The organism is Rhodoferax sp. P1_F3 (assembly GCF_056405715.1).
In genome coordinates, this window is sequence record NZ_JBFUBO010000006.1 from 110,710 (window position 1) to 167,581 (window position 56,872).

Annotated in this window: 51 protein-coding genes (2 of these 51 running past the window's edge); 34 read left to right on the forward strand and 17 right to left on the reverse strand. The window is 60.4% G+C overall.

Translation table 11 applies throughout. The features are described from left to right. Positions 1-2,035, forward strand: the 3' portion of a protein-coding gene (gene rnr, locus AC1DZ5_RS11345; RefSeq protein ID WP_477889055.1) for a ribonuclease R. It extends 227 nt beyond the left edge of the window; the window shows 2,035 of its 2,262 coding nt (coding positions 228-2,262); the start codon falls outside the window, past its left edge; it ends in the stop codon at positions 2,033-2,035. Positions 2,036-2,094: 59 nt separating this feature from the next. Here rnr and AC1DZ5_RS11350 read toward each other — a convergent pair whose 3' ends face one another. The 4 genes from AC1DZ5_RS11350 to AC1DZ5_RS11365 are packed head-to-tail and all read right to left on the reverse strand — an operon-like array spanning position 2,095 to position 6,599. Beyond that, positions 2,095-3,555, reverse strand: coding sequence for an NAD(P)H-hydrate dehydratase (locus AC1DZ5_RS11350; protein ID WP_477889057.1), 1,461 nt, complete (start codon positions 3,553-3,555; stop codon positions 2,095-2,097). After that, on the reverse strand, positions 3,539-4,426 hold the full coding sequence (locus AC1DZ5_RS11355; protein WP_477889059.1) for an MBL fold metallo-hydrolase: 888 nt from the start codon (positions 4,424-4,426) through the stop codon (positions 3,539-3,541). The genes AC1DZ5_RS11350 and AC1DZ5_RS11355 overlap by 17 nt, the downstream gene beginning before the upstream one ends. Positions 4,427-4,436: 10 nt before the next feature. After that, complete coding sequence (locus AC1DZ5_RS11360; RefSeq protein ID WP_477889061.1) at positions 4,437-5,279, reverse strand: HDOD domain-containing protein; 843 nt, start codon at positions 5,277-5,279, stop codon at positions 4,437-4,439. 60 nt (positions 5,280-5,339) lie between these two features. Beyond that, positions 5,340-6,599 (reverse strand): FAD-dependent oxidoreductase, encoded by a 1,260-nt coding sequence (locus tag AC1DZ5_RS11365; protein WP_477889063.1) that lies wholly within the window; start codon positions 6,597-6,599, stop codon positions 5,340-5,342. Positions 6,600-6,886: 287 nt separating this feature from the next. Between AC1DZ5_RS11365 and rpsB the strand changes: the two genes are divergently transcribed. From rpsB to AC1DZ5_RS11470, 21 genes are all read left to right on the forward strand, one after another. Beyond that, positions 6,887-7,639, forward strand: coding sequence for a 30S ribosomal protein S2 (rpsB, locus tag AC1DZ5_RS11370; RefSeq protein WP_477889065.1), 753 nt, complete (start codon positions 6,887-6,889; stop codon positions 7,637-7,639). Positions 7,640-7,722: 83 nt separating this feature from the next. Beyond that, entirely contained in the window at positions 7,723-8,646 is a 924-nt protein-coding gene (gene tsf / locus AC1DZ5_RS11375) for a translation elongation factor Ts (RefSeq protein WP_477889067.1), read from the forward strand. Between the two features lie 42 nt (positions 8,647-8,688). After that, positions 8,689-9,411 (forward strand): UMP kinase, encoded by a 723-nt coding sequence (gene pyrH, locus AC1DZ5_RS11380; protein WP_477889069.1) that lies wholly within the window; start codon positions 8,689-8,691, stop codon positions 9,409-9,411. Between the two features lie 46 nt (positions 9,412-9,457). Beyond that, a complete protein-coding gene (gene frr, locus AC1DZ5_RS11385) occupies positions 9,458-10,018 on the forward strand; it encodes a ribosome recycling factor (RefSeq protein WP_310341911.1) in 561 nt (186 codons plus the stop codon). A gap of 12 nt (positions 10,019-10,030) precedes the next feature. After that, positions 10,031-10,756, forward strand: a complete 726-nt coding sequence (gene uppS, locus AC1DZ5_RS11390; protein WP_477889072.1) for a polyprenyl diphosphate synthase — start codon at positions 10,031-10,033, stop codon at positions 10,754-10,756. Between the two features lie 13 nt (positions 10,757-10,769). Continuing rightward, positions 10,770-11,615, forward strand: coding sequence for a phosphatidate cytidylyltransferase (locus AC1DZ5_RS11395; RefSeq protein ID WP_477889074.1), 846 nt, complete (start codon positions 10,770-10,772; stop codon positions 11,613-11,615). Continuing rightward, a complete protein-coding gene (locus AC1DZ5_RS11400; RefSeq protein WP_477889078.1) occupies positions 11,612-12,823 on the forward strand; it encodes a 1-deoxy-D-xylulose-5-phosphate reductoisomerase in 1,212 nt (403 codons plus the stop codon). The genes AC1DZ5_RS11395 and AC1DZ5_RS11400 overlap by 4 nt, the downstream gene beginning before the upstream one ends. A gap of 16 nt (positions 12,824-12,839) precedes the next feature. Beyond that, positions 12,840-14,204 (forward strand): RIP metalloprotease RseP, encoded by a 1,365-nt coding sequence (gene rseP / locus AC1DZ5_RS11405; protein ID WP_477889080.1) that lies wholly within the window; start codon positions 12,840-12,842, stop codon positions 14,202-14,204. Between the two features lie 55 nt (positions 14,205-14,259). Next, positions 14,260-16,557: an outer membrane protein assembly factor BamA gene (gene bamA, locus AC1DZ5_RS11410; protein WP_477889082.1), complete on the forward strand. Its 2,298-nt coding sequence runs from the start codon at positions 14,260-14,262 to the stop codon at positions 16,555-16,557. Beyond that, positions 16,557-17,066, forward strand: coding sequence for an OmpH/Skp family outer membrane protein (locus AC1DZ5_RS11415; RefSeq protein WP_477889084.1), 510 nt, complete (start codon positions 16,557-16,559; stop codon positions 17,064-17,066). The genes bamA and AC1DZ5_RS11415 overlap by 1 nt, the downstream gene beginning before the upstream one ends. Before the next feature lie 30 nt (positions 17,067-17,096). After that, complete coding sequence (gene lpxD / locus AC1DZ5_RS11420; protein ID WP_477889086.1) at positions 17,097-18,089, forward strand: UDP-3-O-(3-hydroxymyristoyl)glucosamine N-acyltransferase; 993 nt, start codon at positions 17,097-17,099, stop codon at positions 18,087-18,089. After that, positions 18,086-18,526: a 3-hydroxyacyl-ACP dehydratase FabZ gene (gene fabZ, locus AC1DZ5_RS11425; RefSeq protein WP_105259702.1), complete on the forward strand. Its 441-nt coding sequence runs from the start codon at positions 18,086-18,088 to the stop codon at positions 18,524-18,526. The genes lpxD and fabZ overlap by 4 nt, the downstream gene beginning before the upstream one ends. A gap of 9 nt (positions 18,527-18,535) precedes the next feature. After that, a complete protein-coding gene (lpxA, locus tag AC1DZ5_RS11430; protein WP_477889089.1) occupies positions 18,536-19,330 on the forward strand; it encodes an acyl-ACP--UDP-N-acetylglucosamine O-acyltransferase in 795 nt (264 codons plus the stop codon). A gap of 20 nt (positions 19,331-19,350) precedes the next feature. Next, positions 19,351-20,526 (forward strand): lipid-A-disaccharide synthase, encoded by a 1,176-nt coding sequence (gene lpxB / locus AC1DZ5_RS11435; protein WP_477889091.1) that lies wholly within the window; start codon positions 19,351-19,353, stop codon positions 20,524-20,526. Beyond that, the gene (gene rnhB, locus AC1DZ5_RS11440) at positions 20,498-21,133 is read left to right on the forward strand and encodes a ribonuclease HII (RefSeq protein WP_477889093.1); all 636 of its coding nucleotides are present in this window, start codon (positions 20,498-20,500) and stop codon (positions 21,131-21,133) included. The genes lpxB and rnhB overlap by 29 nt, the downstream gene beginning before the upstream one ends. Then, positions 21,130-21,918, forward strand: coding sequence for a TrmH family RNA methyltransferase (locus AC1DZ5_RS11445; RefSeq protein WP_477889095.1), 789 nt, complete (start codon positions 21,130-21,132; stop codon positions 21,916-21,918). The genes rnhB and AC1DZ5_RS11445 overlap by 4 nt, the downstream gene beginning before the upstream one ends. Before the next feature lie 152 nt (positions 21,919-22,070). Continuing rightward, the gene (carA, locus tag AC1DZ5_RS11450) at positions 22,071-23,237 is read left to right on the forward strand and encodes a glutamine-hydrolyzing carbamoyl-phosphate synthase small subunit (protein WP_477889097.1); all 1,167 of its coding nucleotides are present in this window, start codon (positions 22,071-22,073) and stop codon (positions 23,235-23,237) included. Then, positions 23,234-23,902: a leucine efflux protein LeuE gene (gene leuE / locus AC1DZ5_RS11455; protein ID WP_477889099.1), complete on the forward strand. Its 669-nt coding sequence runs from the start codon at positions 23,234-23,236 to the stop codon at positions 23,900-23,902. The genes carA and leuE overlap by 4 nt, the downstream gene beginning before the upstream one ends. Before the next feature lie 37 nt (positions 23,903-23,939). Beyond that, positions 23,940-27,194: a carbamoyl-phosphate synthase large subunit gene (carB, locus tag AC1DZ5_RS11460; RefSeq protein ID WP_477889101.1), complete on the forward strand. Its 3,255-nt coding sequence runs from the start codon at positions 23,940-23,942 to the stop codon at positions 27,192-27,194. Between the two features lie 107 nt (positions 27,195-27,301). Further along, entirely contained in the window at positions 27,302-27,778 is a 477-nt protein-coding gene (greA, locus tag AC1DZ5_RS11465) for a transcription elongation factor GreA (RefSeq protein ID WP_477889103.1), read from the forward strand. Further along, positions 27,778-28,200 carry a DUF4149 domain-containing protein gene (locus AC1DZ5_RS11470; RefSeq protein ID WP_477889105.1) on the forward strand — a complete coding sequence of 141 codons (423 nt, stop codon included), beginning with the start codon at positions 27,778-27,780 and terminating at the stop codon, positions 28,198-28,200. The genes greA and AC1DZ5_RS11470 overlap by 1 nt, the downstream gene beginning before the upstream one ends. Before the next feature lie 66 nt (positions 28,201-28,266). On the opposite strand, the gene AC1DZ5_RS11475 is transcribed toward AC1DZ5_RS11470, so the two are convergent. Together AC1DZ5_RS11475 and AC1DZ5_RS11480 are read right to left on the reverse strand one after the other, a co-directional pair. Then, positions 28,267-28,743 carry a YhbY family RNA-binding protein gene (locus tag AC1DZ5_RS11475; RefSeq protein WP_310341959.1) on the reverse strand — a complete coding sequence of 159 codons (477 nt, stop codon included), beginning with the start codon at positions 28,741-28,743 and terminating at the stop codon, positions 28,267-28,269. A gap of 50 nt (positions 28,744-28,793) precedes the next feature. Further along, a complete protein-coding gene (locus AC1DZ5_RS11480; RefSeq protein ID WP_477889107.1) occupies positions 28,794-30,908 on the reverse strand; it encodes an adenylate/guanylate cyclase domain-containing protein in 2,115 nt (704 codons plus the stop codon). A gap of 143 nt (positions 30,909-31,051) precedes the next feature. Here AC1DZ5_RS11480 and AC1DZ5_RS11485 point away from each other — a divergent pair, with 143 nt between their 5' ends. The 5 genes from AC1DZ5_RS11485 (at position 31,052) to AC1DZ5_RS11505 (ending at position 36,574) form a co-directional block, all read left to right on the forward strand. After that, positions 31,052-31,711: an RlmE family RNA methyltransferase gene (locus tag AC1DZ5_RS11485; RefSeq protein WP_477889109.1), complete on the forward strand. Its 660-nt coding sequence runs from the start codon at positions 31,052-31,054 to the stop codon at positions 31,709-31,711. Between the two features lie 133 nt (positions 31,712-31,844). Beyond that, positions 31,845-33,761: an ATP-dependent zinc metalloprotease FtsH gene (gene ftsH, locus AC1DZ5_RS11490; RefSeq protein WP_477889111.1), complete on the forward strand. Its 1,917-nt coding sequence runs from the start codon at positions 31,845-31,847 to the stop codon at positions 33,759-33,761. A 70-nt stretch (positions 33,762-33,831) separates the two neighbouring features. Further along, positions 33,832-34,707 (forward strand): dihydropteroate synthase, encoded by an 876-nt coding sequence (gene folP / locus AC1DZ5_RS11495; RefSeq protein WP_477889113.1) that lies wholly within the window; start codon positions 33,832-33,834, stop codon positions 34,705-34,707. Between the two features lie 29 nt (positions 34,708-34,736). Further along, positions 34,737-36,068, forward strand: a complete 1,332-nt coding sequence (gene glmM / locus AC1DZ5_RS11500; RefSeq protein WP_477889115.1) for a phosphoglucosamine mutase — start codon at positions 34,737-34,739, stop codon at positions 36,066-36,068. Between the two features lie 5 nt (positions 36,069-36,073). Then, positions 36,074-36,574, forward strand: coding sequence for a GNAT family N-acetyltransferase (locus tag AC1DZ5_RS11505; RefSeq protein ID WP_477889117.1), 501 nt, complete (start codon positions 36,074-36,076; stop codon positions 36,572-36,574). Positions 36,575-36,583: 9 nt separating this feature from the next. On the opposite strand, the gene AC1DZ5_RS11510 is transcribed toward AC1DZ5_RS11505, so the two are convergent. The 7 genes from AC1DZ5_RS11510 to AC1DZ5_RS11540 all read right to left on the reverse strand — a co-directional run bounded on the left by AC1DZ5_RS11510 (position 36,584) and on the right by AC1DZ5_RS11540 (position 41,379). Further along, complete coding sequence (locus AC1DZ5_RS11510) at positions 36,584-37,123, reverse strand: DUF1697 domain-containing protein (protein WP_477889119.1); 540 nt, start codon at positions 37,121-37,123, stop codon at positions 36,584-36,586. A gap of 17 nt (positions 37,124-37,140) precedes the next feature. Continuing rightward, complete coding sequence (locus tag AC1DZ5_RS11515) at positions 37,141-38,481, reverse strand: ATP-grasp domain-containing protein (protein WP_477889121.1); 1,341 nt, start codon at positions 38,479-38,481, stop codon at positions 37,141-37,143. 21 nt (positions 38,482-38,502) lie between these two features. Further along, on the reverse strand, positions 38,503-39,240 hold the full coding sequence (arsH, locus tag AC1DZ5_RS11520; RefSeq protein WP_477889123.1) for an arsenical resistance protein ArsH: 738 nt from the start codon (positions 39,238-39,240) through the stop codon (positions 38,503-38,505). Next, complete coding sequence (gene arsC, locus AC1DZ5_RS11525; RefSeq protein ID WP_477889125.1) at positions 39,218-39,637, reverse strand: arsenate reductase (glutaredoxin); 420 nt, start codon at positions 39,635-39,637, stop codon at positions 39,218-39,220. Before arsC ends, arsH begins: the two co-directional genes overlap by 23 nt. Further along, a complete protein-coding gene (locus AC1DZ5_RS11530) occupies positions 39,634-40,461 on the reverse strand; it encodes an aquaporin (RefSeq protein WP_477889127.1) in 828 nt (275 codons plus the stop codon). Before AC1DZ5_RS11530 ends, arsC begins: the two co-directional genes overlap by 4 nt. Next, entirely contained in the window at positions 40,458-40,958 is a 501-nt protein-coding gene (locus AC1DZ5_RS11535) for an arsenate reductase ArsC (RefSeq protein ID WP_477889129.1), read from the reverse strand. The genes AC1DZ5_RS11530 and AC1DZ5_RS11535 overlap by 4 nt, the downstream gene beginning before the upstream one ends. A 76-nt stretch (positions 40,959-41,034) precedes the next feature. Next, positions 41,035-41,379, reverse strand: coding sequence for an ArsR/SmtB family transcription factor (locus AC1DZ5_RS11540; RefSeq protein ID WP_477889131.1), 345 nt, complete (start codon positions 41,377-41,379; stop codon positions 41,035-41,037). A gap of 142 nt (positions 41,380-41,521) precedes the next feature. On the opposite strand from AC1DZ5_RS11540, the gene AC1DZ5_RS11545 reads away from it, so the two are divergent. The 5 genes from AC1DZ5_RS11545 to AC1DZ5_RS11565 are packed head-to-tail and all read left to right on the forward strand — an operon-like array spanning position 41,522 to position 46,915. Further along, positions 41,522-42,364 (forward strand): GNAT family N-acetyltransferase, encoded by an 843-nt coding sequence (locus AC1DZ5_RS11545; RefSeq protein ID WP_477889133.1) that lies wholly within the window; start codon positions 41,522-41,524, stop codon positions 42,362-42,364. Further along, positions 42,364-43,233: a UDP-2,3-diacylglucosamine diphosphatase gene (locus tag AC1DZ5_RS11550; protein WP_477889135.1), complete on the forward strand. Its 870-nt coding sequence runs from the start codon at positions 42,364-42,366 to the stop codon at positions 43,231-43,233. Before AC1DZ5_RS11545 ends, AC1DZ5_RS11550 begins: the two co-directional genes overlap by 1 nt. After that, positions 43,230-44,306: a glycosyltransferase family 4 protein gene (locus tag AC1DZ5_RS11555; protein WP_477889137.1), complete on the forward strand. Its 1,077-nt coding sequence runs from the start codon at positions 43,230-43,232 to the stop codon at positions 44,304-44,306. Before AC1DZ5_RS11550 ends, AC1DZ5_RS11555 begins: the two co-directional genes overlap by 4 nt. 38 nt (positions 44,307-44,344) lie before the next feature. Next, positions 44,345-46,438, forward strand: a complete 2,094-nt coding sequence (gene ppk1 / locus AC1DZ5_RS11560) for a polyphosphate kinase 1 (RefSeq protein ID WP_477889139.1) — start codon at positions 44,345-44,347, stop codon at positions 46,436-46,438. 15 nt (positions 46,439-46,453) lie between these two features. Then, the gene (locus tag AC1DZ5_RS11565) at positions 46,454-46,915 is read left to right on the forward strand and encodes a SixA phosphatase family protein (protein WP_477889141.1); all 462 of its coding nucleotides are present in this window, start codon (positions 46,454-46,456) and stop codon (positions 46,913-46,915) included. 12 nt (positions 46,916-46,927) lie between these two features. Here AC1DZ5_RS11565 and AC1DZ5_RS11570 read toward each other — a convergent pair whose 3' ends face one another. Next, positions 46,928-47,422 carry a hypothetical protein gene (locus AC1DZ5_RS11570; protein WP_477889143.1) on the reverse strand — a complete coding sequence of 165 codons (495 nt, stop codon included), beginning with the start codon at positions 47,420-47,422 and terminating at the stop codon, positions 46,928-46,930. A 141-nt stretch (positions 47,423-47,563) separates the two neighbouring features. On the opposite strand from AC1DZ5_RS11570, the gene AC1DZ5_RS11575 reads away from it, so the two are divergent. Both AC1DZ5_RS11575 and AC1DZ5_RS11580 read left to right on the forward strand, forming a co-directional pair. Further along, positions 47,564-49,366 carry an EAL domain-containing protein gene (locus tag AC1DZ5_RS11575; protein ID WP_477889145.1) on the forward strand — a complete coding sequence of 601 codons (1,803 nt, stop codon included), beginning with the start codon at positions 47,564-47,566 and terminating at the stop codon, positions 49,364-49,366. Between the two features lie 42 nt (positions 49,367-49,408). Further along, positions 49,409-50,638, forward strand: a complete 1,230-nt coding sequence (locus AC1DZ5_RS11580) for an MFS transporter (RefSeq protein ID WP_477889147.1) — start codon at positions 49,409-49,411, stop codon at positions 50,636-50,638. Positions 50,639-50,878: 240 nt separating this feature from the next. Here AC1DZ5_RS11580 and AC1DZ5_RS11585 read toward each other — a convergent pair whose 3' ends face one another. The 3 genes from AC1DZ5_RS11585 to AC1DZ5_RS11595 form a co-directional block, all read right to left on the reverse strand. Beyond that, positions 50,879-54,955 (reverse strand): NACHT domain-containing protein, encoded by a 4,077-nt coding sequence (locus AC1DZ5_RS11585; protein ID WP_477889149.1) that lies wholly within the window; start codon positions 54,953-54,955, stop codon positions 50,879-50,881. A 674-nt stretch (positions 54,956-55,629) separates the two neighbouring features. Further along, positions 55,630-56,613, reverse strand: a complete 984-nt coding sequence (locus AC1DZ5_RS11590) for a pirin family protein (protein ID WP_477889151.1) — start codon at positions 56,611-56,613, stop codon at positions 55,630-55,632. Positions 56,614-56,739: 126 nt separating this feature from the next. Next, a protein-coding gene (locus AC1DZ5_RS11595; protein WP_477889153.1) for an NADPH-dependent F420 reductase crosses the window boundary here: on the reverse strand, positions 56,740-56,872 show its end. The gene runs 455 nt beyond the window's last position; 133 of the gene's 588 nt are visible here — the last part of the coding sequence; its start codon lies beyond the right edge, outside the window; it ends in the stop codon at positions 56,740-56,742.

Here is a 56,872-nt window from a genome sequence, read left to right on the forward strand (position 1 = left end):
GCTGCAAGAGAGTGGTGTGTGGCTGGTAGCGCCTGAGGACAAGCGCTATGGCCAGGACGTGCTGATCCCCAAGGGAGCGACCAGTGCTGCCAAAGCAGGCCAGGTTGTCGTGGTGGAGCTGGTAGAGCCGCCCGCTTTGTTTGGCCAACCCGTAGGCCGCATCAAGGAAGTGCTGGGTGAGGTGGACGACCCCGGCATGGAGATTGAAATTGCCGTGCGCAAATACAGCGTGCCGCATGAATTCTCTGACGCCTGTGTTGCGCTGGCGCGCACCTTGCCCGACAAAGTGCGTCCGCAGGACAAGGTGCATCGCGTCGACCTCACCGATATTCCTCTGGTCACCATCGACGGTGAAGACGCGCGTGACTTTGACGATGCGGTGTACTGCGAACCCGCGACCAAAGGCCGTGGCAAGACGGCCCTGAAGGGCTGGCGCCTGTTGGTGGCCATTGCCGATGTGAGCCACTATGTAGAGACGGGTTCGGCCATCGATGTGGACGCCTACGACCGCGCCACCAGCGTGTATTTCCCGCGCCGCGTGATTCCTATGCTGCCCGAGAAACTGTCCAATGGCTTGTGCTCGCTGAACCCCGAGGTAGAGCGCCTGTGCATGGTGTGCGACATGTTCGTTACTGCGGACGGCGAAGTCGATGCCTACCAGTTTTACCCCGCGGTGATGTGGAGCCATGCGCGCTTCACCTACACCGAGGTGGCCGCCATTTTGGGCAATACCCGTGGCCCTGAGGCCAGCAAACGGCGTGATCTGGTGCCGCAGTTGCTGGACTTGCATGGTGTGTACCAGGCGCTGTTGAAGTCGCGCCACAAGCGCGGTGCGGTGGACTTTGAAACCACTGAGACGCAAATCGTGTGCGATGAAAACGGCCGGATTGAAAAGATCGTGCCGCGCACCCGCAACACCGCCCACCGACTGATTGAAGAAGCCATGCTGGCGGCCAACGTATGCAGTGCCGACTTCATTGCAGAAAACAAACACCCTGGTCTGTTCCGTGTGCACGAAGGCCCCACGCCCGAGAAGCAGGAGACCCTGCGCAACTACCTCAAGGCCAGTGGCATTGGCATGAGCATCAGCGACAAGCCTTCGCCCGGTGAGTTCCAGGCCATCGCCATGGCCACCAAGGACCGGCCGGACGCGCAGCAAATCCACTCTATGTTGCTGCGCTCCATGTCGCAGGCGATTTACACGCCCACCAACAGCGGCCACTTCGGTTTGGCGTTTGACGCTTATACCCACTTCACCAGTCCCATCCGTCGCTACCCCGACCTGCTGGTGCACCGGGTCATCAAGGCCATTTTGGCGAAGTCCAAATACCAGCTGCCCGCGCTGCCCACGCCTGGCGAGGCGCACGCCAAGCTGGCGCGCCGCCTGGAGAAAAATCTGGCCAGCCGTGTGGCGGAACCCGGTATCAAGCCCAAAAAGATGAATGCCGAGGGCATGGCTTGGCAGGCCGCCGGCCTGCATTGCAGTGCCAACGAGCGCCGCGCCGACGAGGCTAGCCGCGATGTGGAGGCCTGGCTCAAGTGCAAGTACATGCGCGAGCATTTGGGCGAGGAATATGGTGGTGTGGTCACCTCGGCCACCACCTTTGGTTTGTTTGTCACGCTGGACGCCATGTATGTAGAGGGCTTGGTGCACATCACTGAGTTGGGGGGCGAATACTTCCGCTTTGACGAGGCCCGCCAGGAGCTGCGCGGGGAGCGCACCGGCATCCGCTACGCCATTGGTACGCGGGTTCGCATCCAGGTGAGCCGTGTAGACCTGGATGGTCGCAAGATCGACTTCCGCCTGGTGCAAGAGGGGCAAAGCTTGCAGCCGCGCCCGGGCTCCGACAAGGGTGCAGCGCGCGAAGGCAAGGGGCGTGCGGAGTTTTCTGACCGTGTTGACGCGGAAATGCCCGGCAACACCAGTTACAAGAGCAAGGTGCGCCAACATGCCAGTGCCAAGCCTGCACGCAACGCCAAGGCCGGCGCCAAAGCGTCTGCTGCTCCCAAGAAGGTAGCCAAGAAGCGACGTTAGTCGCTATTGAAATGGTAGCTGCTTGCGCATATTCTGCGCGGGCTGGCTGCCTTTTTTTACTATATGTTGTGGGCGAGGGCCGCTGCTGTGAGTGTCTGCGGGTGTGGCCAGGTGTCCGCCATCTGGCCGTGGCGGTAGGCGCCCAGGCAGGCGGCTTGCCAACTTGAATAGCCCTGTGCCATGAGGCTACCTACCAAGCCTGCCAGTACGTCTCCCGTGCCTGCTGTGGCAAGGCGCGCATTGCCTGTGGGATTGATGCGGGGCGTTTGGCCTGGTGCGGCAATCACGCTGCCGGACCCCTTTAGGATGATTGTGCAGCCGAACTGGGTTACTATAGCCCTAGCGCTGGCCAGACGATCGGCCTGCACAGCGGCTGTGGTGCTGCCCAATAAGCGCGCGGCTTCCAGCGGATGTGGCGTGAGGATGGTGCTCTCCGGTCTGCGATTCGCCACCAGCGTCTTCCATGCGGGTTGTGCTGCCAGTGCGTTCAATGCATCGGCGTCGAGCACTAGGTGTTTGGCGTTGCGAATTAGCTCCGGCAAATGTGCGGCAATGTCCGCTCCGCCCCCGCAACCGGCCACCACGGCCATGGTGGCCAGATCCCATTGCGCCAGGGGCTTCACCATCAGTTCTGGTTGGATCGCCAAGGCTCCGCCTGCCTGTGCGGCGTCCAGCAGCCCGAGGTACACCCGCCCCGCACCCGCATGCAAGGCCGCACGGGCGGCCAGGAGCGCGGCGCCAGCCATGCCGGTGGTTCCACCCAGCACCGCTACATCGCCAAAGGAGCCTTTATGCGACGCGTGAAGGCGTGGGGCAGGCGTCTGGGGGGCGCTGACCCAGGCGTCGGGCGACACGGGCGGCTCCACGTTCAGGGTGTTGAGCCAGAGGTCTCCACAAAGGTCACGCCCCTGTGCGGTGAGCAGACCTGGCTTGAGGGTGAGAAAGGACAGGGTTATGTCCGCCCGAACGCATTCGCCTGGCGGCTGTCCGGTGTCCGCCTGTAGGCCGCTGGGCAGGTCGGCTGCCACAACCAAGCCCGAACCGGCCCGAATGGCGCGGATGTATTGCAGCACCGCTCCATCCGGTGCTAGGCGTAAACCGATACCCAGCAGGGCGTCAATGCACACATCCCAATCCGTTGGCGGCGCATCCAGAAAAATAACGCCGGCTTCCTGGGCGCGTTGCAGGGAGTGTGCTGCGTCCGTGGGCAAGGCTGAGGGTCCATCCAACAACGTGACAACGGCAGTTTTGCCCCATCGTTGCAGGTGCACGGCGGCCTCCAAGCCGTCCCCCCCGTTGTTGCCACGCCCACAAGCCGCCCAAAACGTCTGTGCGTGCGGCGCATGGGCCAGGGCCAGGCGTGCAAGCGCCAGCCCGGCACGCTGCATCAGGGTGTGGGCGGGGAGGGCGCTGGCCGTCTGGGTTTCAAGGGCCCGTGTCTGCTGCGCCGTGCACAGCGGGTAGGCGTGCAGCGCAACTGGGCCTTGCGGGCCCAGCACCCACTCAGAATTCGTAGACATCGCCTTCGCGCGCCAGGCGAATGTCCATCTCTTGAGTGAGTGCGGCGTTGGTGTTCAGCGCCTCGGCAAACGCCGCTTCCAGCGCGTCGTCGCTGCGCGTGGGTTCATGGTGGGTGCAAAACAGTAGCTTGGCGCCGGCGCCATGTGCGCTGGCAATGCTGCTGCTGAAGGTGCCGTGGCCCCAGCCCTTTTTGGCGGGGTATTCGGCGTCTGTGTAAGAGCTGTCAGCAATGTAAACGTCCACGCCGCGGATCGCGTCCTGGATGGAGCGCTCCTTCTCATCCACAAACACCTGGTACTCGGCGTAGGCCTCGTCGCCCGGGTCGTAGATGTTGTACGGCGGCTCGTGGTCGCCCGTGAAGAACACGGACTTGCCGTTGCATTCAATGCGGTAGCCAAAGTCAATCACCGGGTGGTTGAGCAAGCAGGGTGTCACGGTGGCCGAGCCAATCTGAATCGGCTGGTCTGGCATGAGCGTGACGTACTCAATGCGGGCTTTCATTTCGGCTTCACGTACCGGGAAGTAGCTGTACTGGAGTTGCACCGCCATCACCTGCTCAATGCCTTTGCCCGACACAGGATCAAAGCAGCCGTGCAGACGTAAGGTGTTGCCGGGGATGAAGTTGGGGATGAAAAAGGGCAGACCCTGGATGTGGTCCCAATGCGAATGGGTGATCAGTACATTGGCGGTCACCGGCATCTCGGCCAACAGGGTTTGGGACAGCGGGAAAATGCCCGTGCCAGCGTCCAGGATGATAAGTTCGTTGTTGTCCGTGCGGATTTCAATACAGGTGGTGTTGCCACCATAGCGGACCGTTTTGGGGCCCGGCGAGGCGATGGACCCGCGTACCCCCCAGAACTTCACCTTCATGCCGTCTCCTTCATAGTTTGGCGAACACTTGGGCTTCTGCGAACAGGGTGTTCAGATCCCCCATAGAGGCAATCACCTGGTCCAGGGGGCCGCCCAGCCGCTTTTGGATGGTGGGTGGCAGTTCTTCTATGCCGTAGTTGCCCGCAAAGCCGAACTGCAATTTTTTGCTGATCTGGTTGGCGGCAAACACGCAGGCGATCATGTCCGTGTCTTTGAGATCGTCCACGCGCTGGTGCCGGATGGTGTCAATCAAATGGGGCGCGAAGCGCCACTTCTCCACCAGCATGGCACCCACCACCGCGTGGTCCGCACCAATGGTGGCTTGCAGGGCGGCATGCAAGGAGCTTTGGGTTTCTTGGCTGATCTGTAGAGCCGCCTTGAATTCTGCGGGCATGAATTGGGCAAACACCACCTTGCCAAAGTCGTGCAGCAAACCCGCAATGAAGCAGTCCATCGGGTCCGCATCGTCCACTTTGAGGGCCAATTGCTTGGCAATCCCGGCAGTCGCCAGCGAATGCAGAAGGTACTGGTTCACATCAAAGCCGGCGGCATTGTCTTTGGGCAGCATGCCGATGGCTGCGATGCTCAGGGCCAGGTTTTTGATGGTGTTGAAGCCTAGATACACCACGGCGTGGCCAATGGACGTGACCTGCTTGGGTAGGCTGTAGTAGGCCGAATTGACGACTTTGAGAATCTTGACGGTGACCACCGGATCCTTGTCGATGACTTCGACTAGGTCCTTGGGCGTGCTGTTGACGTCCCGCGTCAATTCCAAAATGCGTTGCACGCTTTTGGGGAACGCTGGCATGCCATCCACGGCAGCGGCCAATTTTTGTGAAAGCTCTGGACTCATGGGCTGAACATCTCCCTTATTGGATTGTGTCAGCAGATTTTGTTCAAAGACAACACTTTTTTACACCGCAAAACGCGTAGGCAACAGATGCGCTGTAGGCAGTGCAGTGTCCTTGGCGCCAACCAAATCGGCCAGCAGCCGGGCAGAGCCACAGGCCAGCGTCCAGCCGTTGGCGCCATGCCCCAGATTCAGCGAGACGCCCGCTAGCCCACTGGGGCCAATCAGAGGCATGCCATCCGCCGCCAAGTGGCGCGTACCGCGCCAAACCTGGGTGCCCGAGGGGTAGTTGGCCGCGCCGGGGTAGTACTGCTCCAGGGAGCGGTACAACTGGTTGACGGTGACATCGTCTTTGGTGCCGGTGTCCTCTCCCAGTTCGGCCCCGCCACTCACGCGGATGCGTTGGCCCAAGCGGTTGATGCTGACGCCACTCTGCAAGTCTTGTACGGCACTGCGGGGGGCGTTGAGCGGCTCCCGCACGGTCACGCTCAAGACGTAGCCATGCAGCGCCATTAATGGCACCCTTTGTCGCAATGTGGCAGGCAATACGTCTGGCAAGCCGCCGGTGCAAAAAACAATGTGGTCGAAGCTTTGGGTTTCGCGTCCAGCGTCGCTGGCCAGGTCTATGCCGGGCTTGGCGTGGGCATGCAACTGCGTTACAGCGGTGTTGAACCGGAATTGCACCCCAAGCCGTTGCGCTTCTTGGCGCAGCAGCAGCGCAAACTGCCGGCAATTGGTGACCTGGTTGCCGGGAAACCACAGTGCGCCCTGAAAGGGTGCGGCGGCATGTAGGGCGGGTTCATGCTGGCGGGCCTCGTCGGCGCTCAGCAGTTTGCAGGTGACGTCTTGTGCTTTGAGCGCCTGTAGTACTGGTTGCAGCTCTTCGGGTGCGGTGGCAGTGCGCAGCAGTAGCAATTGTCCATCGCTGCGCTCCAGTTCCAGCTGGCAGGCGCCGGCGATGTGGGTCAAGCGCTCTGCGCTGTAGGCGGCTAGCTGCTGGCCAGCGCGCTGCACCTCCGCATAGTTTTGGGGGGAGTGGAGCTTGGTCCAGCGCCGCAGCCACTTCAGCTGCTGGCCAGATTTCCAGGGTGTACGCGTCAGGCGCCGTGCGCTGCGAACCAGGCGCGCCAAGCCATTGCCGTGCCACTCGGGTGTAGAAAACGGCAGGGTGAAGCTGGGGGCCACCACGCCATTGTTGGCAAAGCTGGCGCCTTCACACGCTGCGGCCGCTTTTTCCAGGACCGTGACGGAATGCCCATCCAGCGCAAGCTCGTAGGCTGTAACGATGCCCACCACTCCGGCTCCCACTACTGCAATCTTCATTGTTTCTTTCTGTAACCCGGCAGCGATTCCAGCCACCCAAAACCGTATTTTTTCACAAGCCGAAGCTGGTTTTTCACGCTCAAGCGTAGTGGCGGTGTTTGTTACGTGTTCGGCTGCGCGCCTCTTGGGGCAAGAAAGGCCCGCATGGTATACTCGATAGGCTTTGCTGAGAGCGTTTCGCTATTAGGCAAGCAATCGCAAACCGGTCCAGCCAAGGTGTTGTTGTTGAAGCAGGGCTTCGCAGCGATGAGCGGATCGGATTTAAGACCTAACCTTTGGAGTTAAATATGGCAGTTACTATGCGCGAAATGCTGGAAGCCGGCGTTCACTTTGGACACCAAACCCGCTTCTGGAACCCCAAGATGGCTCCGTTCATCTTCGGCCACCGCAACAAAATCCACATCATCAACCTGGAAAAGTCGTTGCCGATGTTCCAGGACGCGGCCAAGTTTGTCCGCCAGCTGTCCGCCAAGCGCGGCACCATTCTGATGGTGGGCACCAAGCGCCAAGCCCGTGAAATCGTGTCCGCAGAAGCCCAGCGCGCCGGCGTTCCTTTTGTGGACCAGCGCTGGTTGGGCGGCATGCTGACCAACTTCAAGACCGTCAAGACCTCCATCAAGCGCTTGAAGGACATGAAGGTTCAGCAAGAAGCTGGCCTGGACAGCATGAGCAAGAAAGAGCAACTGATGTTTGCCCGTGAGCTGGAAAAGCTGGAAAAAGACATCGGTGGTATCCAGGATATGAACACCTTGCCTGACGCGATTTTCGTGATCGACGTGGGTTACCACAAGATTGCCATTGCTGAAGCCAAGAAGCTGGGAATCCCTCTGATCGGCGTGGTGGACTCCAACCATTCCCCAGAAGGCATTGACTACGTGATCCCCGGTAACGATGACTCCTCCAAGGCTGTCACTCTGTACGCCCGCGGCATCGCCGATGCGATTCTGGAAGGCCGTGCCAACGCCATGGACGACGTTGTGAAGGCCGTTGCCGCTGAAGGCGATGATGAGTTCGTTGAAGTGAGTGAAGCGTCTGCTTAAGCAGCTTTTCACCCTAAAAAGGGGGCTTTGTTGCCCCTTTTTTTTAGCTCTTATTTAAACTACTGAATTACGGAGAATCCCAAATGGCAGCAATTACAGCAAGCATGGTGGCAGAACTGCGCGGCAAGACCGATGCCCCCATGATGGAATGCAAAAAGGCATTGACCGAAGCCGAGGGCGATATGGCCAAGGCAGAGGAACTGTTGCGCGTCAAGCTGGGTAGCAAGGCTGGCAAAGCCGCTGCCCGCGTGACCGCCGAAGGCGTGGTTGCGACCAACATTGAAGGCGCTGCTGGTGCACTGATTGAAGTTAACTGCGAAACCGACTTTGTGACCAAGAACGACAGCTTCTTGACATTGGCGAACGCCGCAGCTTCTTTGGTTGCCAAGCACAATCCTGCTGACGTCGCCGCTTTGAGCGCTCTGGCTTACGAGCAAGATGGTTTCGGCCCCACCCTGGAAGACGTTCGCAAGGGTCTGATCGGCAAGATCGGTGAAAACATGACGTTCCGCCGTTTCAAGCATTTCGACGGCTCTACCAAACTCGCTTCTTACCTGCACGGTACTCGCATTGGTGTTGTGGTGGAATTCGACGGTGAAGAAGTCGCCGCCAAGGACGTGGCCATGCATGTGGCAGCAATGAAGCCGGTGTCGTTGTCGTCTGACCAAGTACCCGCCGAGTTGGTGGAGCGCGAGCGCTCTGTGGCTGCTGCCAAGGCTGCCGAAGACGCTGCGATAGCAACTGCTGCCGGAAAACCTGTCCAATCCGCTGAAATCGTGGCCAAGCGCATCGAAGGTGGCGTGCAGAAGTTTCTCAAGGAAGTCTCTTTGTTCAACCAGCCTTTCGTCAAGAACGACAAGCAGACCGTTGAGCAGATGCTGAAGTCTGTCAACACCACCGTCAAGGGTTTCACCCTGTACGTGGTTGGTGAAGGCATTGAGAAAAAGGTTGACGACTTTGCTGCCGAAGTGGCTGCACAAGTCGCTGCTGCCAAGCAAGCTGCTTAAATTCTGCCCCCTAAACCTTCCATTCCCCTATCGGAGATCTCCATGAGTCAAGAAAAGCCCGCCTACAAGCGCATATTGCTAAAGCTGTCGGGCGAGGCTTTGATGGGGGACGATCAGTTCGGTATCAACCGTGACACCATCGTTCGCATGGTGGATGAGATTGCTGAAGTGACCCGGCTGGGGGTGGAGGTTGCAGTGGTCATTGGTGGCGGCAACATTTTCCGCGGTGTGGCGGGCGGTTCGGTGGGTATGGACCGTGCTACGGCCGACTACATGGGCATGTTGGCCACGGTCATGAATGCCTTGGCCTTGGGTGACACCATGAACAAGGCAGGACTGACTGCCCGTGTCATGTCGGCTATTGGTATTGAGCAGGTTGTTGAACCCTATGTGCGCCCCAAGGCCTTGCAATACCTCGAAGAGGGCAAAGTGGTGATTTTTGCCGCTGGCACTGGCAACCCGTTCTTCACTACCGACACGGCCGCTGCATTGCGTGGTGCCGAAATCGGCGCAGAGATTGTGCTGAAGGCGACAAAGGTAGACGGTGTCTACTCAGCTGACCCCAAAAAAGATGCATCCGCTACGCGCTATGCCAGTATCACTTTCGATGCCGCCATGACGCAAAATCTCGGCATCATGGACGCTGCAGCTTTTGCGCTGTGCCGTGACCAAAAGTTGCCTATCAAGGTGTTTTCCATCTTCAAGCATGGCGCTCTGAAGCGCGTGGTGCTCGGTGAAGATGAGGGTACGCTGGTTCACGTGTAAGCCCTTTAGAGGGGCTGTCTGGTTGAGTTGATCTGAGGAAGAAATCATGTCAATTGAAGACATCAAAAAGAGCCTTGAGAGCAAGATGGACCAATCCATCGGTGCGCTCAAAAACAACCTCACCAAAATTCGTACGGGGCGGGCTAACCCAGCCTTACTGGATACGGTGCAGGTGGACTATTACGGCTCCATGCTGCCAATCAGCCAGGTAGCGAATCTTTCGCTCTTGGATTCCCGCACGATCAGCGTGCAGCCTTGGGAAAAAGGCATGGGTGCAAAGATCGAGAAAGCGATTCGCGATAGCGATCTGGGGCTCAATCCCTCCAGCATGGGTGATTTGATTCGTGTGCCTATGCCCGCCATGACTGAAGAACGCCGTCGTGAATTGACCAAGGTGGTGCGCACAGAAGGTGAGGCCTCCAAGGTCGCCGTGCGCAATCTCCGCCGTGATGCCAACGAAGCGGTCAAGAAGCTGGTGAAAGACAAACTGGCTTCCGAAGACGACCAAAAGCGCTGCGAAGCGGATGTTCAAAAGGCCACGGACAAACACATCATTGAAATTGACCGCCTGGTAGCCTCCAAAGAGCAAGACATCATGGCGGTTTGACGCCATACCACTATGGCAACCCTCGTTGCAGTGCCACGGCATGTGGCCATCGTCATGGACGGAAATGGGCGTTGGGCTTCCAAGCGTTTTTTGCCTCGTATTGCAGGGCACAAGCAGGGGGTCGAGACCCTCAAGAAAATCGTGCGGGCATGCGCGCACCGGCAGATTGAAGCGCTGACTGTTTTTGCATTCTCGTCGGAAAACTGGAATCGGCCCGCGGAAGAGGTCTCTGGCTTGATGGACATCTTGGCCGGTGCGCTTGCCAAGGAAGTATCCCAACTCAAGCGCGATGGTGTGCGGCTGCATTTCGTGGGTGATCGGACGGGTTTGTCTGCGCGCGTGCTGCATGGGTTTTCCGATGCAGAAACGGAAACCAGTTCCAATACCCGTTTGGTGTTGAATGTGTGCTTCAACTATGGCGGTCGCTGGGATATTGTTCAGGCAGCACGGCAATTGGCCCAATCGGGAACTGATATTGATGAGACGTCGTTGTCCGCGGCATTGTCGTTGGCGCCGATGGCAGATCCTGATCTCCTGATTCGCACCGGCGGAGAGTTTCGCATCAGCAACTTTCTCTTGTGGCAGTGTGCGTACACCGAGTTGTATTTCAGTCCCCTGTTTTGGCCTGACTTTGATGAAGCGGCCTTGGACGCCGCTTTGGCGGAGTACAAGGCGCGGGAACGCCGGTTTGGGAAAACCTCAGCCCAAGTCGTAGCGGATGTCCCACAAGCCAAATGAACAAGGTCTACCCATGTTGAAACAGAGAGTGATCACCGCCATCCTGTTGTTGGCCATATTGCTGCCGGCGGTCTTTTATCCCAACCCCTTGGCCTTTCAGGCGGTTGCCTTGTTGTTGATCGCCGCGGGTGGCTGGGAATGGGCTCGATTGAATCAGTACGGTAACTTCGGGGCTTGGGGCACCGGGCTGTTGTGCGTTGCCTTGTGCGGGTTGTTCTTTTGGGCTGGGTGGGTGAGTGTGCCGTTGCGGGAACTTTGGCTGGCCGTAGGCGCAGCCTGGGTTTTAGGTGGTAGTTGGCTACTTTTCCACGGCGCAGGCGCTTGGCGCACCATTCCTCAGTTCGTGCGCTGGTGCCTGGGCGTATTGGCGCTGTGCGCAGCGTGGCTGGCCGTTGCACAGGCGCGTAACCTGGGACACAATTTTTTGTTCTCGGTGCTGGTGTTGGTCTGGGTGGCAGACGTGTTTGCATATTTCTCGGGGCGCTTAATGGGTGGGCGAGTTTTCAAGAGAAAGCTGGCGCCATCGATCAGCCCAGGGAAAACCTGGGAAGGGGTCGCCGGAGGTGTTGTGGGCGTCTTGATGTGTGCCTTTGTCTGGCAGTGGGTTGAACGGTCTCTGGCGACCACAACCTCCAGTATTTACCGACAGATGTCGGATGTCAGCCCCGTAGTGGCTGTGCTGGCCGTTGTGTTTCTGGCTGCCTGGAGTGTGGTGGGGGATTTGGTGGAGTCGTTGATCAAACGCAGTGCTGGGGCGAAGGACAGCAGCCATTTGCTGCCAGGCCATGGCGGTGTGCTGGATCGCCTGGACGCCTTGTTGCCCGTGATTCCCCTTGCCATGATGTTGCACACCCTATGACACAGGATATAACGCCAGCCAAGCGCCATGTAGTGGTGCTGGGCTCCACAGGGTCGATCGGGGTCAACACGCTGGATGTAATGGCACGCCATCCCCATTTGTTTCAGGCGTTTGCGCTGACTGCTGCGACCCGCGTGGAATTGCTGTTGGCGCAATGTCTGCAGCACGCTCCGGTTTTTGCGGTGATGGGCAGTGAGTCGCATGGCCGCGAATTGCAAGCGCGGCTGAAGGCTGCTGGTAGCAGCACGGTAGCCCTGTGGGGCCCTTCGGCATTGGAAGAGGTTGCTGCGCACCCTGCGGCTGACACTGTGATGGCTGCGATTGTGGGTGCCGCAGGTCTTGGCCCTTGCATTGCCGCAGCGCGAGCGGGCAAGCGCCTGTTGCTGGCCAACAAGGAAGCGTTGGTTGTGGGCGGGGAGTTGTTTCTGGATGCGGTGCATGCAGGTGGCGCGACCCTACTGCCGATTGACAGCGAACATTCCGCAATTTTTCAATCGCTCCCTGAAGACTCCACGCGTTGGGCTTCTTGTGTGGACAAAATCATTTTGACGGCGTCAGGCGGGCCTTTTCGCACGCGCTTGCCGTCGTCTCTGGTGGACGTGACGCCCGAGCAGGCCTGTGCCCATCCCAACTGGGTGATGGGGCGCAAGATCTCCGTGGATTCGGCGACGATGATGAACAAGGCTCTGGAGGTGATTGAGGCCCGCTATCTGTTTGGTGTGTCCCCCGAGCAGATTCAGGTGGTGATCCATCCACAAAGCGTCATCCATTCCATGGTGCAGTTCGTCGATAACTCGGTGGTGGCCCAGTTGGGCACCCCGGATATGCGAGGCCCCATTGCCTATGGGTTGTCCTGGCCCCAGCGCGTGGAGTCCGGGGCAGCTGCGCTGGATTTTACGACGCTGTCCGCGTTGACGTTTGAGTCCATGGATTCAAATGAACATCGCACCCGCTTCCCGGGCCTGCAGTTGGCGTGGGATGCCTTGAACGCAGTCCCAGGCACCACCGCGGTATTGAATGCCGCCAACGAGGTGGCGGTGGCAGCGTTTTTGAATCGGGAGATTCGTTTTGACCAGATTCATCGTGTGAACACGGAAACCCTGGTCCAGGTTCAGCCAACACCGCCTGGGTCGGTAGATGATCTGATTGCTCTGGATGCGCTGTCGCGACGGTCTGCAGAGCAGGTAAGCCGCCAGTTGGCGCGCTAATGCTGGACACCGCACCATGCTGACCGTTGCCTCATTCATTGTTGCGATCGCAATCTTGGTGGCGGTGCATGAATGGGGCCACTACGCCATGGCGGTGGTTTCCGGCGTCAAGGTGTTGCGGTTTTCTGTGGGCTTTGGTCCCAAAATTTGGGGCTGGACATCTGTCCGCTCAGGCACCGAGTTTGTCGTTTGCGCATTGCCGCTGGGCGGCTACGTCAAGATGCTCGATGAACGCGAAGGCGCTGTGGATCCCAAAGATCGCCACTTGGCATTCAATACCCAGCCGTTGAAAGTGCGTGCGGCTGTTGTTGCTGCAGGGCCGCTCGCCAATTTGGTATTGGCCGTGTTGCTGTACTCGGTGGTGCATTGGACGGGCATGCAGGAGTTCGAGGCCAAACTGTCCAAGCCGGTGACTGGATCACTGGCTGCTGGGCTGGGTTTGGAAGGGGGCGAGCGGGTGTTGCGTGTTGGTGCTACTGAGGCCAGCTTGAAACCCGTCCAGTCATTTGAGGACTTTCGCTGGCAACTGACCCGCCATGCGTTGGCCCACGAAGATCTTTTGATGGAGTACCAGCCATCATCTGGTGCAGCTTCGGTTGCCCAAGTGCGGTTGAATCTGGATGCGCTGGATGTCCGCACGGCGGATTCAGAGTTATTCCGAAAAATAGGATGGCTCGGCCCCTGGTCTGCCGCGGTAGTGGGTGATGTTCGAGCTGGCGGTGCTGCCGCGGCTGCGGGACTGCAGTCGGGGGATGTCGTTCTGCAGGTTGACGACTTGGCGATCGGTGACGGTGCCCATTTGCGTGAAATTATTCGTTCAAGTGCCGAATCACCGCAAATACAGGTGCAGCGCTGGACGGTGGTGCGTGGCGGGCAGCAATTGGTCATACCCGTTACACCCACGCGCGAACAGAACGGTGCTGTCGTAGTGGGGCGCGTGAACGCCATGATCGGCGCGATGCCAGCGACGGTGCTTGTGCGATACGGGGTGGTCGATGGCATTACCCGCGCACTGCAGCGCACCTGGGAAGTCTCTGCGTTGACCCTGCGCATGATGGGCAAGATGGTGATTGGCGAGGTTTCCCTCAAAAACTTGAGCGGGCCGCTCACCATTGCCGACTACGCAGGCAAATCGGCCGCGTTAGGGTGGTCGCAGTTCCTGGTGTTTTTGGCTTTGATCAGCATCAGCTTGGGCGTGCTCAACCTGTTGCCGCTACCGGTGCTCGACGGTGGTCACCTGATGTATTATCTTTGGGAGTTGCTGACTGGAAAGGCTGTTTCGGACGCTTGGATGGGGCAACTGCAGCGCGTGGGGCTGGTCATTTTGCTGATGATGATGTCCGTCGCGGTTTTCAACGACCTGACACATTTGCTGGGTTAGTGCCTGGCCCGACGGATCCGGTGAGCGGATATCCCGAGTTTTTGAATTGGTAACTATGTATTTCGACCGATCTTCTATGCGTGCTGTGGTGTGTTCTGTGGCCGTCGGCCTGGTGGCCCAGGCTGCGCTGGCATTGGAGCCATTTTCTGTTCGCGATATTCGGGTCGAAGGCCTGCAACGTGTAGAAGCTGGAACCATTTTTGCGTCTTTGCCGGTGCGTGTGGGGGATACCTACACAGACGACAAGGCAGCGGCGTCCATTCGTGCACTGTTCGGGCTGGGTCTTTTCAAGGACGTGCGCATTGAAGCTGCCAATGGGGTATTGGTGGTCATTGTCGAAGAGCGCCCCACCATTGCCGATGTGGACTTTGTGGGCGCCAAGGAATTTGACAAAGATGTGTTGAAGAAGGCGCTGCGTGAAATTGGCCTGACTGACGGCCGACCTTTTGATAAAGCCTTGGTGGACCGCGCCGAGCAGGAACTCAAGCGCCAGTACATCAACAAAAGCATGTATGCAGCCGAAGTGGTAACGACAGTGACCCCGATGGAGCGCAATCGCGTGAATGTGAGCTTCTCCGTGACGGAGGGTGACACCGCCAAAATTAGCGCTATCAAGATTGTGGGTAATACGGCGTTTTCGGAAAGTACGTTGCGTGGCTTGTTCGACTCCGATACAGGAAGCTGGCTGAGCTGGTACACGAAGTCGAACCGATATTCGCGTACCAAATTGAATGCAGACATTGAGACACTGCGCTCCTATTATTTGGCACGCGGCTATCTGGAGTTCAAGGTGGACTCCACACAGGTCGCCATTTCTCCCAACAAGCAAGACATTGAAGTCACAATCAACATTACCGAAGGCGATCGATTTGTGGTGTCAGGCATCAAGCTCGCAGGCAATTACCTGGGCAAGGAAGATGAGTTCCAGTCCCTGATCACCATCAAGGCAGGTGAGGCTTACAACGCGACAGAGGTTGCGCAAACCACCAAGGCATTTACCGATTACTTTGGCAACTTTGGTTTCGCATTCGCCCGTGCAGAAGCGCGCACAGACATTGACCGAACTACCAACCGCGTTGCCGTGACGCTGGTAGCGGACCCGTCTCGCCGCGTTTATGTGAGACGCATCAACCTAGCAGGCAATGACCGGACACGCGATGAAGTGATTCGACGCGAGTTTCGGCAATTGGAAGCCGCCTGGTACGACGGTGAAAAAATCCGCCAGTCACGCAACCGTGTAGACCGCTTGGGATACTTTACCAATGTAGGTATTGAAACGCAGGAGGTTTCTGGCTCGCCAGACCAAGTGGATCTGAACGTGACGGTGGCAGAAAAGCCAACCGGAAGTATTAGCTTGGGTGCAGGTCTCTCTAGCGCGGATGGTTTGGGTCTCTCGTTTGGATTCAAGCAGGAGAATGCATTCGGATCAGGGAATTCTCTGGGGATGGAAGTCAACACCAGTAAAGCCAATCGCACGATTGTGTTCAGTACGACGAATCCTTATTTCACAGAAGATGGTGTGTCGCGTGCGATCGACGTGTACCAGCGGACTTCCCGCCCCTACGATGATGTGGATACTTATGCGATTGAGACAACTGGCGCGGCTATCCGTTTCGGCGTTCCTTTCACAGATTCGGATACCGTGTACTTAGGAATCGGCGCGGATCGCACACGCATCATCCCAGGAACGTTGCTGCCCACGGTATACCAAGACTTTGCCAATGAGTTTGGCTACAGCAGCACGGCATTGCCTCTAAGCATTGGGTGGTCGCGTGATACACGCGACAGCGCCTTGGTACCTAGCACTGGTAAGGTTATCCGTGCTTCTGGTGAGTGGAGCGTGGGCGGTGACCTCCGTTACGCACGTGGTACAGCCCAGTATCAGCAATACTTTCCGATTTCCCGCAAAGTTACGGCTGCATTTAGTTCAGATATTTCCTTGGGTGCTGGTACCAATGGCCTTTCTTACCCAGTCTTTAAGAATTACTATTCGGGCGGCTTAGGATCTGTGCGTGGTTTTGAACAAGGCAGTTTGACAACTGCGGCGCAGCGGGCTGGGGGGGTGACAGCTACTGGCGGCACCAAAAAGATTACCTTTAATGGCGAGTTGCTGGCTCCATTGCCTGGCGGCGGCAACGATCGTACGTTACGCGTGTATGGTTTTGTGGATGCCGGTGGCATCTACGGAGCGGATGAATCCATCCAGCTGGCGGATATGCGTTCTTCTTTTGGTGTCGGTATCAGCTGGATTTCACCGGTGGGGCCGTTGCGTTTGGCATTCGCACGCCCGATTACCAAGTTTGATGGCGATAAAATCCAAGGTATTCAATTCCAGATCGGAACTACTTTCTAATGAAACACGTTAAAGCAATGTGGGGTGTGGCGCTGCTATTGGCAATAGCAGCGACAGGTGTGCAAGCGCAAGAGTCGAAAATTGGCTACATCAATACCCAACGTATCACCACAGAATCTGCTCCTGCGAAGGCGGCGCAAACTAAGCTGGAACAAGAGTTCGCCAAGCGCCAGAAAGAGCTGACTGATCAACAGCAAGTGCTGAAGACCATGAGTGAGCGGTTCGAACGCGATGCTCCCACGTTGGCGGAAACCCAGCGTGTGACGCGACAAAAAGAATTTGCCGAGCAAAGCCGCGACTTTCAACGTAAACAACGTGAATTTCAGGAGGACCTGAATGGTCGTCGCAACGAAGAGCTGCAGCAAGTGCTCGACAAAGCCAACAAGGCCGTCAAGCAAGTGGCAGATGCGGAGAAATACGATTTGGTGATCCAGGAAGTGGTGTACAGCAATGGTCGCCACGACATCACCGAAAAGGTTCTCAAGATTCTCAATTCCGGCGCCAAGTAAGTCTTGGACCGGCAGGCGAGGGGAGAACAGATGGACCTCGCTTCCATCGTGAGTGCGTTGGGTGGGGAGCTGCATGGGGATGCAGCCCGTGTTATCACAGGCTTGGCTCCACTGGAGACAGCTACCTCGAACGAGCTCAGTTTTCTCAGCAATCCCAAATACCAACTGCAGCTGGCGGACTCAAACGCCGCCTGCGTGATCGTGGGTGTGGCTATGCGTGATGCTGCTGTTGCGCGCGGCGCCTGCATCGTTACCGAACAACCGTATCTGTATTTTGCGAAAGTGACGCAGTTGTGGAAACGACAGCGGGATCTGGCACGAGGCAAGGCGCATGGGCCCTCACAAGGTCCGTGGGTTCATCCCAGTGCCGTGGTCGATCCTGCCGCCACCATTGATGCAACGGCCACCATTGGCCCTTTGTGCGTGGTGGAAGCTGGTGCACGTGTGGGCGCTCATTCAGTGCTTAAGTCGCGTGTTACCTTGGGCGAAGATTGCGTCGTTGGCGCGCGTTGCGTCCTTCACGCAGGCGTGGTGATCGGCGCCGATGGATTCGGTTTTGCACAGGATGGTGAGCGCTGGGAAAAGATTGAGCAACTCGGTGCAGTACAGATTGGCGATGATGTCGAAATTGGCGCCAACACCTGTATCGACCGCGGTGCCCTGCAAGACACGGTCATTGAAGACGGTGTGAAGCTGGACAACCTGATCCAGATTGGCCACAACGTGCGTGTGGGGCGCAACACCGCCATGGCCGGTTGCGTGGGGGTGGCGGGCTCTGCCACCATTGGACCCAATTGCACCATTGGTGGTGGCGCTATCGTGTTGGGCCACCTGACCTTGGGCCCCAATGTGCATATTTCGGCGGCCACGGTGGTCAGCAAATCGATTTTGAAGCCCGGGCACTACACCGGAATATTTCCGATTGACGAGAACGCCTCTTGGGAGCGCAACGCTGTAACGCTGAAGCAGTTGCACAGCCTGCGCGACCGTATCAAAAACCTGGAAAAAGAGTTAAAAAAATGATGGACATCCACAAAATTCTGAAGCAACTACCGCACCGTTATCCCTTCCTGCTCGTGGACCGCGTGCTGGAGCTGGACAAGGGCAAGACCATCAAGGCCTTGAAGAATGTCACTATTAACGAACCTTTTTTTGAAGGCCACTTTCCGCACCGCCCCGTAATGCCGGGCGTGCTGATGCTGGAGGCGCTGGCTCAGGCTGCGGCCCTGCTGGCCTTTGATGCACTGGACACATCGCCGAATGACCAGATGGTCTACTACTTCGCGGGCATCGATGGTGCGCGCTTCAAGCGCCCCGTGGAGCCGGGTGACCAGCTGATCCTGAATGTGGAGTTGCTGCGCATGAAGGCCGGAATTTTCAAGTTCAAGACCAGCGCGACCGTCGGTGATGAGCTGGCTTGTGAGGCCGAGCTGACCTGCGCCATGCGCGCGATTGCCTAAGAGGTGCGCGTGTCTGCTATCCACGCCACTGCCCTTATCGACCCCAAGGCCGAGCTCGATAGCTCGGTAACCGTCGGGCCGTACACCGTCATCGGCCCGCATGTGCGCATTGGTGCCGGAACCACGGTGGGCCCGCACTGCGTGATCGAAGGCCACACCACCATTGGCCAGGACAACCGCATTTTCCAGTTCAACTCGCTGGGTGCGATTCCGCAGGACAAGAAGTACGCGGGCGAGCCCTGCGAACTGATCATTGGTGACCGCAACACCATCCGCGAGTTTTGCACCTTCAACATCGGCTCCCCCGGTGACGTCGGCAAGACGGTGCTGGGCAATGACAACTGGATCATGGCCTATGTGCACCTGGCGCACGACTGCCTGGTGGGTAACAACGTGATTTTTGCCAACAACTCGCAGTTGGCTGGCCACGTGCATGTGGGTGACTGGGTGATTTTGGGTGGCTTTACCGTGGTGCATCAGTTTGTGCGCCTGGGTGCCCACAGCATGACGGCCATGTGCTCATTGCTGTTTGCCGATGTACCCCCGTTTGTCATGTGCCAGGGCCAACCCGCCGCAGCCCGCTCCATGAACTTTGAAGGTCTGCGCCGCCGCGGCTTCTCGCCTGAGCGCATCTCGGGCGTCAAGGCCATGCACAAGGCGCTGTACCGCGACGACCTGACGCTGGAGCAAGCCAGGCAACGCATTGCTGAGCTGGAAGCTGCGCACCCTGAAACCGCCCCCGATGTGGCCATGATGAATGGCTTTCTGGGCGCCGTGTCCGCCCAACGCGGCATCGTTCGTTAAGTACAGCGTTTCGCCCAGGTATGAACCCGTCCCACGCCTCCAATGGCGCCCCCACGGTGGCCATGGTCGCAGGGGAGGCCTCGGGCGATCTGCTGGCCGGCTTGCTACTCGGTGGCGTGCACCAGCGCTGGCCGGAGGCCGTAGCGCAGGGTATAGGTGGCCCGCAGATGGCCCAGCAGGGCTTTCAGGCCTGGTGGCCCCACCACAAGCTGGCGGTACATGGGTTCAGTTGGGAGTTGCTCAAGCGCTACCGGGAGATCGTCGGCATCCGCCAGCAGTTGGGTGATCGTCTGCTGGCGGATAAGCCCGATGTCTTCATCGGCGTGGACGCGCCGGACTTCAACCTGGACCTGGAAGCGCGCCTGAAAGGGCAGGGCGTCAAAACCGTGCATTTCGTCTGCCCGTCCATCTGGGCCTGGCGGCCCGAGCGGGTGGAGAAAATCCGCCGCAGCACTGACCATGTGCTCTGCATTTTTCCGTTCGAGCCCGAGCTGCTCGCGGCCCACGGTATTGCTGCCACCTACGTGGGCCACCCACTGGCCAATGTGATCCCCATGGAGCCTGACAAGGCTGCCGCTCGCCGTGCCCTGGGTTTGGACGATGACGATGCGGTAGTCGCCATCCTGCCCGGCAGCCGCCAGTCAGAGATTCGTCACCTGGCTTTACGCTTCTTTCGGGCTGCAGCCCGCGTCCAATCTGCGCAGCCAGCTACCAAATTCATAGTGCCCTGCGTGCCTGGCCTATTGCCTGAGATCGAAGCATTGGCACTCAAGAGTGGCATGCAGGGTCGCTTGCAGCTGCTCAGCGGGCAGTCCCACGCTGCACTGGCGGCTTGCGATGTGACGCTGATTGCCAGCGGCACCGCCACGCTGGAGGCCGCGCTGTTCAAGCGCCCCATGGTGATCGGCTACCACATGGCCTGGCTGTCCTGGCAGATCATGCGGCGCAAACGCCTGCAACCCTGGGTAGGTTTGCCCAATATCCTGTGCCAGCGTTTTGTGGTGCCCGAACTGCTGCAGGACGCCGCCACGCCGGAGGCGCTGGCGCGTGAAGTACTGGCCTGGTTGGATGCGCGCACCTCTGATCCTGCGAAAATAGCGGCCTTGCACACCACCTTCACCGCTTTGCACGCCACGTTGCAGCGCGACACCGCCACCCTTGCCGCCGATGCCATCGAAAAAGTCCTCCAAGCCTGAGCCTGCCCAGCAGGTTGCCTTTGTCTGGGACCTGCCCGGGCTGATCGCCGGCGTGGACGAGGCCGGCCGTGGCCCGCTTGCGGGGCCCGTGGTGGCCGCCGCGGTGATTCTGGACGACCTGAACCCGATTGCCGGTCTCAACGATTCCAAAAAGCTCACCGCGCTCAAACGCGAAAAGCTGTTTGACGAAATCCGCGCCAAAGCGCTGTGCTGCTCGATTGCACAGGCCAGTGTGGAAGAAATTGACGAAATCAACATCCTGCAGGCAACCATGCTGGCGATGCGCCGTGCCGTGGAGGGCCTACGCCTGAAACCCGCCAAGGTGCTGGTGGACGGCAACCGCTTGCCGGTGCTGGATGTGCTGGCCGAGGCCATTGTGCGCGGTGATGCCACGGTGCAAGCCATCTCTGCCGCTTCCATCTTGGCCAAGGTAACCCGTGACCGCTGGTGCGCTACGCTGGACCAGCAGTACCCCCACTATGGCTTTGCCGGTCACAAAGGCTACGGTACGGCCGAGCATCTGGCCGCCCTCAAGATGCATGGCGCCTGCCCCGAGCACCGCAAAACCTTTGCCCCTGTGACTCAGGTGTTGCGTGTGTCGCTATGAGTGATCCTGTGGTTGTCACTTCTCGCGAGAACCCGCTGCTCAAGGAATTGCGCAAGCTCAGTACTGACAACACCGCCTACCGCAAGGCCGGTCGGTTTTGGGTGGAGGGTGACCATCTGTGCAGTGCTGCGTTGCAGCGTGGCCTGCAGCCTGCCGCTTTGGTGGTTTCAGAGTCATTTTGGCAAAACCCAAAATCCGGGCCGCTAGCCCCCGTGGAATATGCGCGAGCAGCTATCAAAACCATAGTGATCCCGGACGCCTTGTTCCGAGAACTGAGTGGCCTGGAGTCCCCCGCCAAGGTGGGCTTTTTGCTGGATTTACCGCTGGACACCGTGATACAGCCCGGCGCGGCTACCGTCATCCTGGACCGTGTGCAGGACGCTGGCAACGTGGGGTCCATCCTGCGCAGTGCCGGGGCCTTCGGCTTTCGCCAGGTGCTGGCGCTCAAGGGCACGGCCGCGCTGTGGAGTCCTAAAGTGTTGCGCGCCGGCATGGGAGCGCACTTTGGCCTGCAACTGATTGAGGGACTGGAGCTGTCCGATCTGGACGCCCTGGCCGTCCCACTGGTCGTCACCAGCTCCCACCAAGGAGATCTGGTGCATCAACTGGCCTTGCCCCACCCCTGTGCCTGGGCCATGGGGCACGAAGGGCAGGGCGTGTCCGCCGAGCTGATGGCCCGCGCCAGCATCTTTGCGCGCATTGGTCAGCCGGGAGGGGAGGAGTCGCTCAACGTGGCAGCGGCTGCAGCGATTTGCCTGCACGCGAGCAGTTTGACGCTGGTCTGAAACCGAATTTCGCTGGCCCCTCAGCTATAATGAGAGGCTATCCAGAAAACAGCCGTCCCAAGCGCACCTCTGAACATCCCCTCACAGCAGCACCCGCCAAGAGCCATTCTTGAGCGCGTTTGGGCGTACCCGTAACCCATCCGGAGAAACCAGTGCTTTTGTCTCTCAAGGGAACCACCCCACCCGCCATTCTGGCGCTCGCAGACGGCACGGTCTACATTGGCAATTCCATTGGAGCCGTCGGCTCCACCGTCGGTGAAGTCGTGTTCAACACGTCCATGACCGGCTACCAGGAGATCCTCACCGATCCCAGCTATTGCCAGCAGATCGTCACCCTGACCTACCCCCACATCGGCAACTACGGTGTCAACCCCGAAGACGTGGAGTCCGACAAGGTCCACGCCGCGGGCTTGATCATTAAAGACCTGCCGCTGGTGGCCAGCAACTTCCGCAAAACCCAGACGCTGACCGAGTACCTGGTCGCCGAGGGCACGGTGGCAATTGCCAACATCGACACCCGCCAACTGACCCGTCAGCTGCGCACCCAGGGCGCGCAAAACGGGTGCATCCTGGCACTAGCCACCGGTGAGTCGGTAACCAAAGAGGCGATTGAGAAAGCGGTAGCCGCTGCCAAGGGCGCGCCCAGCATGGCTGGTCTGGATCTGGCCGAGGTCGTCTCCAGCACTGAAGGCTACGGCTGGACCGAGTCCGAGTGGACATTGGGCAAGGGCTACGGCCAGCAGACCACCCCCAAGTTCCACGTCGTCGCCTATGACTTTGGCGTGAAGAAAAACATCCTGCGCATGCTCGCCGAACGTGGTTGCAAGGTCACCGTGGTGCCTGCGCAAACCTCCGCTGCCGACGTGCTCAAGCTCAACCCTAACGGCATCTTCCTGTCCAACGGCCCTGGCGACCCCGAGCCCTGCGATTACGCGATTGCCGCTGCCAAAGAGCTCATCGAAACCGGTACGCCCACGTTCGGTATCTGTCTGGGTCACCAGATCATGGCCCTGGCCAGCGGTGCCAAGACCTTCAAGATGAAGTTCGGTCACCACGGCGCCAACCATCCGGTCAAAGACCTGGACAGCGGCCGCGTCTCCATCACCAGCCAGAATCACGGGTTTGCGGTGGATGAGAAGTCGTTGCCCACCAACCTGCGTCCCACCCACATCAGCCTGTTCGACAACACGCTGCAAGGGCTGGAGCGCACCGATAAACCTGCGTTCTGCTTCCAGGGCCACCCTGAGGCATCGCCTGGTCCGCACGACATCGGTTACCTGTTCGACCGTTTCATCACCGAAATGGAAAAGCGCGCATGAGCTTCTACGGTGTCACCGACCTCTGGACCTACGTGATAGGCGCTTTGGGCATCATCTTGTTGCCCGGCCCGAACTCGTTGTTCGTTCTGTCGGTGGCCACCGTGCGCGGTGTCAAGGCGGGCTACCAGGGCGCCATGGGCGTGTTTGTGGGCGATACGATCTTGTTGTTGCTCACCGCGCTAGGTGCTGCCAGCCTGTTGCGTACTTACCCGGCCCTGTTCATGGTCGTGAAGTACGCAGGTGCGGCCTACCTGACTTGGGTGGGTGTGAATCTGCTGATCGCTGCGGTAAAGAAGTGGCGCAACAACAGCCCGGTGGATGTGTCCGCAGATGCCGCAGTGGCACAAGCCACGGCCAACCTGCAGCAGCCTTTCAAGCGCGCGCTGGTCATCAGCCTGCTGAACCCAAAGGCGATTTTGTTTCTGCTGTCCTTCTTCGTGCAGTTCATTGACCCGCACTACGACACGCCAGCCGTGCCATTTCTGATCCTGAGCGCCATCATCATGGTGTTCAGCGCGCTGTATTTGTCTGCCCTGATTTTTGCGGGCGCCCGCCTGGCCCAGGGCTTCAGCCGCCGCAAGCGCCTGAGCGCCAGCCTGTCCAGTGCCGTGGGCGGCCTGTTTGTGTGGTTCGGCGCCAAGCTGGCCACCGCGAGCCTGAATTAATTAAAACGTAAAGAGCCTAAAAGCTACGAGTCTCACCATGCCAAAACGTACCGACATCAAAAGCATTCTCATCATCGGCGCCGGCCCCATCATCATCGGCCAGGCCTGTGAGTTCGACTACTCCGGCGTGCAAGCATGCAAGGCATTGCGTGAAGAGGGCTACAAGGTCATCCTGATCAACAGCAACCCTGCGACGATCATGACCGACCCGGCCACCGCCGACGTCACCTACATCGAACCCATCACTTGGCAAACGGTCGAGAAGATCATCGCCAAGGAAAAGCCAGACGCGATTTTGCCCACCATGGGCGGCCAGACCGCACTGAACTGCGCGCTGGACCTCTGGCACCACGGCGTGTTGGACAAGTACAAAGTGGAGCTGATCGGCGCTACCCCCGAAGCCATCGACAAGGCCGAAGACCGCCTGAAGTTCAAGGACGCGATGACCAAGATCGGTCTGGGTTCCGCGCGTTCGGGCATTGCCCACAGCATGGAAGAAGCTTGGAGTGTGCAAAAGACGCTGGGCTTCCCTACCGTCATTCGTCCTAGCTTCACGCTGGGCGGCACCGGTGGCGGCATTGCCTACAACTCCGAAGAGTTTGAGACTATCTGCAAGCGCGGTCTGGAAGCCTCGCCCACCAATGAGCTGCTCATCGAAGAGTCGCTCTTGGGCTGGAAAGAGTACGAAATGGAAGTGGTGCGTGACAAGGCGGACAACTGCATCATCGTTTGCTCGATTGAAAATCTGGACCCCATGGGTGTGCACACCGGTGACTCCATCACCGTGGCCCCGGCTCAGACGCTGACCGACAAGGAATACCAGATTCTGCGCAACGCGTCGCTGGCTGTGCTGCGCGAAATTGGCGTGGACACCGGTGGCTCCAACGTGCAGTTCTCCATCAACCCGGTCGATGGCCGCATGGTGGTGATTGAGATGAACCCGCGCGTGTCGCGTTCCTCCGCACTGGCTTCCAAGGCCACCGGTTTCCCCATCGCCAAGGTCGCTGCCAAGCTGGCTGTTGGCTTCACGCTGGACGAGCTGCGCAACGACATCACGGGCGGTGCCACCCCCGCGTCGTTCGAGCCCAGCATCGACTACGTGGTCACCAAGATCCCACGTTTTGCGTTCGAAAAATTCCCCACGGCCGACAGCCGCCTGACCACGCAGATGAAGTCGGTGGGCGAAGTGATGGCCATGGGCCGTACCTTCCAGGAATCCTTCCAGAAAGCCCTGCGCGGCCTGGAAGTCGGCGTGGACGGCATGAACGAGAAAACCCAGGACCGCGAAGTGCTGGAAAAAGAGCTGGGCGAGCCTGGCCCCGAGCGCATCTGGTACGTGGGTGACGCGTTTGCCCAGGGCATGAGCGTGGACGAAGTGTTTGCGCTGACCAAGATCGACCCCTGGTTCCTGGTGCAGATCGAGCAGATCGTGAAGCTGGAACTCGAAATCGAGCGCCTGCCCCAGCCTGCCATCGGCAGCGCCCTGGACAACATCGATGCAGCGACTCTGCGTGCCTTGAAGCAAAAGGGCTTCTCGGACCGTCGCCTGGCGCGTCAGTTCAAGACCACCGACAAGGCTGTGCGTGAAAAGCGCCGCGCCCTGGGCGTGCGTCCGGTCTACAAGCGCGTGGACACCTGTGCGGCCGAGTTCGCCACCAACACGGCCTACATGTACTCGACCTACGAGGCCGAAGGCTCTGAGTGCGAAGCCGCGCCCACGGACAAGAAGAAGATCATGGTGCTGGGCGGTGGCCCCAACCGCATCGGCCAGGGTATTGAGTTTGACTACTGCTGCGTGCACGCCGCGCTGGCCATGCGCGAAGACGGGTACGAGACCATCATGGTCAACTGCAACCCCGAAACCGTGTCCACCGACTACGACACGTCTGACCGCCTGTACTTCGAACCGCTGACGCTGGAAGACGTGCTGGAAATCGTGGACAAGGAAAAGCCGGTGGGCGTGATCGTGCAATACGGCGGCCAGACGCCTTTGAAGCTGGCACTGGACCTGGAAGCCAATGGCGTGCCCATCATCGGCACCACACCCGACATGATCGATGCAGCCGAAGACCGTGAGCGCTTCCAGAAGCTGCTGCATGAGTTGAAGCTGCGCCAGCCACCGAATGCCACGGCCCGTACCGAACCCGAAGCACTGGAAAAAGCCGCCGCTTTGGGCTACCCATTGGTCGTGCGTCCCAGTTATGTGCTGGGTGGCCGCGCCATGGAAATCGTGCACGAGCAGCGTGACTTGGAGCGCTACATGCGCGAAGCGGTCAAGGTGAGCAACGACTCGCCGGTGCTGCTGGACCGCTTTTTGAACGACGCGATCGAGTGCGATGTGGACTGCATCCGCGATGGCTCTGGCGACACCTTCATCGGTGGCGTGATGGAACATATCGAGCAAGCCGGTGTGCACAGCGGCGACTCTGCCTGCTCCCTGCCACCCTACAGCCTGAGCACGGATACCGTGGCCGAGATCAAACGCCAGACCAAGGCCATGGCCGGTGCGCTGAACGTGGTGGGTTTGATGAACGTGCAGTTCGCCATCCAGAACGTGGATGGCCAGGACGTGATCTATGTGCTGGAAGTGAACCCCCGAGCCAGCCGCACCGTGCCCTTTGTCTCCAAAGCTACGGGCATTCAGCTGGCCAAGGTGGCCGCGCGTTGCATGGCCGGCCAGACGCTGGCCAGCCAGGGCATTGGCAAAGAAGTGACACCGCCGTACTTCAGCGTCAAGGAAGCCGTGTTCCCGTTTGTGAAGTTCCCCGGTGTGGACACCATCCTCGGCCCCGAGATGAAGTCCACCGGTGAAGTCATGGGCGTGGGCAAGACCTTCGGCGAAGCCTTTGTGAAGTCGCAGTTGGGCGCAGGCGCCAAGCTGCCCCGCGGCGGCAAGGCCTTTATTTCGGTCAAGCAGACCGACAAGCCACGTGCTGTGGAGGTGGCACGTACGCTGGCCGCGCAAGGTTTTGAGATTGTGGCGACCAAGGGCACGGCCGCCGCCATCAACGCGGCCGGCGTGACCTGCAGCGTGGTGAACAAGGTGGCTGAAGGCCGCCCGCACATCGTGGACATGATCAAGAACGAGGAAATCTCCATGGTGGTCAACACCGTGGAGGAGCGCCGCAACGCGATTGCCGATTCGCGCCAGATCCGCACCTCGGCCCTGCTGGCCCGGGTGACGACCTACACCACCATCGCCGGTGCTGAAGCCGCGGTGGAAGGCATGAAGTACCTGGACAACCTGGGTGTGGTGTCGGTGCAGGAAATGCACGCACAACTTCAGGCCTGAGCCACCGCATAAGTTGGCATAATCCGATCCAACTGCATGGGACAGTGCCGCGCGCAAGCGTTGCACTGTCCTTGTCACTTTGAGGCCCTGTAATTTCTCTATCCACCATGGCAACCATTCCTATTACCAAGCGCGGCGCTGAAATCCTGAAGGCTGAGCTGCACAAGCTCAAAACCGTGGAGCGCCCTTGGGTGATCAACGCAATTTCGGAAGCGCGTGCCCAAGGCGATCTGAGCGAAAACGCCGAGTACGAAGCCGCCAAAGACCGCCAGGGCTTCATCGAAGGCCGCATCCAGGAAGTGGAAGGCAAGCTGTCGGCTGCGCAAATCATCGATCCAACCGAGCTGGACGCGGGTGGCCGTGTGGTGTTTGGTGCCACCGTGGAGCTGGAAGACGAAGACACGGGTGACCGCGTGAAGTACCAGATCGTGGGTGAAGACGAGGCCGACCTCAAGCTGGGCCTGGTCAATATCAGCTCCCCCATTGCCCGCGCCTTGATCGGCAAGGAAGAGGGCGACACCGCCGTGGTGCAAGCCCCCGGTGGCGAGAAGGCCTACGAAATCGTGGCCGTTCACTACCTCTGATGCGCAGTCTGCCCCTGTGGTTGGCTGCCGTCTGGGCCATCAGCCTGAGCGTACTGGGCCTGTTCGTGGTGCCCATGCTGTTTGTTCACCTGCCCACGCCTGCCATGGCCGGGCAAATGGCGGCGAAGCTGTTCACGGTGCAGACTTGGGTGTCGGTGGCCTGTGGCGTGCTGCTTCTGCTGGTTTTTAGATCAAACAAGCCCCTAGCCCCCGTAGATACTGCGCAAGCTGCTACGCTTTTTGTAGTGGCTGGTGTGTTGCTCGCACTCCTTGTGGAGCTGGCGGTGGCGCCGCGCATCGTGGCGCGTGACAACTTGGCGCTGTGGCACAAGGTGGGTAGCGCCCTGTACCTGGCGCAGTGGCTGTGTGCGCTGGTGGTGTTTGGCAAACTGGCCCATGCCGCCACCCGACCACCGGCCTGAACCCACCGCGCAGGCATAAAAAAACCGGAGCATCAGGCTCCGGTTTGCAAGGGAAGGGTGCCCGACTCAGGTCTGGCTGCGTTTCTTGACGCTGGTTTTTGGCTTCGGCTTGGCGCGCTTGATGTTGCCACCGGGCGTGAGGCGCTGGTTGCCCAACACACGCAGGGTTTTCACTTCGGGGCGCTGGCCGGGGCGCTTGCTGAACTTCAGCACCTTGAAATCACGCGGACCCGCCATGCGGTCTTCGTCAACCACTTTTTCTTTCACGGGCTGGGGGCGCCAGAGCACCAGCAGCTTGCCGATGTGCTGGATGGGGGCAGCGTTCAATTCGTCGGCCAGGGTCTTGAACATCTCTTCGCGGGCTACGCGATCGTCGGAAAACACACGCACCTTGATCAGGCCGTGGGCGTTGAGTGCTGCGTCAACTTCTTTTTTGACGTTGGCCGTCAGGCCATCGCCACCGACCATGACAACGGGGTCCAGGTGGTGGGCTTCAGCGCGGTGTTCCTTGCGCTGGGCAGGAGTCAGTTGGATTTGAGGCATGCCCGTATTATCGACGCAATGGTGCCGGCGCGGAATGGCGCCAGTACCATTCAGGTCGGGGACTGGTCCTTGGTGCGCTGGCCCTGGCATTTTTCCAGCATCCGTTGGGCCACGGTGTCGTGCGGGAAGCGCGTCAGGATCGCGGCATAGGCCTCGGCTGCTGCCGCAAAGTTGTTGTCTGCGTAGTGGGCATAGGCCTCCACCGTCAGGTTGCAGAGCCGGGCTTCTTCGGGTGTGGCCGCGGTTTCCTCGTCGCCATCGCGGATGGCCAGCAGCTCGTAGACCAGCAACTCGCCCTTGCGGCCCTTGACCACGACTGTGTCGATAGGGCGTAGCCACAGGCGTTCACCGGCCGCCCGGTAAACCGCGTGGCTGACGCATACCCAGGTGCCCAGTTCCTTGTTCAGGCCTTCCAGCCGCGCGGCCACGTTCACGCCATCGCCCATGACGGTGTAGCTCACCCGTTCGGCCGATCCCACATTGCCCACCAACACAGAATCGCTGTGGATGCCGATGCGCACCTTCAAGGCCGACATGGACTGAGCGGTCCACTCCTGGTTGCGCAAGGCCATGCGGCGCTGCGAGCGCACTGCTGCCACACACGCCAGGTAGGCGTGGTTGTCTAGTGGGTTGGGTGCGCCCCAGAACGCCATCACGGCGTCGCCAATGTATTTGTCCACCGTGCCATGTTCCTGCTCGATGGACTGGGTGACACTGGCGAAGTAGTCGGACACCCGGGACAACAGCTGCTGCGAAGGTTCGGATTCCGACAGGGTGGAGAAGCCTTCCAGATCGGTGAAGAACAGGGTCAGGTAGCGGTTCTCCACCCCCAGCCGCGTGCCCTGGCCCGAGTCGATGAGCTGCTTGACCAGCCCGCGAGGCACGTAGGACGTGAACGATTCCAGCGCACGCGTGAGCGTGAACACAGCTTTGGCCAGGTGACTGATTTCGGCAATGCGTGACTCGACCATGGGCGCTTGCAAGAATTCGAAGTCGCGGATATGCACCACTTCTTCCGCCAATTGCTCAATGGGGCGCGACAGGGCGCGTGACAGGCGGTAGATCAGCACCAACTGTAGGAAAAACACCAAGGTTCCAAAAATCAGCAAACGGCGGTTGGTGTCCTTGATGCCACCCACAAAGTCGTCGGTGGGGGCAATGATCAGCAGCTCCCACGGTTTTTTGAAGTTCTTGGGAAAGGGGGAGAACACGCCGATGTACTCGGTGTCGTCTGGCCCTGCCGTGAAGTGGAAGCGGTCGGTGCCGCTGCGAATCCGCTCGGCCAACGCTGCGGTCACGCGCACATCCCCCAACTTGCCCAACTGGTTTTGTACCAGTTCGTTGTCCTTCAGGGTCAGGCCACGCTCAAATTCCGGGTGGGCGATCACGCCACCATGGTCGTCCGCAATGATGGTGATGCTATTGGGGCTGACCCGATTGTCCGAGAGGTAACCCGACAGCGTCTTGAGCGTCAGGTCAATGGCAAACACGCCGGACGTATGCCCTGCGGTCACGATGGGCGCTGTCACAGTGATGCCCAACTCCCCGGAACTGGCAAAGGGGTAGACGTCGGACACGATCAGCGTCTGCAGGCGTGCCGCCTCCTTGTAGTAGCCACGGGTTCGCGGGTCGTAGTTCACCGGCCCGGTATCGCTGCCCAGCACCGTGCCCCAGGCGCTGTGGAATCGGTACTGGTCCTGCGGATCGCTGGCGCCAGTCAGGTTGCGCTGGTCAATGAAACGCTCAATGATTTGGGTGCCGGTAGGTACCGGCTTGTCCAGCACGGGACGGCCGGGCACAACCCGGCGGACCTGGCGAAAGCTGCCGTCCTCAAACGCGGCATAGGCTGCATACACGGCTTCATTCGAAGCCACGATTTCATGTAGATAGTCGGATGCGCTGGGCTCCCGGAAGTAATCGGGCTTGTCGCGCATCAGGGTGCTGGCGGCGCGCGCATTGCTGATGAAGGGACTCAGCAAGCGCTCTGCGTTGTTGAAGTTCTCGTGGACGGACTTTTCGATGAACTTGTTCGAATAGTCTTCGATCAGCAGCGAGTTGGCCCGGTAGCTGACCAGCAAGAAGGCGATGATCACCGGCAGTGTCAGCACGACAAACAGCCAGCTGATGGTGACGTGCAGTTTGACGTTGCGCTTGAACAGGGGCATGCCTTCCTCTCGGGTCTTGGGGCCTCCTTGGAGGAAGATCTCCGTCAAAGGTCAACCCGCAACTATAGAGGAGATGCAGGGCCGGCTGGAAAAGCCCGACAATCGGAACCCTCCCCGCAATGGGGATCGCATTCAAGGCTCGCATGAAAACACCCAGCAAAGGCAAAAAGGTCAACAAGGCCTGGTTGCACGACCACATCAACGACCCCTACGTCAAACTGGCGGCCAAAGAAGGGTATCGGGCACGTGCGGCCTACAAACTCAAGGAAATTGACGAAACCCTGCATTTGATCAAACCCGGCCAGTTGGTGGTGGACCTGGGCTGCACCCCCGGTGCCTGGAGCCAGTACCTGCGCCGTCGTATGTCACCCCAAGGCGCGGCGGTGGGCCAGTTGGACGGCACCATCATCGGCCTGGACCTGCTGCCCATGGAGCCCATCGAGGGCGTGAACTTCATCCAGGGCGATTTCCGCGAGGCCGATACCTTGGCCCTGCTAGAGACGGCGCTGGCTGGCAAGCAGGCGGATTTGGTGGTGTCCGACATGGCGCCCAATCTGTCGGGCATTTCCTCGGCCGACGCAGCGCGCATTGAGTATTTGGTGGAGCTGGCGATTGAGTTTGCCCAGAACCACATGAAACCCCAGGGCGCCCTGGTGGCCAAGGTATTTCACGGAGGCAGCTACAACGATGTGGTGCAACGCTTCAAGGAGGCCTTCGTCACCGTCAAGCCCTTCAAGCCCAAGGCCTCGCGCGACCGTTCGTCGGAAACATTCCTGGTGGGGATGGGCTTGCGCTCTGTTTAGGCCGCGCCTCAGGTATTCCCATGCGGTTTCTGTGGCCGTAAACCGTGAATAGGCAGCTTTCATGCCTTGAAACGCCTAAAATGGGTCCCAAGTACGCAAGGTTCGTCTACTTGCGCCAGTATTGGAGCTTCGCTTGAATAATCAGTGGTTTTCAAAAATTGCAGTGTGGTTGGTGATTGCCTTGGTGCTTTTCACCGTGTTCAAGCAATTCGATTCGCGCGGCGCAGGCAGCGCGGGCTTGGTCGGCTATTCCGACTTCCTGGAGCAGGTGCGTAACAAGCAGATCAAGAGCGCCATTATCCAGGAAGGCCAGGGCGGCACCGAAATTTTGGCCGTCACTACCGATGACCGCAAGGTTCGCACCACTGCCACCTACCTGGACCGTGGCTTGGTGGGCGACCTGATCAACAACGGCGTCAAGTTTGACGTCAAACCCCGTGAAGAAGGCTCCTTGCTCATGACCCTGCTGGTCAGCTGGGGCCCCATGTTGCTGCTGATTGGCGTATGGGTGTACTTCATGCGGCAAATGCAGGGCGGTGGCAAGGGCGGCGCCTTCAGCTTCGGCAAGAGCAAAGCCCGCCTGCTGGACGAAAACACCAACACCGTGACCTTTGCCGATGTGGCCGGTTGCGACGAAGCCAAAGAAGAAGTGAAGGAAGTTGTCGACTTCCTCAAAGACCCCTCCAAATTCCAGAAGCTGGGTGGCCGTATTCCCCGTGGCTTGCTGCTGGTCGGCCCTCCCGGCACCGGCAAGACGCTGCTGGCCAAGTCCATTGCGGGCGAAGCCAAGGTGCCATTCTTCAGCATTTCGGGTTCTGACTTCGTGGAAATGTTTGTGGGCGTGGGCGCATCCCGTGTGCGCGACATGTTCGAGAACGCCAAGAAAAATGCGCCTTGCATCATCTTCATCGATGAAATTGACGCGGTAGGTCGCCAGCGTGGCGCAGGCCTGGGCGGTGGTAATGATGAGCGCGAGCAGACCCTGAACCAGATGCTGGTGGAGATGGACGGCTTTGAGACCAATGTGGGTGTGATCGTGGTGGCTGCCACCAACCGCCCTGACATTCTGGATGCCGCTCTGTTGCGCCCCGGCCGCTTTGACCGTCAGGTGTATGTGACGCTGCCCGATATCCGCGGCCGCGAACAGATTTTGAACGTGCACATGCGCAAAGTGCCCTTGGGCCAAGACGTGAGCGCCATGACCATTGCCCGTGGCACGCCCGGCATGAGCGGCGCCGACTTGGCCAACCTGTGCAACGAAGCCGCCCTGATGGCCGCGCGCCGTAATGCGCGTCTGGTGGAAATGCAGGACTTCGAGAAGGCCAAGGACAAGATCCTAATGGGCCCAGAGCGCAAGAGCATGGTCATGCCCGAAGAAGAGCGCAAGAACACGGCCTACCACGAGTCCGGCCACGCGCTGATCGGCAAATTGTTGCCCAAGTGCGATCCGGTGCACAAGGTCACCATCATTCCCCGTGGCCGCGCCTTGGGCGTGACCATGAGCCTGCCCGCACAAGACCGCTACAGCTACGACAGCGAATTCATGCTGAACCAGATCAGCATGCTGTTCGGTGGCCGGATTGCCGAAGAAGTGTTCATGAACCAGATGACCACCGGTGCCAGCAACGACTTTGAGCGCGCCACCTCCATCGCCCGCGACATGGTGACCCGCTACGGCATGACCGACGCTCTGGGCCCCATGGTGTATGCCGAGAACGAAGGCGAAGTGTTCCTGGGCCGCAGCGTGACCAAGACCACCAGCATGAGCGAACAGACCATGCAAAAGGTGGACTCGGAAGTGCGCCGCATCATCGACCAGCAGTACGCCCTGGCGCGCAAGCTGATCGAGGACAACCAGGACAAGATGCACGCCATGGCCAAAGCCCTGCTGGAATGGGAAACCATCGACAGCGACCAGCTCGACGACATCATGGCTGGCCGTGAGCCCCGTCCGCCCAAGGACTGGACGCCTCGCACCCCCACCAACGGTGGCGGTGGTAGCGGTGGCGCTCCCGCCGTGGCGGCCGACCCGGCACCCACAGCCGCCTGAGTCCAGGCCGCGCTGAACCCACAGGGCCTTCGGGCCCTGTGTGCGTTTCAGGGCTTGCATAATCCAGCCCATGCATTGGCAAACCACCCGTTTCTCGATTGACCTGTCCACTCCCAAGGTGATGGGCATCGTCAACGTCACCCCCGATTCATTCTCCGACGGCGGGCATTACGCCGCGCGCGATGCTGCGCTGGCGCATTGCGAGCAGTTGCTCAAAGACGGGGCCGACATGCTGGACATCGGCGGCGAATCCACCCGCCCCGGTGCCCAGGCGCTGCCGTTGGACGAAGAGCTGGCGCGCATACTGCCCGTGGTCAAACACGCGGTCACGCTGGGTGTGCCGGTCTCGGTGGACACCTACAAGCCGGCCGTCATGCAGGCGGTGCTGGACTTGGGTGTTGACATCGTCAACGACATTTGGGCCCTGCGCTGGCGCGACGCGGTGGGTGGACCCACGGGCGAATCGGTGGTGTCTGCTCACCCGACTTGCGGCGTGTGCCTCATGCATATGCACCGCGACCCGCAGACCATGCAGGTGGCGCCCATGGAGGGGGACGTAGTGCCGCAGGTGCTATCATTTTTAGAGCTGCTCGCGCAGCGTTTACGGGGGCTAGGGGTCGATTCGGCTCGTATTTGCCTGGACCCGGGCATTGGCTTTGGCAAGACCGTGCCGCAGAACTTTGCGCTGCTGGCACGCCAAGCCCAGGCCGTGCCAGCGGGCTACCCGGTGCTGGCGGGCTGGTCGCGCAAATCGTCGCTGGCCGCAGTCACCCAAACCTCGCTGAGTCAGGTGGCCAGCATGGACGTAGACCAGCGCCGGGCTCCCAGCGTAACGGCTGCGGTGCTGGCCGTGCAGAACGGTGCGAACGTGGTGCGCGTGCACGATGTGCGCGACACAGTGAGCGCGCTCAAGGTGCTGGCCGCCATGCAAGCTGCGCGTTCATAACAACCAACAACAACACAACAGGATTCCAAATGGGACGACAGTATTTCGGCACCGACGGCATTCGCGGTACCGTGGGGCAGGCCCCCATCACCCCCGACTTTGTGCTGCGCCTGGCGCACGCCGTGGGTCATGTGCTCAAGGAAACCGAGGCGCGCCCCACGGTGCTCATCGGCAAGGACACGCGCATCTCCGGCTACATGCTGGAGAGCGCTCTGGAGAGCGGTTTCAACTCTGCGGGGGTGGACGTGGTGCTGCTGGGCCCGCTGCCTACACCCGGCGTGGCCTATCTGACGCGCGCACAGCGTGCTTCGCTGGGCGTGGTCATCAGCGCCAGCCACAACCCGTTTGCCGACAACGGCATCAAGTTCTTCAGCGCCAAAGGTAGCAAGCTACCCGATGCCTGGGAGCTGTCCGTGGAAGCCGAGCTGGAGAAACCACCGGTGTGGGTGGACTCTGCCAGCCTGGGCAAGAGCCGCCGCCTGGACGATGCCGCGGGCCGCTACATCGAGTTTTGCAAGAGCACCTTTGCCAATGACCTGACCCTCAAGGGCCTGAAGATTGTGGTGGACGCGGCGCACGGCGCGGCGTACCACATCGCACCCAAGGTGTTCCACGAGCTGGGGGCCGAGGTCGTCGCCATTGGCTGCTCGCCCGATGGCCTCAACATCAACAAGGGCGTGGGCGCCACCCACCCCGAAGCACTGGTGCAGGCCGTCAAAGACAACAAGGCCGACTTTGGCGTGGCATTGGACGGCGACGCCGACCGCCTGCAGTTGGTGGATGCGGACGGCCGCCTCTACAACGGTGACGAGCTGCTGTACCTCATGGCCGACGACCGCCTGGGCCGCGACGAGCATGTGCCCGGCGTGGTGGGTACGCTGATGACCAACATGGCGGTGGAAGTCGCGTTGAAAAAGCGCGGCGTCCAATTTGTGCGCGCCAAGGTGGGCGACCGCTATGTGCTCGAAGAGCTGGAAAAGCACAAGTGGATTCTGGGTGGCGAGGGCTCGGGCCACCTGCTGGCGTTGGACAAGCACACCACGGGCGATGGCTTGGTCTCGGCCCTGCAGGTGCTGCAGGCCTGCGTGCGCAGCGGCAAAACCATGGCGCAGCTGCTGGGCGGTGTGACGCTGTTTCCGCAAACCCTGATCAATGTGCGCCTGGCCCCGGGCCAGGACTGGAAGAGCAACGCCCGCATGGCCGAAGAGACCAAGGCGGCAGAAGCCGCGCTGGGCGACACCGGCCGTGTGTTGATCCGCGCCAGTGGCACCGAACCGCTAGTGCGTGTGATGGTGGAGGCGCGCGATGCTGCGCAAGCCCAAAGTTGCGCCCAGCGCATCGCCGATACCCTGAAAGTGTGAACCCGATGACCAATGCGATCCGCGTGGTCCGTGCCGACTACGCCAACCCCGTGCATGCTGCGGCGCTGGTCATGCTGCTGGACGCCTATGCTGGCGACCCCATGGGTGGTGGCGAAGGTCTGAACGACTTTGCCAAGGCCAATTTGGTGCCTTCGCTGGCCGCGCGCCCGCAGGCCTTCAGCGTGCTGGCGTTTGCGTCCGAGGACGACGCCACGCCAGTGGGCCTGATCAACTGCATCGAAGGCTTCTCCACCTTTGCCTGCAAGCCGCTGGTGAATGTGCACGACGTGGCGGTGCTGCCCGGGTACCGCGGCCAGCGCATTGGCGAGCAGATGCTGGCACTGGTGGAACAGATCGCCACAGAGCGTGGTGCCTGCAAGCTGACGCTGGAAGTGCTGTCGGGCAATGGCGGTGCGGTCAAGCTGTACCAGCGCGTGGGCTTTGCCTATTACGAGCTGGATCCGGCCATGGGACAGGCGGGCTTCATGCAGAAGTGGCTGGGCTAAGGCGCCAAATCACGCGTACTTGGCGACCAGCCGGGACACCGTGTTCCAACTCCGGGTGGTGGCGGGCAACCCCAGCAGCTTTTCCAGAAACGCATTGGGGCTGCCCGGCGTGTTGCCGATCTTCAGACTCAGGCAGAAGACCTCACCACCCGTGCAGTGAAACAACTCCAGGTCCTGGCGCTTGGAGCGTAAGGGCAGGGGTTCTGGCAGTTCAGCGTCACGGTGCAAAAAGGTGACACAGCATTCGTAGACTTCGCTGGTGTCCACCGCCGCAAACGGCGCGCTGGCCACCAGATCGGCCAAGTAGGGCACCGACCGCACAAAACCCGGCTCCACCAGGCCGCACACCGCATGCAGCTGCTTGGCCGCTTTGCGCAGCAGCGCTTCTGGGTTGGCTCTCGGACCAGTTGAAAAGACCAGCGTGCCATTGGTCAGAAACGATGCGGCTGCATGTGCCCCCGCGTCCAGAAAGGCCTGTTCCAACTGCACCCGCGTAGGGCAGTTGGTGCGGCCCAGGTTGAGGTTGCGGAAAAAGGCGACGTGTTGCACAGCCGCAGTATGGTCGATCAGGGGGCAGGGCTGCAGAGGTTCGTGGGAGAGCCCTGCAAGTCAGGCACCCACATCACCGGAGCGAAACCGCCACCTTCAGTACGGAAGTTAGTGGTTTGGCCGCTGTAGGTGCGTGCGGCTAGCAGTTGCACGCGCCCGGCATAGGTGTAGGCACGAAGGTCAAACTTCAGTTCCGTGGCCGCATCGCCCACCTGCATGGCGCGTACCGGGGGCGGCACCAGCGCCTGCGCGATGTAGTCGCTTTGCTGGATTTGTTCCCACACTTTCTTGGTGAGCTTGTCACCGCGGTAGACCGCGCGGGCGCCAAAACCGTCCAGCGGTTTGAAGAACAGCTGTTTGCGTTGCTCCCAGAGCGCTGCGGCATTGCTGGCCTTCACCCGCCCGCAAACCGGGACTGTGGCTAACAGGACGTGCTGATCTTCCACAGGCACACCCAGCGCCTGCAGTGCAGAAGCCTGGCCCAGCGTGACCAGATGCTGTTTGTTGGCGCGTAAGGCATGCGCGCGTGGGTGCGGCGTCACCGCCACTACGTCATCCCTGTAGGCCTGCGCCAGCGCTGCATGGGCCGGGTCTGAAAGGTTGAAGTCGGTCAGGCGGTTGTAGACCAGGTCCAGTGCCAGCGTGTCGCTGCAGAGCACACCGTCCCGAAGTTGCAGGTGGGTCGGGTCTGTCACTACGGCCTGTATGCCATGGCGCTGGAACAGCTCGGCAAACAGGGCGAATTCGGGCGCGAGGTACTGGCTTTGCGGCGCTTCGTCCACGATGGCAATGCTGCGCAGTGGGCGAGGTGCCTGTCCCCGCGTGTGGTTGAACAGGCCCCATTCGGCCTGGAACATCGCCACAAAATCATCCTCCAGCGTGGCCATGTTGCGGTAGGCGTTGAGCGCCGGGTTCATCAGCCCGCAGCACACAGCCTGTGCGCGCAGCAACACTGCGTTGAGCATGGCGCCGCCCGCGTTGGTGTTGATTTCGATGAGCTGCGGCCCAGTGGGCGTGATGTGAAAGTCGTAGCCCATGAACACCCCCAACGGGCCATGGTCGGCCTGGGCAATCGCACGGGTGCCTGGCAGCACCTGCTCTGCCCAGGCGGGCAGGGACAAAGTACGCTCGATCGCCGCCACTGCGCGCTGGACCGCATGCACCGTGGCCTGCGAGGCAAACACCGCTGTGCTGGAGAACAAATGGGGATGGGTGTGGGCCAGTGTGCTGGCCACGTCGCGCAGACCCGCATCCCGACCCAGCTCACGCAGCAATTGGTCTGCGTTCAGGGTCTGGCATCGGCAGCCGTGGTTCAGCGCGTCGGCCAGTGTGGTGGGGGAGGGTTCCGCGAGCAGCATGGGTTTTTGAGTGAGGTCTGTCTACAGGCTACGCTGATTCACGCGCTGCATCAGTTGCTCAGCGCTCTCTTTGCGTTCGCTATACCGGTCCACCAGATACGGCGATACATCGCGTGTGAGCAGCGTGAACTTCACCAGCTCTTCCATCACATCCACCACGCGCTCGTAGTAGCTGGATGGCTTCATGCGGTCATCGTCACCAAACTCCATGAACGCCTTGGCCACCGAGCTTTGATTCGGGATGGTGAGCATGCGCATCCAGCGGCCCAGCAGACGCATTTGGTTCACCGCGTTGAAGCTTTGCGAGCCGCCGCTCACCTGCATCACTGCCAGTGTCTTGCCCTGGGTGGGGCGCACGGCGCCGCTGTTCAGCGGAATCCAGTCGATCTGCGCCTTCATGATGCCGGTCATCGCCCCATGCCGCTCGGGCGAGGTCCAAACCATGCCTTCAGACCATTGCACCAGCTCGCGCAGCTCTTGTACCTTGGGGTGGGTGTCGGGTGCGTCGTCGGGCAGGGGCAAGCCGGTGGGGTTGAAGATACGCGTCTCCGCACCCATGGCTTGCAGCAGGCGCGCGGCCTCTTCGGTCAGCAGGCGGCTGAAGGAGCGGGGGCGCAGCGAGCCATAAAGCAGCGCAATGCGGTGAGCGTGGGTGGAGTGAGCAGCCGGGCGCAGTGATGCCACATCCGGCACCCGGAAGTGGTGGGCATCCAACTGCGGCAGGGCGGTAGCCAAATCAGACACGTTGGCCTTTGTCATTGACCACGGCTTCACCGTCTTCCTTCGTAAAGGCGCCCTGTTGCGCATTGGGTAGCAGGTCCAGCACCAGCTCGGACGGGCGGCACAGGCGCGTGCCCAAGGGCGTTTCCACCACCGGGCGGTTGATAAGGATGGGGTGCGCCAACATGAAGTCCAACAATTCATCATCGGTCCACTTCGCATTCGCCAAATCCAGTTCGGCATAGGGCGTGCCCTTTTCACGCAGCAGTTCGCGCGGGCCGGTGCCCATGGCGGTTAGCAATTGCTGCAGGCGCGCTTTGGTGGGCGGGGTCTGCAGGTATTCAATGACCTCAGGCTCCACCCCGCTGTTGCGGATCATGGCCAGGGTGTTGCGGGACGTGCCACAGGCGGGGTTGTGGAAGATGGTGATGGTCATGCGGTTTCTTTCTTGGGGGAGAGTGTGTTGGCCAAGGCTGCGCCCAGTACGGCGCCTAAGGCTTGTGCCAGCACAAAGCCGAGGGCGCTGGCGGGGGCGATGCCTGCAAAGGTGTCGCTGAACATGCGGCCCAGCACGGCGGCGGGGTTGGCAAACGAGGTGCTGGCAGTAAACCAGTAGGCCGCGCCGATGTAGCAGGCGACGAGCGCAGAGGCCTTGCCCGGTGGCGCGCGCAGGATGGTGAACACCAGTCCGGCAGTCGCCACGGCCTCCGCCAGCCACTGGCCCGTGCCGCCGCGCAGGTGCTGGCTCAGGTGCAAGGCGGGTAGCTCGAACATGGCGTTGGCCAGTGCCGCGCCGGCCACCGCCCCTAGCAATTGGGATGCTATGAAAAGCGTAGCTGCTCGCGCAGTATTCTCGGGGGCTAGCTGCCCTTTTGACCACATAAGCAGCGTGACCAGCGGGTTGAAATGGGCGCCACTGACTGGGCCCAGGGTTTCAATCAGCACGTACAGCGCAAACACCGTGGCCAGTGTGTTGGCCAGCAGGGCCACGCCGTCATTGCCACCGCTGATACGCTGGGCCATGATCCCGGAGCCGATCACGGCGCAGAGCAGGGCGGCGGTGCCTGTGAACTCTGCGAGCAGTTGCGTTGTGAGCTTCTGAGGTACCGCTGCCTGTGCGAGGCGCCCAGGCGGCAGAGCGTTCTGCTCCGTGTCCTCCGCCCGCTGCGCGGGCTCCCCCTTGACCTGCGCAGATCGCTCTGCCGCCCGGGCTTCGGTGGTGGCGCTGGGGCTCGTTTTCAACTTCGTTTGCTCGCTCATGCTTTTGCGAGGTCTTTGGCGGTTTGCTGGATGGTCATGGCTTCGAGCTTGTCGGCGGGCAAGTTCACCAGCAGGTCCAGGCGGCGGCGGATGGCGTGCAGGGTGTTCTTGAAGGCCTCGGCCTTTTCCGCATCGCTGCCATCCCCGGCAGAAGGGTCGGCGTAGCCCCAGTGGGCAGTCGCGGGTTTGCCGGGCCAGAAGGGGCAGACCTCACCGGCCGCGTTGTCACACACGGTGATGATCAGGTCCATGTGCGGTGCGTCGGGCAGGGCGAATTCGTCCCAGCTTTTGCTGCGCAAGCCGTCGATGCTGATGCCGGCATTACGCAGGGTTTGCAGGCCGATGGGGTTGGGTTGCTGGTTGTCGCGCGGGCTGCTGCCGGCCGAGAAGCCCTTGAAGCGGCCGCCGCCGATGTGGTTGAGCGTGGCTTCAGCCAGGATGCTGCGGGCCGAGTTGTGGGTGCACAGAAAGAGCACATTGAGCGGTGATTGGGACATGGGAGTTCCTTTTGTAACGGGGGGATAGGGAGAATTGCTATGGTTTCAGTAGCTGCTCACGCATATTTCATAAGGGCTAGCAGCTTTTGCAGCCAGTGGCGCCGTCAATCACCTCACAGCTTTCACCCTGGCAGCAGTGCATGGTCATATAGGCCAGCAGGCCACTCATCTGCGCAAAGTTGGCGCGGTAGATCAGGTTGCGCCCGCGCTGCTCAATGTCCACCAAGCCGGAGTGGGCTAGTTCCTTGAGGTGGAAAGACAGAGCGCTGGGGGCGCTGTCGAGCTGTTGTGCCAGGGTGCCAGGGGTTAGGCCCTCGGGGCCGGCCACTACCAGCGCCTTGAAGGCGCGCAGGCGCTGGGCCTGGGCCAGTGCGGTCAAGGCCTTGAGGGCCTGGGGTTCGTCGAAGGCTGTGGTGTTCATGTTTCAATATTACTTGAAATATTGAAACATGAACAGTGGCGTGCACCATGTCACAAAAACTTCACACCTCTGCCATGTGTGGGTCACAGGCGCTCTTCACACTTCCCGGTCAGTGCAATCACGCTCAAGGAAGGGGACAAGAATGCCAACAACATCCGCCACTGCCGTGCCTACGCTGGCCTCGCCCACCGTACACCCCATCGCGCCTATCGCGGTGCAACCGATCGCCGTACAGGCATCAGACGCTGTGCCCGCACGCAACGGCATCGAAGTCTCCTGGGCTCGCCACCAGGACGAAGTGCGCGCCGCCCAACGCCTGCGCTATGACGTGTTCGCCGGTGAAATGGGGGCCCGCTTGAACACCCCGATCGCGGGCCACGACGTGGACCTGTTTGACAACTACTGCGAACACCTGATCGTGCGCGACCAGGCCAGCGGCCGGGTAGTGGGCACCTACCGCGTGCTCACGCCCACCCAGGCCAAGCGCGTGGGCAGCTTTTACAGCGACACCGAATTCGACCTGACCCGCCTGCGCAGCCTGCGCGAACGCATGGTGGAGTTGGGCCGCAGCTGCGTGCACCCGGACCATCGCCACGGTGGCGTCATCATGGCGCTATGGGGCGCGCTGGCCGAATTCATGGTGCGCAACCAGCTCGACACCATGATTGGCTGCGCCAGCATTCCCATGCTGCACAACGGCGTGGTCAGTGGCGATGTGGCTGCCAGCATCTGGCGTCAAGTGGAGGCCACCCACTTGGCCCCGATTGATTACCACGTACGACCGCGTCTGCCGCTGCCCATTGAACAGCTGGACAGCACGCTGGACGTGGAGCCTCCGGCGCTTATCAAGGGCTACCTGCGCCTGGGCGCCAAGGTGCTGGGCGCGCCGGCCTGGGACCCGGACTTCAACTCGGCGGATTTGCCGATGCTCATGCGCATCGCCGATTTGCCGTCCCGCTACCGCAAGTACTTTCTGGGGGCCTGATGCGCACCGCCTTCGACGCTCTGGGAGCCAACTGGCAGGGTTTGGCGCCAGGCGCCGAAGCCGATGACGACGAGGTGGGCCACCGCCGCTACCGCGCCGTGTTTGTGTCCGACATCCACCTGGGCACCGCAGGCTGCCAGGCCAAGGCCCTGCTGGACTTTTTGAAGCACCACCCCAGCGACCACCTGTACCTGGTGGGAGACATTGTGGACGGCTGGCAGCTGCGCCGCCGCTGGTTCTGGCCACAGGCGCACAACGACGTGGTGCAAAAGCTGCTGCGCCGCGCACGCAAGGGCTGCCGCGTGGTCTTCATCCCCGGCAACCACGACGAATTCGCCCGCGCCTTTGTGGGCCACCAGTTTGGCGGTATCGAGGTGTACGAAGACACGGTGCACACCACGGCCGATGGCCGCACGCTGTGGGTCACGCACGGCGACTACTTCGACGGCGTGATCCAGTGCGCCAAGTGGCTGGCCTACCTGGGCGACAACGCCTACGAGTTCACGCTCAAGCTCAACCGCTACCTCAACACCCTGCGCGCGCGCATGGGGCTGCCGTACTGGTCACTCTCGGCCTACCTCAAGCACAAGGTCAAGAAGGCACTGAATTACGTCACCGACTTTGAAAAAGCTGTGGCCCATGAGGCACGTCGCCGTGGTCACGACGGCGTGGTCTGCGGCCATATCCACCATGCCGAGATGCGCACCATCGACGGCACGCTGTATTGCAATGACGGCGACTGGGTGGAAAGCCGCACGGCGCTGGTGGAGCACCTTGACGGGCAGCTTGAACTCATTTACTGGGCGGACACGCCCACCCCCMCGGCCMCCGCGGGGGCCACCCCCGCACTGCAGGAAACCCACGCATGAAACTCGCCCTGATTACCGACGCATGGCAACCCCAGGTTAACGGGGTGGTCACCACCCTGGTGGAGCTGGTGCGTGAACTCGAAGGCCTGGCCCATGTGGTGGAGGTGATCCATCCCGGCCTGTTCCCCACGCGCCCATGCCCCGGCTACGCGGGCATTGACCTGGCCGTGCGCCCCGCCAAGGCCTTGGCGCAGATGCTGGATGCCTGCGCGCCGGATGCCATCCACCTGGCCACCGAGGGGCCGCTGGGCTGGGCCGCGCGCAGCTACTGCCGCAAGCACAAGCTGGCCTTCACCACGGCGTACCACACGCGCTTTCCCGAGATCTTGCAAGCTGCACTGAAGGTGCCGCTGTGGATGGGCTACGCGCTGTTTCGCTATTTCCACAAGCCTTCATCGGGTGTGATGGTGCCCACGCCCAGCGTGCTGCGCATGCTGGATGCCAAAGGCTTTCGCAACCTGCGCAGCTGGACGCATGGGGTGGACATGCAGCTGTTCCAGTACCAGGAAGTGCCCAAGGTCTACCCCGCACTGGGTGTGCTGGCGCGCCCGGTGTCGCTGTTTGTGGGCCGGGTGTCGTACGAGAAAAACATCGCCGCCTTTCTGGACATGGATGTGCCCGGCACCAAGGTGGTCTGCGGCGTGGGCCCGCTGGAGGCCAGCTTGCGTGAGCGTTACCCCCATGTGCGCTGGCTGGGTGTGCTGCCGCGTGACGAGCTGGCCAAGGTCTATGCTGCGGCCGATGTGTTTGTCATGCCCAGCCGCTCTGAGACCTTTGGCCTTGTGATGCTGGAGGCCATGGCCTGTGGCACGCCGGTGGCGGCTTACCCGGTCGAAGGGCCCAACGAAGTGGTGGGTACGCCCGCGCAGGGCGGGGTGCTGGATGGAGATTTGACTGCTGCCTGGTACGGCGCCCTGGCTGTGCCGCGGCACGAGGCGCGCACGCGGGCGCTGCACTTCAGCTGGGCCTATGCTTCCCTGCTGTTTGCAGGACATTTGGTGCCAACGCGCACCGCACGGACGCTGCCCCAGCCGGTGGTGCAGGATGTCACACAACTGTCATCTGGTGCGTAAACAATTGTTCACCGCTGTGTCACAAATGGATGCTGTTCATGTCGTCTTTTCTCCGCAAGCCTCTCGCGCTGGTGCAGTCTGCTCCCCCAGCACTGCTGGACCGTGACCACAGCCTCCTGGCGTTCAACGAGCGGGTACTGGACTGGGCGGTGCGTGACGATGTGCCACTGCTGGAGCGCTTGCGCTTTCTGTGTATTGTTTCCAGCAACCTGGACGAGTTTTTTGAGGTGCGGGCCGAGCCCCACCTGAGTGCCTACCAGGCCAATGATCGCAAAGGGCAGTACTCGGTCGATTCCTTCGACCGGCTGGCCGATGCGCTGCACCAGCTGGTAGCCAGGCAGTACACGCTTTACAACGAAAAATTGATGCCGGGACTGGAGGCGCAGGGCTTGCGCATCCTCTCGCATGGCGAGCGCAATGCCGCGCAGCGCGCCTGGGTCAAGCAGTACTTTGAGCGCGAGGTGCGCCCGCTGTTGATCCCCGTGGGGCTGGACCCCTCGCACCCGTTCCCGCAGGTGGCCAACAAATCGTTGAACTTCATCGTGCGCCTCAGTGGCAAAGATGCCTTTGGACGCGAGAACGAAATCGCGATTGTGAAAGTGCCGCGCGTGCTGCCGCGCCTGATCCGCATGCCCGAGAAGCTGGTGGGCAACAAGGCCTGGTTCGTGTCGCTGTCCAGCGTCATTCGAGCGCACCTAGACGAGTTGTTCCAGGGACGCGTAGTCGGGCAATTTTCGCAGTTCCGCGTGACCCGCCATTCCGATTTGGCGGTGGATGAAGACGACGTACAGAACTTGCGCACTGCGTTGCGCCAAGGCTTGGTGCACCGCCACTACGGCCAAGCCGTGCGGCTGGAGGTGTCAGCCGGTTGTTCCGAACATTTGGCGGATTTTTTGCTCAAGCAGTTCGCCTTGCCTGCGAAGGCGCTGTACCGCGTGCATGGCCCGGTCAATCTGGTACGCCTGACGCAGCTGATCGACCTGGCAAACCGTCCCGACCTGTGCTTTGCTCCCTACCGTGCGGCCTATCCGGTACAAATCCAGTCGAGCCATTCCATATTTGACCAGCTCAAGCAACGCGACATCCTGATCCACCAGCCCTTTGAGAGTTTTGACGGTGTACTGACCTTTTTGCGCGAGGCCGTGAACGACCCGCAGGTGCTGGCTATCAAGCAAACTATTTACCGCACGGGCGCGGACTCCGAACTCATGGACTTGCTGCGTGAAGCGGTGCGCCGGGGCAAAGAGGTGACCGTGGTGGTGGAGCTCAAGGCCCGCTTTGACGAAGAGGCCAATATCAACTGGGCCGAGATGCTGGAATCCATCGGTGCCCAGGTGGTGTACGGCGTGGTGGGTCTCAAGACCCACGCCAAGATGATGCTGATCACACGGCGCGAGGGCAAGTCGCTCAAGCGTTATGGGCACCTCTCCACCGGCAATTACAACCCGCGCACGGCGAAGCTCTATACCGATGTAAGCCACCTCACGGCGGACGTGGCGCTCACCACCGACATGGAGCATGTGTTTGTGCACCTGGCCAGCCAGAGTAAGCTGCCGCGTTTGTCCAAGCTGTGGCTGGCGCCGTTTTATTTGCACCGCAAACTGATTGCCAAGATTGACGCCTTGGGCGAGGCGGCGGCACGCGGTGTGGAAACGCGCATCGTGGTGAAGATGAACTCGCTGACCGACGAGGCGCTGATCCGCAGCCTGATGGCTGCGGGCAGTCAGGGCGTGAAGATTGATTTGATTGTGCGCGGCGCCTGCATGCTGCCGGCCCAGGTGCCGGGCTACACCGACAACATCCGCGTGCGCTCGGTCATTGGCCGGTTCCTGGAACACTCACGTGTGTTCTATTTCCGCCAGGGGGCGGTGGAAGATCTCTACCTGTCGAGTGCGGATTGGATGAACCGCAATATGGTGCGCCGCGTGGAACTGGCCTGGCCCGTGACCGATCCGGTGCAGCGCCAGCGTATTGTGGATGAGTGCCTGGTGGCCTACTTGCACGATGGCGTGGATGCGTGGGACCTGGGGGGCGATGGGGTGTACCGCCGGCAAGAGGCACGCGCCGACGTGCCTGCTTACGGTGCACAGGCGGCGCTGATGAGTCGCTACGCGCGCAACGACAAAGGATAAAGGGGAGTTACCGCGATGGACCTGATTTTGTGGCGGCACGCAGAGGCCATTGATCTGGAGCTGGTGGGGGACGACATGGTGCGCACCCTTACCGCCAAGGGCGAGAAGCAGGCTACTCGCATGGCGGCTTGGCTGGACCGCCAGCTGCCCGATGGCGCCAAGGTGTGGTCCAGCCCGGCGCTGCGCACCGAGCAAACCGCGCAGGCGCTGGGCCGCAAGTTCAAAACCCATGCGGCCTTGGCGCCGCTCTCCACGGTGGACGACTTGCTGGAGTTGGTGCACTGGCCGCATGCCAAGGGTTGCGTGCTGGTGGTGGGCCACCAGCCCACGCTGGGCCATACGATTGCGCGCTTGCTGGGGTTGGCCGAGGCCGATTGCGCGGTAAAAAAAGGCGCTATCTGGTGGCTGCGCTACCGCGAACGCGAGGGCATTGCCCAGACCATGGTGGTCACGGTGCAATCCCCCGAGGTGCTCTAGGCCAGATCTGTCTCAGGCCTTCTTGGCCTTGGCAGGGCGGCCGGTCTTCAGGCTGGGCACGGCTTGCAGGGCCGCCTTGAACGCGGTGTCCGACAACGCGGCCAGCACCTTGATGCCTGCGCGGATCAGTTCGGTCTTTTTGGCGGGTGTGCCTTGCTTGGCAGCGCGCAGCTTCAGCACCGCGAGCACGTCGTATTCGGGCTTGGGGATAGTGATGCTGTCACGAACCATCTTGGGCTTCTTCACCTTTGCCACGGGTGCTGCAACCGGTTTGGCCGCTGGCTTCTTGGCAACGACTTTCACGGGCTTGGCAGGTTTTGCAGCGGCGGCAACAGATTTCTTGGCAACAATGGCTTTCGCTATTTTTGGAGTTTTTGCAGCGGGCTTGGTCACGGCTTTTGCGGGTGCTTTGGCAGCGGTTTTTGCTACTGTCTTGGCTGGCGCCTTGGCGCTGGTTTTTGCGGGGGCTTGGGTCTCTGCGCCGGTGGCATTGTCTGCAGTTGTCACGTGGTTTCCTTTGAAAAAATAAACGGTATATACAGTTTATATCGTTTGTAATTTTTCACAAAATCGCATGACACAGTTTTGTCACGGAGTTGTCACGCCGTCTCCCTAGACTGCCCCTCTAGTCGTTTTGGAATCCATGCCATGCCAACATCAACCTTGCGTTTGGTGGCCGCCCGCTCCGCGGTGAAGGGCGAATCTGGCCCACTGGAAAAAGTGCTGAGAGAGGGGACTTTGTATCCCGTGTTCCAGCCCATCGTGAATCTGGCAGATGCGTCCATCTACGCGCATGAGGCCTTGATCCGCGGCCCTGCGGGCACGCCTCTGCATACGCCCGACAACCTGCTGCGGGCTGCGGCGCTGGAGAACCTGGGCTATGAATTTGAGTGCGCCTGTGTCATGGCCGCGCTGCGCAACTGGGGCCAGATGCGTGGCGTGGGGCGGTTGTTTGTGAACATCAGCGCCAATGCCCTGACCCGCATTGTTGAGCTGCAGGGGCGCGATGGGCTGCTGCGCTGGATCCAGGATATGCGCGTGGTGCCGCGCATGCTGGTGCTGGAGATTACCGAGCACGAGCGTGTGGACAATATGGACCGCTTGGCCGAGGTGGTGAACGATATCCGCTCCGCGGGTGTGTCGCTGGCACTGGACGATTTTGGGGATGGCCGCTCCAGCCTGCGCCTGTGGTCTCAGCTCAAACCCGAGGTGGTGAAGATCGACAAGTACTTCACGCGCAATATCAGCGAGCACGGCGACAAGCTCAAGACCATCCAGGCGCTGCAGCAGATTGCCACCATCTTTGGAAGCTCCCTGGTGGCCGAGGGAATAGAGACCGCCGAAGACCTGCGCGTGCTGCGCGACCTGGGGCTGGAGTACGGCCAGGGCTACTTTCTGGGCCACCCGGACCGCACGCCGCTGAAGTACCTGGGGGTAGACCCGCAACGCGTGCTCAATGAGCGCCAGGTGGCGGTATTCCCCGAGCTCAGTCGGGCATCGCAAGGCGGGCATTTGCGTAGCCTGTCGCTGTTGCGCGCGCCCACCGTGACGCCTGTAACGAACAACGACGCGCTGGCCGAACTGTTTTTGGAGCATCCCACGCTGCATGCTGTGGCACTTTTGGATGGTGACAGCCCGGTGGGCATCATCAACCGCGCGCAGTTTATGAACGAGTACACCAAGCTCTATTACCGCGAGGTCTGGGGCCGCAAGTCCTGCGCGGTGCATGCCAACCGCGAACCGCGCCTGATTGAGCGCGAGCACTGTGTGGACGAATTGGTGGGCATATTGACCTCGCAAGACCAGCGCTACCTGTCCGACGGTTTTATTGCCATCGAGAATGGCCGCTATGTGGGCTTGGGCACGGGCGACCAACTGGTGCGCTCGGTGACCGAGACCCGCATCGAAGCGGCCCGCCATGCCAATCCGCTGACCTTTTTGCCCGGCAACATCCCCATCAGCCAACACATTGAGCGGCTGCTAAAAAAAGAGGTGCACTTTGTCGCCTGCTATGCCGACCTGAACAACTTCAAACCCTTTAACGACTACTACGGCTACTGGCGTGGTGACGAGATGATCCGCCTGCTGGCACGCATCGCCATGGAGCAGTGCGACCCGCAGCGCGATTTTCTGGGCCACGTGGGCGGAGACGATTTCATCCTGCTGTTCCAAAGCCCCGACTGGCAGCTGCGATGCGAACGCCTGGTGCAGGAATTTTCCGAACGCGCGCAGGCCATGTTTGATGAAGAAGCGCGGAGCCGGGGCGGCATTGAGGCCGAAGACCGCCATGGCGTGATGCGCTTCTTTCCCTGCACCACGCTGTCGATTGGCGCAGTCGCCATTGACGGCAGCCAGTACACGCGGGCAGAGGATGTGGCGAACCTGGCTGCCTTGGCCAAACACGATGCCAAACAGGCCGGCGTGGGTTTGTGGGAACGCCGCGTGGCGTAGCTGCGGTTGAAACCGCCTGTGCGGTACGCTAGGGACCAACCCATGTCCTCTGTGTCTGATCCATCCGCTGAATCTGAAGCCACCGTGCCTTGGATGACACTCTTGAGTCTGGTAAGTGCTTTCGCGCTCAGTCAGGCCTTTCGTACCGTCACTGCAATGATGGCGAATGGTTTGCAGCAGGACTTCGGTTTGTCGACGCAGGCGTTGGGCTTTTTTGCCGCTACCTTTGCCTTTTCATTTGGCTTGAGTCAGTTCGTCATCGGGATCGCACTGGATTTTTATGGGCTACGCCGCACATGGCTTTGCACTTTTCCCTTGGCCATACTGGGCGCCCTCATTTCTTCGCTTGCGCCGAATTACGCCGTTCTGGTGTTGGGCCAGGTCTTGATCGGCATAGGTTGCTCGCCGGCCTTTGTGGTGTGCACCCTTTTCATCGCAAGACGCTTCCCGATGCAGCGATTTGCCGCAATATCCGGAATGGCCATGGGGATGGGCGGGCTAGGGCTCATGCTAACGGGCACGCCATTGGCGTGGCTCATTGATGTCAGTTCGTGGCGCGTAGCCTTTGCGGCGTTGACTGGCCTGGCCTGTGTTTCGTGGTTGCTGGTTCACCGGCATCTGCGAGAGGGACTAGCCGCCACGCACCATCGGCCGGATAGCCTTGGGCACGCACTGCGTGGCTTTGGCGAGTTGTTTCTATTGCCACAAACATGGGGAATCCTGTTGCTGGCTTTGGTGAACTACGCCTCTTTTCTGACCCTGCGCGGTCTTTGGCTGGGTCCCTTGCTGATGCACCGCCACGGCATGTCACTGGTACAGACGGGGAACGTGGCCTTGCTGGTTTCTCTGCTGTCACTGTTCACGCCTGCGCTGTTTGGACATTTCGATCCAGGCACGGCACGGCGACGACAATGGATTGTGCGCGCGGTACTGACCATGACCTCGGTCTTTGTGCTTATGGCGCTGGTGCCGCTAGCCTGGATAGACGTTGGAGGCATGGTGGTGCTGGCGGTGCTATCCGGTGCCGGGGTTTTGCAGTACGCCAACGTGCGTGCCTCCTACAGCCCCGAAATGAGCGGGCGCGCCATGTCGGTGTTCACCATGGCCATGTTTCTTGGTGTGGCCTGTGTGCAGAGCCTTAGCGGCCTTGCGGCATCTTGGTCGCAAGCGTTGGGGCACGACCCTTATGCGGGTGTTTTGGTGAGTGTGGCTTCTCTTCTCACACTCGGTGTGCTGGCGTTTCGCCTACTGCCAGTGGCGCAGCCAAGGTGAGAGCTCACCTAAACAAGAACGACCGTTTGAATGCCTCGGGTGTTCTGGATTCGGCCGAATAAGGCCTCTGGGCCACTTGCGGGCACTCGTGAATGACCGGTTCGGAGCAGTGAATCATTTCACCGCTAATCAGCCTTGAGCTGACATTTGTCGCAGACTCCTTCGTGCCCCAAGGAGGCATTCGCGCTTGGCCTGCCGGCATCGGACATCGCTGGTGCTAGACGCCAGCATTCAACGCTGTTAGCCCTCCGCGTCGGAGTCTGGCTGCATGATTGGCCAAGGCTTGCCGGACGCCAGATCGGGATGACGCGGCTCGCCTTCCGGCATTCCGTGTTCATCCCTGTGCCCGTCGACCTGACGCAGCCAGCGCGCAGCGGCGTCCGTGGGACCGCCGTCCGTCGTCAGCGCAAACAGCTTTTGACGCAAGGCGCCTGCAGGGACTGGCACAACGTTGTATGCGCCTGCCCAATCTTTAGCAGGCACATGCTCTGTGACAACCAGTTCAACGGTTTTCCACCCAACGAAGGCGCGCTTCAGCTCCTTTTCGAATCTTACGAGTAGCAGCAATCCGTCCTCGTCCGGATTTTCGGCGACTGCATGGGCAAGTATTGTGAGCCCGCGGTTGGTCGGACCGTCTTTCAACAGGCCATACACATGGGCGCGCAAATCGGGGGGTGTAGCGATAAGGCTCCCAAGCTCCCGCGCCAAATGCCACTCGTCCCTTGTCTTTCCATCAATGGCCCCCATGACAGTCAAGTCAATGATACGGCGCGCTGAAGACGGCGTGCCGAACCGGAAGGCCGTCGCGCGCCAGCGCTCATTCAAATAGAAACGTGGTTCTTCCTCCGCGAGCCTGAACAAGACATCTTCGGCTTCGTCCGGAGGAGCATCGGCGAGAGCTCCGACCATTTCCTCTAAGAATCGCGGCTCGCGTTGCGCCGGCGGCATGCCGCGCACGACGGCCAGCGCCTCGATTGGACGGCTCACGAACGGCAGGAGCCGCAGCCAAAGCTTAAGTTCGTAGCCCTCACTCTGCGTCAATATCCATGTCTCGGTTTTCGCCGCCTCGAAGGCCTCGGAGATCCCGTCAGCGACAACCTTGATGTCGATTTCCTCACCCGAAAGAACAAGGTTCAGGAGCAGATCGGGACGCGTGCGCCTCGGTGCGAGAGCGATGATCTTATGGATCGTATTGGCGCGCTGGCCATGCGGCAGCCGTGATGCGGCGATGCCGAGAGCGACGGCTAGCCTCTTCTGCTCATTCGTCGATCCATCCCCGATCAGGAGCTCGATCGCCGCGAAGATCGTTTCCGCTTCCGCAGACGTCGCGTCAGGGTCGGCGGCACGCGCCGCGCGCTTCTCCTCAACGCCCGAGAAATCAACGCCACCGAAAAAGCGGTTGTCATTCGACGACTCGTTCGCCATTCGCCATTGGTCGGCGAGCACCTGCGCGGCGAGCGCGCCGAAATGCTCATCTGTCAGATATTCCTGCATCATGGCGGTGGTGTCTGGCGTTTTGATCGCCAAGAACGCGCGCTGATACTGGTCTGTGTATGGATGCATGGCCTCATTCTTTGCCGGACTCTGCCGCCATCCCGTCGCCTCAGCTTCCTCGCGAAATGCGCGATAGCGCTGCAAATTGTCGTCCAGCAGCCGTTTCAAAATAGGCAACAGGGTCACGGACGGAGCGTGGCTCGCGAGCGTCGCGATACTGGCCTTCTGCCAGCGTTTCGAGTCGTCCGAGGCGAGCATGCTGCGGCCCCAAGCTTCGACAAGGCCTTGAATTGACGCCAGCGCGGCAGCGTCGAACCTTCTGCCATGATCGGCTTCGCCATTGGGATGGCGCGAGAGAATGTCAGCCAAGCGTGCCATCCGCTCGATATCCCCCTGCATCGTGCGCGCAAGCACGGCTGCAACGAGGCTCGCGCCCGGAACATGTGCGATGCGGGTTTTCAACCCGCTAAACAACTCACTCGCCGCACGGTCGTATTGATCGTTGACGCGCAAACGTGAAGCCACGTCGAGTAGTGCATCAACCAAGTGGCCGACGGCTTTCGGCCCGAGAACCGAAGCGGCAGCCTCCGCGCGGTAGTCGTTACGGGTGGTGGGTTCTTCCAGCGCCAATTGAAGCAGCGCGTCGTCTTCCAGGGTGAGTCCGGAGGTGGCCAGAATGTCGTCCGCACCGTAGAACAGCGCGCGTCCCGCGCGAACGCGTGCCAGCAGGCCTTCCGTGACCGCACCCGGATAACGGCTGCGCGCCTCATAGATCAATTGTCTCCAGTGATCCTGCTGCTGATCGATCACCATCGTGCTGATGATGTCTGTCAGCTCGGCGCTACGACCCTCGCCACCCTGCGCGGACACGATTGCACGCAGTCGATCGTAGTCCGACGTTTTTTCTAAAGCTTGTCGCTTGCGCGCCGCCATTAAGCCCTTCTTGACCTGTTCATCATCCACCTCGTCGACAAGGCCCTTGCGGACAATCAGGTCGAAGGTCTTATCGCCTGCCATTTGCAGCACTTCCGCCACATGGCGATCTGCGCGTCGGAACGCCAGCGCATCAACGACCGACGCCCGCACATCGGGATCGGGATCATTCTTGGCAATGGCGCTTGCCAGATCGAGGCCATCCATGCCGCTATGCGACGCCATCTCATACAGCACCACGGTCCGCGCCGCCGACGACAGGGCCTTGATCTTTTTCTCGGGATCTTTTCCGAGAATCGACGGCCTGAAGCGCCTGCAATTGCGCAGCGCCGTAAGGCTGATTTGCTCGTTTTCGTCGGTGATGAGCGGCCAGACCGCATCGAAGAATTCGGGGCGGCCCGACGTGAGCATGAAGCGGAGGGCACGATCCACTTTTCCAGGCGCGTGCCAACGCGTCACCAGTCCTTGAATGGTCGCGGCGATCTGCACCCATACTTCTTCCGTGGAGCGGAAGATCATCTCGGCGGCGAGGATCGGATCGACCTCGAACGCCGCGACTATCGCCTTGCCGCACTCCACACGCTGGTGTGCGTCGCCACGCGCCAGACGCTCGACCGCAAAGAGGATAGCTTCCTCCCATGCGGGGAGATTAAATATCTCTGCTTTAAGCGCCTCGCGCCCTTTGAGGTCAGAGACTTCGCCGAAGATACGGCGCTCAACCGAATGCGATGCATACCATTCCTGAAACTGCTGGTGCTGGAACGAGTAACCGGGCGTGTCGCCTGCACGCATCAGAACGTGATTGCTGACGAGCACATCGAGCACCGCATCGGGCTGCGGCTTGATCGTGATCTGCCTGTTGTCGGCCAGCAGGGCAGCGGTCTCGAAAATCGACCGCCGTGCGTTGTTGTCGGCGATGGACGTGTTCACCGCGCGCGTGGCGAAGACAGCGAGACCGTCAAGATAGTCCTGCTGGAATCCTTGCGCGACGGCGCGCAGTGCTTCTGCGTGGCTCACTTCCTTTTCGTGCGCGGCCACGAAGTGCCGCAGCACTTCCTCCTTGGTCGTCGGGAACGGTGCGTCACCAGGAAGCGACAGCAGTGCAGTCAGATAAAGGGGAATCGTCACAAGCTCGCGCACGCCCGCAGTGCGCCACGCCTGATCCACGATCTTCGCGCCTGCGTCGCCGCGCATTGCGACGGCGATCTGCATTTGCTGCTCGTCGTTGAGCGGTAGGAGATCGACGCGAGTGCCTGCGAAAGGAACGTCCAGCGATTGCCTGCGCGTTGAGACGACTAGGCCGAGTTCGGGCAATTCCGCCTTGAGAGCGGCGACCTGCACGCGCGCGCGGGTCCGCGCTTGTGCGTCCAGCTCGTTCCAGCCGTCGAGCAGCAATACGACGCCGGGCTGAGCTGCCGCCTTGCGGAAGTCATCTTCCGAGATTCCACGAAACGCCGGACGCTTGAGGACCGAGTCCAGAAGCGTCGCGCCCTCCGTCGCCCAATCGCCGAGCGGCACCACGATCGGCGTACCGTTGCCGCTCGCCAACACCCCTTCGGCGATCTGGAAGAGCGTAGTGGTCTTACCCATGCCGGGTGGCGCGACGAGGATCAAATCATCCAGCGACACGACCGCGCCCGCGAGCGCGCTTGTCGTCACTGGTTCGTCGAACCCGTCCACGTTCAGTGTGAGCGCGACCGACGTGGATGGCCATTTTGGGGTGTTACGGAAAACCTTGAGATCCGCGTCTGCGGCAGTCCGTATATTCCCTGCCAATTGCGCGTCCGCTTTGACAGCCGGCCCGCGCGCCTGTTCATGGCGCAACACACGTCGCCACGAATCGGTTCGCGCCTGCTGCTTCCATTCCCGGAGCAGCTCAACGGTGAACATCGGATCCTTCGAATCGATGGCTTTGCCGTGATCGCTACACATCCAGATGCCATTCTTCGCAGAGGAGCGCTCCTCCGGTGACATCTTATCGTCGTAACGAGGGCCGCCTGGTGCAGCCGCACATATGTGCGCAGCTATACCAATATCGATTACTTCTTCGCCATCAGACGTAGCCCCAACCGTCGGCGCTTGACAGTTTGGAAACGAGCACAACCACCCCGCACCCTTCGCAATTTTTTCCCTTGTCAATTTGTTGAAATTGTCTCGGTTTTTGTTTTTCACCTGACGGACACTCGAACTTTCTGCCCACCAATCAGACTGGGCGCGCCGATTACATAATTTATCTGCCTGCCGCGGTACAGCATGAATTTCTGGATCATTTCACTATTCGTTGCGAATAAGCCCCAATCTCGTGCGTACGCCCTTCGTTTGGATTGTCTCCGATTGGGTCCCGGCTAGGACGTCCGCCCTTTGCCTTTTGGGCGCAACGCCTGAACGCCCCCAGTGCGGGCGTTGGTGAATGTCTGCTTTGTGGGCGTCAGCCTGTGTGCCGGTCAGCGGGCAGTCGTAGACTTCACCTTTGCCGATACAGTGGTCTTGCATACCCGCAGATTGCTAGTTTTTTACCGGACGTTGCGCCACACCAATGGCGTGACAAATGAGTTTCCCTTCAATTAGCGGGACTCAAATTTTGACTTCTCTCTGCCATGGACGGGGTCAATTGTTGGCCAGTCCCACGTGCCAAATCGTGTGCGTTCAAAATCGGCATAGGCTTGCTCTATTTCTCTGGCTGAATTCATTACAAACGGCCCACTTTGAACAATTGGCTCGTCAATAGGTCTACCCTGCAACATTAAGACCTCACTGGGTTCGGAGCCATTGACCAACTGCAGTTTTTCGGAACAGCGGACTTCAATAGCGGAGTCAGCCACCACGCGGCTCCCGTCTATGGTCATGCTTTCTCCCTTGTAGAAAAATAGCTGCCTTCGTGTCAGCTGGTCTAAGGACGCTGGCAAGGTCCACTTCGCCCCCGGCGCCAGTTTGATAGTCCAGATAGCCACGTCCGCATTCTGCTCAGCTGCCCATGAATTAATGGGTGGCGCTGGAGGACGAGATGGGTTGGCTATATCCGGGGTACCAACGATGCATCGGACTTCAACACTTCCGTCATCACCATTTGGCATATGGACGGGTATGTCTTTGGCCCAGAACATTTTGAAATGTGGCTCCACCATTTTGCTGTGGGCCGGCAAGTTGAGCCAAATTTGAAAGAGCTCCAACGGATTGGGACCGAGCTGATTCAAGAGCGGGAACATCTCTGAATGGACTATGCCTCGGCCGGCGGTAAGCCATTGGACATCTCCTTCGCCGTAGCGTGAACTGTTGCCTAAAGAGTCGGCGTGGTCGACTATTCCCTGGCGAAGGATGGTGATGGTTTCGAATCCGCGGTGGGGATGTGCGGGAAACCCTGGCACTGCGCGCCCATGGTACATACGCCAGCCATTCGTCCCTTCCGAGTCGCGGCCCTCAAGGCTACCGGGTCCAAATAAGTCGTTTCCAGCAGGGAAGTTGTCTACGTGATGGACACAGACCAAAAAAGGGTCAATGGTCTCCCAGGGCGAGCCAAGCGGTTGAACATTGATGATTGCAGAAGTCATTTTGTTTTGGGTTGAGGAAGCCAGGCGCTCTTCGCGCACTTCTGCTGCGTGGTCCGCATTTTGGATGTTCGTTGCACGCGAAGTGGAGGTGGGGGAGCCATGGGGCCATGGGTCCCCCACCTTGGGTTAGCCCAATTTGATGAGGTTCTGCAACACCAAGGAGCCATCCTTTTCAAGCAGAACTCCGCCTTCATTGAGCTTGCCGACAAAGATGGGGGCAAATCCCAGGTTGGTGACAAGTTCCACTACCGCCGTGGTG

What these genes read in the sequence shown, in the direction of transcription:
- AC1DZ5_RS11350 (WP_477889057.1), bottom strand. Translation starts at nt 3,555, where the DNA reads ATGTCTACGAATTCTGAGTGGGTGCTGGGCCCGCAAGGCCCAGTTGCG.
- AC1DZ5_RS11355 (WP_477889059.1), bottom strand. Translation starts at nt 4,426, where the DNA reads ATGAAGGTGAAGTTCTGGGGGGTACGCGGGTCCATCGCCTCGCCGGGC.
- AC1DZ5_RS11360 (WP_477889061.1), bottom strand. Translation starts at nt 5,279, where the DNA reads ATGAGTCCAGAGCTTTCACAAAAATTGGCCGCTGCCGTGGATGGCATG.
- AC1DZ5_RS11365 (WP_477889063.1), bottom strand. Translation starts at nt 6,599, where the DNA reads ATGAAGATTGCAGTAGTGGGAGCCGGAGTGGTGGGCATCGTTACAGCC.
- rpsB (WP_477889065.1), top strand. Translation starts at nt 6,887, where the DNA reads ATGGCAGTTACTATGCGCGAAATGCTGGAAGCCGGCGTTCACTTTGGA.
- tsf (WP_477889067.1), top strand. Translation starts at nt 7,723, where the DNA reads ATGGCAGCAATTACAGCAAGCATGGTGGCAGAACTGCGCGGCAAGACC.
- pyrH (WP_477889069.1), top strand. Translation starts at nt 8,689, where the DNA reads ATGAGTCAAGAAAAGCCCGCCTACAAGCGCATATTGCTAAAGCTGTCG.
- frr (WP_310341911.1), top strand. Translation starts at nt 9,458, where the DNA reads ATGTCAATTGAAGACATCAAAAAGAGCCTTGAGAGCAAGATGGACCAA.
- uppS (WP_477889072.1), top strand. Translation starts at nt 10,031, where the DNA reads ATGGCAACCCTCGTTGCAGTGCCACGGCATGTGGCCATCGTCATGGAC.
- AC1DZ5_RS11395 (WP_477889074.1), top strand. Translation starts at nt 10,770, where the DNA reads ATGTTGAAACAGAGAGTGATCACCGCCATCCTGTTGTTGGCCATATTG.
- AC1DZ5_RS11400 (WP_477889078.1), top strand. Translation starts at nt 11,612, where the DNA reads ATGACACAGGATATAACGCCAGCCAAGCGCCATGTAGTGGTGCTGGGC.
- rseP (WP_477889080.1), top strand. Translation starts at nt 12,840, where the DNA reads ATGCTGACCGTTGCCTCATTCATTGTTGCGATCGCAATCTTGGTGGCG.
- bamA (WP_477889082.1), top strand. Translation starts at nt 14,260, where the DNA reads ATGTATTTCGACCGATCTTCTATGCGTGCTGTGGTGTGTTCTGTGGCC.
- AC1DZ5_RS11415 (WP_477889084.1), top strand. Translation starts at nt 16,557, where the DNA reads ATGAAACACGTTAAAGCAATGTGGGGTGTGGCGCTGCTATTGGCAATA.
- lpxD (WP_477889086.1), top strand. Translation starts at nt 17,097, where the DNA reads ATGGACCTCGCTTCCATCGTGAGTGCGTTGGGTGGGGAGCTGCATGGG.
- fabZ (WP_105259702.1), top strand. Translation starts at nt 18,086, where the DNA reads ATGATGGACATCCACAAAATTCTGAAGCAACTACCGCACCGTTATCCC.
- lpxB (WP_477889091.1), top strand. Translation starts at nt 19,351, where the DNA reads ATGAACCCGTCCCACGCCTCCAATGGCGCCCCCACGGTGGCCATGGTC.
- rnhB (WP_477889093.1), top strand. Translation starts at nt 20,498, where the DNA reads ATGCCATCGAAAAAGTCCTCCAAGCCTGAGCCTGCCCAGCAGGTTGCC.
- AC1DZ5_RS11445 (WP_477889095.1), top strand. Translation starts at nt 21,130, where the DNA reads ATGAGTGATCCTGTGGTTGTCACTTCTCGCGAGAACCCGCTGCTCAAG.
- leuE (WP_477889099.1), top strand. Translation starts at nt 23,234, where the DNA reads ATGAGCTTCTACGGTGTCACCGACCTCTGGACCTACGTGATAGGCGCT.
- carB (WP_477889101.1), top strand. Translation starts at nt 23,940, where the DNA reads ATGCCAAAACGTACCGACATCAAAAGCATTCTCATCATCGGCGCCGGC.
- greA (WP_477889103.1), top strand. Translation starts at nt 27,302, where the DNA reads ATGGCAACCATTCCTATTACCAAGCGCGGCGCTGAAATCCTGAAGGCT.
- AC1DZ5_RS11470 (WP_477889105.1), top strand. Translation starts at nt 27,778, where the DNA reads ATGCGCAGTCTGCCCCTGTGGTTGGCTGCCGTCTGGGCCATCAGCCTG.
- AC1DZ5_RS11475 (WP_310341959.1), bottom strand. Translation starts at nt 28,743, where the DNA reads ATGCCTCAAATCCAACTGACTCCTGCCCAGCGCAAGGAACACCGCGCT.
- AC1DZ5_RS11480 (WP_477889107.1), bottom strand. Translation starts at nt 30,908, where the DNA reads ATGCCCCTGTTCAAGCGCAACGTCAAACTGCACGTCACCATCAGCTGG.
- AC1DZ5_RS11485 (WP_477889109.1), top strand. Translation starts at nt 31,052, where the DNA reads ATGAAAACACCCAGCAAAGGCAAAAAGGTCAACAAGGCCTGGTTGCAC.
- folP (WP_477889113.1), top strand. Translation starts at nt 33,832, where the DNA reads ATGCATTGGCAAACCACCCGTTTCTCGATTGACCTGTCCACTCCCAAG.
- glmM (WP_477889115.1), top strand. Translation starts at nt 34,737, where the DNA reads ATGGGACGACAGTATTTCGGCACCGACGGCATTCGCGGTACCGTGGGG.
- AC1DZ5_RS11505 (WP_477889117.1), top strand. Translation starts at nt 36,074, where the DNA reads ATGACCAATGCGATCCGCGTGGTCCGTGCCGACTACGCCAACCCCGTG.
- AC1DZ5_RS11515 (WP_477889121.1), bottom strand. Translation starts at nt 38,481, where the DNA reads ATGCTGCTCGCGGAACCCTCCCCCACCACACTGGCCGACGCGCTGAAC.
- arsH (WP_477889123.1), bottom strand. Translation starts at nt 39,240, where the DNA reads ATGACAAAGGCCAACGTGTCTGATTTGGCTACCGCCCTGCCGCAGTTG.
- arsC (WP_477889125.1), bottom strand. Translation starts at nt 39,637, where the DNA reads ATGACCATCACCATCTTCCACAACCCCGCCTGTGGCACGTCCCGCAAC.
- AC1DZ5_RS11530 (WP_477889127.1), bottom strand. Translation starts at nt 40,461, where the DNA reads ATGAGCGAGCAAACGAAGTTGAAAACGAGCCCCAGCGCCACCACCGAA.
- AC1DZ5_RS11535 (WP_477889129.1), bottom strand. Translation starts at nt 40,958, where the DNA reads ATGTCCCAATCACCGCTCAATGTGCTCTTTCTGTGCACCCACAACTCG.
- AC1DZ5_RS11540 (WP_477889131.1), bottom strand. Translation starts at nt 41,379, where the DNA reads ATGAACACCACAGCCTTCGACGAACCCCAGGCCCTCAAGGCCTTGACC.
- AC1DZ5_RS11545 (WP_477889133.1), top strand. Translation starts at nt 41,522, where the DNA reads ATGCCAACAACATCCGCCACTGCCGTGCCTACGCTGGCCTCGCCCACC.
- AC1DZ5_RS11555 (WP_477889137.1), top strand. Translation starts at nt 43,230, where the DNA reads ATGAAACTCGCCCTGATTACCGACGCATGGCAACCCCAGGTTAACGGG.
- ppk1 (WP_477889139.1), top strand. Translation starts at nt 44,345, where the DNA reads ATGTCGTCTTTTCTCCGCAAGCCTCTCGCGCTGGTGCAGTCTGCTCCC.
- AC1DZ5_RS11565 (WP_477889141.1), top strand. Translation starts at nt 46,454, where the DNA reads ATGGACCTGATTTTGTGGCGGCACGCAGAGGCCATTGATCTGGAGCTG.
- AC1DZ5_RS11575 (WP_477889145.1), top strand. Translation starts at nt 47,564, where the DNA reads ATGCCAACATCAACCTTGCGTTTGGTGGCCGCCCGCTCCGCGGTGAAG.
- AC1DZ5_RS11580 (WP_477889147.1), top strand. Translation starts at nt 49,409, where the DNA reads ATGTCCTCTGTGTCTGATCCATCCGCTGAATCTGAAGCCACCGTGCCT.
- AC1DZ5_RS11585 (WP_477889149.1), bottom strand. Translation starts at nt 54,955, where the DNA reads ATGTTCACCGTTGAGCTGCTCCGGGAATGGAAGCAGCAGGCGCGAACC.
- AC1DZ5_RS11590 (WP_477889151.1), bottom strand. Translation starts at nt 56,613, where the DNA reads ATGACTTCTGCAATCATCAATGTTCAACCGCTTGGCTCGCCCTGGGAG.